This window comes from Bacillus sp. FSL W7-1354 (genome assembly GCF_038002405.1).
GTDB lineage: Bacteria > Bacillota > Bacilli > Bacillales > Bacillaceae > Bacillus > Bacillus paralicheniformis.
Genome location: NZ_JBBOCL010000001.1, coordinates 683,081 through 740,751 on the forward strand (window position 1 = coordinate 683,081; position 57,671 = coordinate 740,751).

Here is a 57,671-nt window from a genome sequence, read left to right on the forward strand (position 1 = left end):
TTGCATCTCTTGAAATAGTTATGATACATTTACACATGGAATGTCCAGACGCCTAGCGAAAAACAGCATTTTTTCTAAGTGTATGAATTGTTGTTCACAATGTCAACGAATGAAAAGCGCAGGCGCATATCTGTAAAGAAAAAATATTGACAAAAAACATGATGAAAGCTATAATCATGTTTGTTGCTCACTTAGAGGTGATACAATGAAATGGACGATACATCAGTTGAATCAAATGCCGAAGAAAGACTTTGAATTTGATGAAACAGTTGATTTAAGCGAACTCTCTCAAAGCTCGGAAATACGCAGCATTTCACCGGTGCGGGTGAAAGGGCGCGCGGAATTCCGCTCAAAGCAGGCTGCATTTGATTTTACCATTTCAGGCGAGATGATCTTGCCTTGCTCAAGAACGCTTGTTGATGTTCGTTATCCATTCAGTATTTCTACAAAAGAACTGTTTATATTTCATAAGACCGAGGAATTGGAAGATGAAGACGTCCATATTGTTGAGGATGACCTCATCGACTTGACTCCGGTCGTGAAAGAAGAAATCCTTCTTGAGATCCCTATGCAAATCTTTTGTGAGTCTGTTCAAAAAGAAGAAGGTGCTCCGCAGGAGGGCAAGGATTGGCAGGTCATTACAGAAGATGACCGGAAAGACCGGATCGATCCGAGACTTGCCGGACTCGAGAAGCTCTTAAAACAAGATGATGAATCTTAACGCTCTTTAAGGAGGTGGGAATAATGGCTGTACCTTTTAGAAGAACTTCTAAAACGAAAAAAAGACTTCGTCGTACACACTTTAAATTGCAAGTGCCTGGTATGGTAGAATGCCCAAACTGTGGTGAGATGAAACTTTCACACCGCGTCTGCAAAGCATGTGGATCATACAAAGGAAAAGACGTAAAAAGCAACTAATCGTCAACAATGAAAAACACAAGACTTCAGGTCTTGTGTTTTTTTATTCCCTTCATCCTTTTATTTCCTGTAAAGAAAATAGTCTATCTACTCTATCAGCCGCATATGTATGAGGTAAATTCATAAAGTCATGGAGGGGGATAACATTTGACGATTACAAGGCAGGATGCATGGACACAGGATGAAGATATATTGCTGGCTGAGGTTGTTTTAAGGCACATTCGGGAAGGCGGCACACAGCTTTCAGCCTTTGAAGAAGTGGGCAAGGCTTTAAGCAGAACGGCCGCTGCCTGCGGATTCCGCTGGAATTCCTTTGTCAGAAAGCAATACCAATCAGGTATTGAACTGGCAAAAAAGCAGCGTAAAGAGCTGCGCAAAAAAATAGGCGTCCATTCTGCGAATCTTCCTGGATCTGTCAAAATGGTTTCCGGGAGCAATGCGGAAAATCTGACGCTCGATGATGTTATTCAATACCTTGAAAAGCTGAAAGAAGCCCCTGTTCAAAAAGACTTTATAGATGAGAAGAAAAAGCTCGCTGAAGAAATCAATGAGCTGAAACAAGAAGTTGAAAAGCTGCGAAGCGAAAATCAATCGCTGAAAAAACGGCTTGAATTGACGGAAGAGGACTATAAAGCCTTGATTGAAATCATGGAGAGAGCCCGAAAAATGGTCGTTCTTCAGGAAGGCGAACGAAACAAAAAGGTGAAGCCCCAGCCGGAGTCGAATGAAAATCTCGAGCCGCTTGAAAAATAGAAAACCGGCCATCCTCTTTCGGCCGGCTTTTTTCATTTAGGCTGATTCAGAACTTTGATTTGGTTCGCTCGCAGGATGCCAAACGAGCGGATTTTCCCCTTTATCCCGGGCCATATCGTATTTAACCGGTGTAAAGCCCATCTTGCTCCAAAAATCGGATGATTTGACACGCGGGCTTGTGCGAATCGGGAGTCCGAATGATTTGGCGAACTCCACCAGCATCGTACCGTAGCCGTTGCGCTGATACCCCGGCAAAACTTCAAGCTTCCAGAGCTCGAGGTAATCCTGGCCTTCTTCAAAGTATTGGTTGGTTTTTCCATCCGCTTTATACAGGCTCATTCTTGCGACGAGCCGATCCCCGTAATAGATGCCGTAAAAAGGTGAATTGCTGTCGTTTTCAATCATGTTGCTTTCAAGGTCCTCCAGCATGGAAAGCTCTTGAATCCCGTACTCCCTGAACTTTTTAAATTCTTCAAGCGTTTTGTAATTGATCAGCAAACGTTCGACTTTGACCATTATGTTACCCCCTTGTTTGTGGTCTACTTCTATTGTAAACGCTTTTTTCAAAAAATCCAAATGATAAAAATTTTCTAATATAATGAAGCGAAATGGTTCTGAATATTTGAAACAACTTACAAGTCAACGGCGAACATTTCTGCTATGATATACAGTATATGAAAAAATCAGGGTGTGAGCATGTGAAAATCGGAGTCATCGGAGGAGGCTCGGTCGGCCTCCTTTTTGCATACTATTTTTCATTCGGCCATGAAGTGACGGTGATCGCTCGGAGAAAGGAACAGGCTGAAGCGATTGAAGAAAAGGGAATCCGCCTTCTTGAAGACGAACAAGAGATGATCAGGAACGTCAGAGGCAGGACTGAACTTGATCCTGACTGCGATCTTCTTTTTGTTGCCGTAAAGGAGCATCAGCTCGGAGGCGTTCTGCCGGAACTGGAACAGGCCGCGCCTCGTGATATCATGTTCCTGCAAAATGGAATGGCCCATATTCCCGTGCTTGATAAATGGCAGACGGGCCACCGCATTTATACGGGATCTGTGGAACACGGCGCAGTCAGGGTGGATGACCGCACATTCCGGCACACGGGAAAAGGGGCCGTAAAATGGAGCGCGTTCCGAAGCCCATCCGCCTCCCGGCTGAAAAAAGAGCTCGCTTCAGTTCATGAAGCGTTCCCTTTTATTTGGTGCGAAGACTGGTATAAGACCCTCGCTGGAAAATTGATTGTCAATGCGTGCATCAATCCGCTGACGGCTCTTTTGCGGGTGGAAAACGGCGCACTGCTTGAAGAGCCGATGTATGAGGCCTATATGAAGCTCGTCTTTGAAGAAGCGAGCCGGATTTTGAAACTTGAAGACCGCCAAGCAGCATGGGACCATGTTCTTTCCGTTTGCCACCGGACAAAAAGCAACACGTCTTCGATGCTTGCCGATGTGCTGGCCGGAAGAAAAACGGAAGCCGATGCGATCATGGGCTATTTGCTGAAGCGGGCAAAAGAGTCAGAGGAGTCTGCTCCGCACCTTACCTTTTTATATCGCAGTATCAAGGCGCTTGAAAACGAATGGAGCTAAATCTTTTGACCGAATCGCGGAACGTGCTATACTCGTTTCGGAAAGCTAACTATTTACTGGAGAAAGGAAGTTCTAAAGATGCAGCTTACTGAACTTTCCATACAAAGTCAAAACCCTTTTGTTCGAGACTATATAAATGGAAAAAAGGAGATAGAGCCGTTTTTCGATTACGGCCTGAGCAATGAAAGTTGGAGTGTCCGTTTGGATGACCTTTCCTCCCGGACGTATGACCGCGATGCTTTAGCTGACTATTTGCTCGACTATCACAGCAAATTTCAATCGGCAAGCATGAATGAAACAATCGAACGGCTTCGCGATCCGAAAAGCGTCGTCGTTGTCGGAGGGCAGCAGGCCGGCCTTTTAACAGGTCCTCTTTACACTATACATAAAATCGTATCGATCCTTGTATTTGCAAAGCAAAAAGAACAAGAGCTGAACGTTCCGGTCATTCCGGTATTCTGGGTTGCGGGGGAAGACCACGATCTGGAAGAAATCAATCACGTCTACATTTCTGACGGGGGCAAGGTGAAAAAGCACAAGCTCCCGCAGTCTCACTGGAAAAAAAGCCAGGCGTCAAAAACGGCGCTCGATGCCGAAAAAGCTGAAAAGTGGCTGGACGGGATTTTTGCCTCATTTGAAGAAACGGAGTATACGAATGATCTTCTCAGCCATTTGCGCCGATGTTTAAGGCAGTCTCTTTCCTTCACCGATTTTTTCGAATATCTTGTTGCCGGCATGTTTGAACAAGACGGACTGATCCTTCTGAATTCCGGCGACCCGGGCATCAGAGCCCTTGAAGCGCGTTTTTTCCGGCAGCTGCTGAACAGAAACGACGAGCTGACCGATTCTGTCAAACGGCAGCAGGAATTCATGCAACAACTGGGCTACACACCGATTATCGAAGGAGCCGCACAGCATGCGAATCTTTTTTATGAGCACGACGGCGAGCGCTTTTTAATCGAAAAAGAAAACGGGGCGTTTTTTATAAAAGAGCTTCATCTTCAGTGGTCTGAAGCAGAGCTTTGCGATTTGATCTGCCAAAAGCCGGAAGCGTTCAGCAATAATGTCGTAACAAGGCCGCTCATGCAGGAATACCTTCTTCCGACATTGGCGTTCATCGCCGGTCCCGGAGAGATCAATTATTGGGGCGAGCTGAAAGGCGCTTTTCAGGTTATGGGCTATAAAATGCCGCCTGTCATACCGAGGCTTCAGGTTACATTCCTTGAGCGGCACATCGAAAAAAAGCTGGGCGAGCGGGGAATCGAACTCCGTGAATCGATTGAAAAGGGAGCCCGCGCCAAAAAAGAGCAGTATTTTGAAGATAAGGTTCCGAGCGGTTTTACCGATTCGGTCAAACAGGCGAAAGAAAAAATCGAAAACATCCATTCCGCTGTGCGCGCTGAAGCCCTCGAAATCGACGGGAGCCTCGGCCCCCTTTTAGAAAAAAACTCAGGCTTCATTCAAGACCAGCTCGAATTTTTGGAGAAAACGGTTATCAAAAGGATTGAAGAAAGAGAAAACTACATTTTGCGTGATTTTGACAAAATTCAAACGAGCATCAAGCCTTTAGACGCTCCGCAGGAGAGAATTTGGAACATCGTGTATTATTTGAACAAATACGGTCCGAATTTCTTGGAAAAATACAAGGATTTGCCATATTCATTTCAAAACATGCATCAAGTTGTCAAACTTTGAAATAATTTTTTAAAAAACCCTGAGTAGTTCAGGGTTTTTTTTTGTTCTAAAACAGTGTAAAATAAATTTGTGGAGAGAAGTGGTGGATAGTGGTGAGTTGAGGAACGAAAGTGGGGGCCGAGATCATGTTTATGGGTGAATACCAGCATACGATTGATTCAAAAGGCCGCATGATCATTCCGGCGAAATTCAGAGAAGGCCTCGGCGAGCAGTTCGTTCTGACGCGCGGGCTTGATCAGTGCCTGTTTGGCTACCCGATGTCCGAATGGAAACTCATCGAAGAAAAACTGAAGGCTCTTCCTCTTACGAAGAAAGATGCACGCGCTTTTACCCGCTTTTTTTTCTCCGGAGCCACCGAATGCGAATTGGACAAGCAGGGCCGGATCAACATTGCATCACCGCTTTTAAATTATGCAAAGCTTGAGAAGGAATGCGTGGTCATCGGAGTTTCAAATCGAATTGAATTGTGGAGCAAAGAGATTTGGGAACAATACGTAGAAGAGCAGGAAGATTCATTTGCCGAAATAGCTGAAAACATGATCGGATTTGATATATAATGAATCTTTGCGCATGCGGCGCTTCTGCAATCAGTTCATTTGAATAAAGGTGGGACTAGTAAAGAAATGTTTGAGCATACAACAGTATTATTAAAAGAAACAGTTGACGGTTTAAATGTAAAAGAAGACGGTACATATGTAGACTGTACATTAGGCGGTGCCGGTCACAGCGAATACTTGCTTTCACAGCTGTCTGAAAAAGGAAAGCTGGTCGCTTTTGACCAGGATGAAACCGCACTCCGCCACGCGAAGGAAAAACTGGCGGATCATGAAGGACAAGTCGTTTTCATAAAAAGCAATTTTCGGTATTTAAAAGACCGTCTAAACGAAATCGGCATCACGAAAGTGGACGGTGTTTTATTTGATTTAGGCGTCTCATCTCCTCAGCTGGATACACCTGAAAGGGGCTTCAGCTATCATCATGATGCACCTCTTGATATGCGAATGGACCTGTCGGCGGGCCTTTCGGCAAAGGAAGTCATCAATGAATGGCCTTATGAGGATCTCGTGAAAATCTTCTTTAAATACGGAGAAGAGAAGTTCAGCAAGCAAATCGCCAGGAAAATCGAAAAAGCAAGAGAACAATCGGCTATTGAAACAACAGGCCAGCTTGTCGATATCATCAAAGAGGCGATTCCCGCACCGGCAAGAAGAAGCGGCGGGCATCCGGCTAAACGGATCTTCCAGGCGATTCGAATTGCGGTAAACGATGAATTGAGAGTGTTTGAAGAAGCGCTTTTACAGGCGATTGAGGTACTGAAGCCGGGCGGAAGGGTATCGGTCATCACGTTCCACTCGCTGGAAGACCGGATCTGCAAATCGACATTTAAAGAGATGTCATCGCCTCCTGAACTGCCTCACGGACTGCCCGTGATCCCCAAGGAGTTTGAACCGAAATTAAAGTTAGTCAACAGAAAGCCGATCACAGCTTCTGAAGAGGAGCTTGAACACAATAACCGTGCGCGCTCAGCGAAGCTGCGCATCGCGGAAAAAGCACGAGAGTGAGCTGTACGAATTAAAAGGAGGTCATCAGTCTATGAGCAATTTGGCTTATAAAGTAGAAAAACAGCAACGACAGACAAACAGTGCAGAACAATCCGTTATCATCCGGAGAAGAGCATCGATAACGCTTGGGGAAAAGGTACTGATTGTGCTTTTTGCCCTGGCTGTACTCAGCGCTTCACTTTTTATGATTTCAAAGGCTTTTGCCGCGTATCAGACCAATATTGAAATTCAAAAGCTCGAAAAGAAGGTTGAAACGGAAAGCAGCAGAGTTGATGACCTCGAAAAAGAAGCCGATATGCTGAAAGAGCCGGACCGTATCATGGACATCGCCCGGAAAAAAGGCCTTAAATTAGGTGATAAAAAAGTGAAAGACATACAGGAATGATGCACAATGCCGAAAAAAAATAAATTCATGAACAGAGGAGCGGCAATACTCAGTATTTGTTTTGCCCTCTTTTTCTTTGTTATCGTAGGACGATTTGCGTTTATTCAAGCGACGGGAAAAGTGAACGGCGAAGTGCTTGCACAGAAGGCGAACGAACAGTATGAGAAAAAGCGGACGATCGAAGCCCACCGGGGATCGATCCTTGACCGGAACGGAAAAGTGCTTGCCGAAGACACTTCGACATACAAGCTCGTCGCGATTATGAGCAAAAAGATGGAACCTCAATACGTGAAAAACAAGCAGCTGACGGCTGAGAAGCTTGCGCCGATTCTCGGTATGGATGAGGGGAAAGTGCTCGATATTCTCAATAAAAAAGGAGCGTTTCAGGTTGAATTCGGATCGGCGGGGCGGGATTTGACATATGCCCAAAAAGAAAAAATCGAAAAGCTGAAGCTGCCTGGCATCGTGTTCACCCGCGATACGAAGCGCTACTATCCAAACGGAATCTTCGCTTCCAATCTCATCGGCTATTCGCAGATCAACGCAAAAACAGGTGAAATGCAAGGCATGATGGGCCTTGAAAAAACGCTCAACGATTATTTGAAAGAAACGGACGGATACATGACGTACGACACCGACAGAACGGGCTGGCGCCTGCCGAACAGCAACGAAAATATTAAAGCGCCAAACAACGGAGACAACGTGTATTTGACGATCGATCAAAAAATCCAGGCGTTTTTGGAGGACAGCATGACGACCGTCCAAAAAGAATACAAGCCGAAGAAGATTATGGCGGCGGTCGTTGATCCGAAAACGGGCAAAGTGCTCGCGATGGGGCAAAGGCCGAGCTTCAACCCGAACGTGCGCGATGTCACGAACTATTACAACGACCTTGTCTCCTACAGCTTTGAGCCAGGCTCAACGATGAAGATTTTCACATTGGCGGCAGCCATCCAAGAAGGCGTATATAATGGAGGAGAACAATACAAGTCTGGATCATATTCGGTGTCTAAAAAAGATAAGCCGATTAAAGACCATAATGGCGGCAACGGCTGGGGCCCGATCACATTTAATGAAGGTGTTGAACGCTCCTCAAACGTCGCGTTTGCGATCCTTGCCAATGATAAACTCGGCACAGACCGCTTCAATCAATATTTGCGGAAGTTCCATTTTTACGACAAAACGGGCATCGACCTGCCTGGAGAAGCGAACAGCAAAATCAATTTTGAATATTTGCGTGATAAAGTATCAACTGCCTTTGGTCAAAGTTCAGCGGTCACGCCGATCCAGCAGCTTCAGGCCGCGACAGCGATCGCGAATAACGGAAAAATGATGAAGCCTTATGTCATCGATCATGTCGTTGATTCTGACAAAAACAAAACGATTTATCAAAATAAACCGGAAAAAGTCGGACAGCCGATCTCTGCCAAAACGGCAAAAGAAGTGCGCGACCTGTTGGGAAAAGTCGTCACATCTGATAAAGGGACGGGGAAGCCGTACAAGATCGAAGGATTTGATGTCGCCGGAAAAACCGGTACGGCGCAAATTGGCGGAGAAGACGGCAGATATTTGACCGGCCGCGAAAACTACGTGTTCTCCTTCATGGGCATGGCGCCGAAGGACGATCCGCAGCTTCTCGTTTATGTAGCCGTACAGCAGCCGCAATTAAAGGCTACGGAAACAGGTTCTGCTCCGGTATCAAAAATTTTCAATCCGGTGATGAAAAACAGTCTTCACTATTTAAATATCACACCGACAGAGACCAAAAAAGAAGAAAAGCAGGAAGAAAAACAGCTGGAAATGCCTGATTTCACCGGCAAACGAGCCAAATCCGCCGAAAAAGAGGCGCAAAACAGCAGCTTTGTTCCGGTTACGATCGGCGATGGCTTGGCTGTGAAAGAACAGTACCCGAAAGCGGGAGAAGCCGTCCTGCCGAATCAGAGGGTCTTCCTGAAGGCCGACGGGAAAATCACACTGCCTGATATGACGGGCTGGTCAAAGCGTGACGCCCTCCGCTTCGGCGCCATGGCAGGCATTCATATCGAAACGAGCGGCCAGGGTTATGTGAAAAGCCAAAATGTAAAAGCAGGCAAAGAATTAAAAGCCAACTCGGTCGTAAAAGTCAGATTGAAAAACGAATAGATCCCGTCTAAAAGGCTATCGGCTCAGAGTCGATAGCCTTCCGTTTGGGCGCGGCCGCCTCCTGAGCATATAAAAATAAGGGCCGTTCTATCAAAACGCTCCAAGGCATAAAATGAAACAAGCCTAAATAAGGAGTGAACGGTCTCTTGCGCGTTTCCAATGTAACGGTCAGAAAACGTTTAATATTCGTTCTGCTTTTTGGTGTGATCATCTTTTTGATTATTGATACAAGGCTCGGATACGTTCAGTTCGTTCTGGGGGATAAACTGACGACATTAGCTAAAGATTCGTGGAGCCGGAACCTTCCTTTTGAGCCGGAAAGGGGCGAAATATTGGACAGGAACGGCGTCAAGCTGGCGACAAACCAAAGCGCGCCATCGGTTTTGGTTGTACCGAGGCAGGTTGAAAATCCGATCAAAACGAGCAAACTGCTGGCCAGCGTGTTGAATATGTCGGAAGAAAAAGCGTACAAACATGTCACGAAAAAAACGTCAATTGAAAGGATTAATCCCGAGGGCCGGAAAATTTCCCATGAGAAAGCAAAAGAAGTCAGAGATCTCAACTTGAAAGGCGTATACATTGCAGAAGATTCGATCCGCCATTACCCGTTCGGCAGCTATCTGTCCCATGTGCTCGGATTCGCGGGCATTGACAACCAGGGTCTGCTTGGCCTCGAAGCTTTTTATGACAAAGAGTTGAAAGGTGAAAAGGGCTATGTGAAATTTTATTCTGATGCAAAAGGCAAGAGGATGCCGGGGGAGGCGGATGACTATACACCGCCGAAAGACGGGCTTGATATGAAGCTGACGATTGATTCAAAGGTGCAGACGATTATGGAGCGGGAGTTTGATATCGCAGAAGCGAAGTATAACCCGGACGGAATGGTCGGTGTTGCGATGAACCCGAAAAACGGGGAGATATTGGCGATGGTCAGCCGGCCGGACTTTGACCCCGCAAACTACAAATCAATCGATCCTAAAGTCTATAATCGGAACTTGCCTGTATGGAGCACATATGAGCCCGGTTCGACTTTTAAAATCATCACGCTTGCCGCAGCTTTGGAAGAGAACAAAGTCAACCTCCAAAAAGATCACTTCTATGATAAGGGTTCCGTTGAAGTGGACGGCGCAAGGCTGAAATGCTGGAAGCGCGGCGGACACGGCGCACAATCGTTTCTTGAAGTCGTCCAAAATTCGTGCAACCCGGGATTTGTTGAGCTTGGTCAGCGGCTCGGCAAAGAAAAACTGTTCAGCTACATTAAAAATTTCGGCTTCGGACAAAAAACCGGGATCGATCTACAAGGCGAAGGAACGGGCATCTTATTCCCGCTTGACCGCGTCGGTCCTGTAGAGCAGGCGACAACCGCTTTCGGCCAGGGGGTATCGGTGACACCGATCCAGCAGGTCGCAGCTGTTTCTGCAGCTGTCAACGGCGGAACGCTGTATACGCCGTATATTGCCAAAGAGTGGATTGATCCCGTAACAAAACAAACAGTGAAAAAACAGACGCCGATCGCCAAAAGAAAAGTGATTTCTGAAGAGGCATCGAAACAGATCCGGTACGCGCTGGAGAGCGTTGTCGCCCAGGGGACGGGGCGGAACGCTTTTGTCGACGGCTACCGGGTGGGCGGCAAAACCGGTACGGCGCAAAAAGTCAAGGACGGGAAATATTTAAAAAACAATCACATCGTCTCGTTTATCGGAACGGCTCCTTCAGATGATCCGAGCATCGTCGTTTACGTCGCCGTCGACAATCCGAAAGGCACGATTCAATTCGGGGGTACAGTTGCAGCGCCGATCGTCGGAAACATCATGAGAGACAGCCTTCCACAGCTCGGCGTTAAGAAGCGGAAAGATCAGATTGAACGCAAATATCAATGGCTGGACAAAAAGCTGATCGAGGTCCCGAACCTTATAGGGCTTTCCGTGACAGAGCTTGAACCATTGCTGATCAACCTCAGGCTGAAAGCTTCCGGAAAAGGCGATGTCGTCGTTCAGCAGTCCCCTAAGCCGGGCGAAAAAGTAAAAGAAGGATCGACCATTCGCATTTACCTTGACAATAAAGACGGAGCCTCTGATTAATTCGGATCATGATAAGGAGCGGCAACCGGCTGATGTCCGGGGGCCGTTCCTCCTAAAAAATATATAGATTTTAAAGGATTAGCTGGATGTATCCTCTTTTTTACGCTAAAATATGAACTGTATGTCTGCATGCAGCTCGTGCGGTTAATCAACGCAGGAACATATGACAACGAATGAAGAATGATTAGACTTGAGAGGTTTGATACGATGAAATTAACAAAGCTTCTTACATATTTAAAAAATGCACCTTCCTATGCCGGCCAAGAAGACCCTGATATAACTTCAATTGAGATGGACTCCAGGGAAGTCAAGACAGGGAGTCTTTTTGTTTGTATAAAAGGCTATACAGTCGACGGGCATGACTACGCCCGGCAAGCCGCTGAAAAAGGGGCTGCCGCTATCGTGGCGGAAAGGGAAGTTGACGCCGATGTGCCGGTGATCATCGTCCGCCATACGAAGAGAGCGCTTGCCGTGCTGTCGGACGCCTTTTACGGACAGCCGACGAAGCAGCTGAAGCTGATCGGCATTACAGGCACAAACGGCAAGACATCGACTTCTCACATGGTGGAGGAGATCTTTAGAAAAGCCGGGAGCCGCACAGGACTGATCGGCACGATGTACACGAAAATCCATGACGAAACGTTCGATGCAAAAAATACGACGCCGGAAAGCGTCACACTTCAAAAAACGTTTAGAAAAATGGTTGATCAGGATGTGGATACAGCCGTCATGGAAGTGTCTTCACACGCTCTCCACATGGGCCGGGTCCACGGGTGTGATTACGATATCGCCGCATTTACGAACCTGACTCAGGACCACCTTGACTACCACCGGACAATGGAAGAATATAAACATGCGAAAAGTCTGCTTTTCTCTCAGCTCGGCGGATCTTTTAACCACGATACACCGAAGTGGGCCGTGCTGAATGCGGATGACCCTGCTTCAGCGTATTTCGCCCAAGTGACGTCAGCACACCTTTTGACATACGGAATTCAAAACGATGCCGATGTCATGGCTGAAAATATCAAAATGGCTCCGAAAGGGACAACCTTTGATCTGGTGACGCCCAAAGGTACTGCACAAGTAACGATTCCGCTTGTCGGCCTCTTTAACGTCTACAATGTTTTAACGGCCGCGGGGATCGCACTAGCAGCGGATATCCCGTTTGCCACGATCACAGAAGGAATTGAAGGGCTGAAAGGCGTCAGAGGAAGATTTGAGCTTGTGGACGCCGGCCAGGACTTTCCGGTAATCGTCGACTATGCCCATACTCCTGACAGCCTCGAAAATGTCTTGAACACGTGCAGAGGCTTAACGGAAGGAAAGCTGTTTGTCGTCGTCGGCTGCGGAGGGGACCGCGATAAGACGAAGCGTCCGAAAATGGCGAAAATTGCCGTTGACCTTGCCGATGAACCGGTCTTTACAGCCGATAATCCGAGAAGCGAAGACCCGCTCGCCATTTTAAACGATATGGAGGAAGGCGTAAAAGGGGCTTACTATCACAGCATCGTCAACCGTGAGCAGGCGATCTTTTTTGCCATTGCAAACGCCAAAAAAGGCGATGTCGTCCTGATCGCAGGCAAAGGCCATGAAACCTATCAGCAGATCGGCGGTCAAACCTTTGATTTTGATGATGCTGAGGTGGCCAAAAGAGCCATTCTTGAGCTGAAATAACCGAAAAAGAACTACAGGAAAGAGTTGTTGAAATGATGGATGAAATAAATCAACATATGAAAAAAAACAGTGAATATGATAAATGCGTATGCTGCTACTTATATCACGCGGAAAGGAGAGAAGAACGATGCTCGAACAAGTAATTTTATTTACCATTATCATGGGCTTTTTAATCAGCGTTCTTTTATCTCCGATTTTCATTCCGTTTTTAAGAAGGCTGAAATTCGGGCAGAGCATCCGTGAGGAAGGTCCGAAATCCCATCAGAAAAAATCGGGAACGCCGACGATGGGCGGCGTCATGATCATATTGTCGATTATCGCGACGACCATTGTCATGACAATGAAATTTTCCGAAGTCAGCATGAACATGATCCTTCTCTTGTTTGTTACGGTTGGATACGGCTTGCTCGGCTTTTTGGATGATTATATTAAAGTCGTGATGAAGCGCAACCTTGGACTCACATCCAAACAAAAACTGATCGGCCAAATCGTGATTGCTCTGGTATTCTATGCCGTCTACCACTTCCAAGGGCTGCCGACTGACATCCGCATTCCGGGAACAGAGCTGTCATTTGATTTCGGCTGGATTTATCCGGTGCTCGTCATCTTTATGCTTGTCGGCGGTTCAAATGCTGTCAACCTGACTGACGGGCTTGACGGGCTGTTGTCTGGTACTGCTGCCATCGCGTTCGGTGCGTTTGCAATTTTGGCATGGAACCAGTCGCAATACGATGTCGCCATTTTCGCGGTTGCTGTTGTCGGAGCGGTGTTGGGATTTCTTGTGTTTAACGCGCACCCCGCGAAAGTCTTTATGGGAGATACAGGATCGCTTGCCCTCGGAGGGGCGATTGTGACGATCGCGATTTTAACGAAACTGGAAATCCTGCTTGTCATCATCGGCGGCGTATTCGTCATTGAAACGCTGTCCGTCATTTTGCAGGTCATTTCATTTAAAACGACCGGCAAACGAATTTTCAAAATGAGCCCTCTTCACCATCATTACGAACTTGTCGGATGGTCTGAGTGGAGAGTTGTCGTCACTTTTTGGACAGCGGGACTTCTGCTTGCCGTCTTAGGAATTTACATCGAGGTGTGGTTATAAGTGGATACTCAAGATTTATTGCAAAATCAAAATGTGCTCGTACTGGGGCTGGCGAAAAGCGGATATGCTGCCGCTTCGATCCTTCATGAAAAAGGCGTAAAGGTTGTCGTGAATGACCAGCTGCCTTTTGAGGAGAATGAACCTGCGCGGATTCTCGCGGAAAAAGGGGTGGAAGTCGTCTGCGGCTCTCATCCGACGGAACTGTTTGATCTTCATTCGATCGACATTCTGATTAAAAATCCGGGCATCCGCTATGAAAACGTGATGGTCGAAGAAGCGCTGAAGCGGGGCATACCGGTCTGGACGGAGGTTGAACTTGCCTATCATCTGACAGATGCTCCGTTCATCGGCATTACCGGTTCAAACGGAAAGACGACAACGACAACGCTTGTTTATGAAATGCTGAAAGCCGATTCGAAAAAAGCGCTCGTTGCTGGTAATATCGGCACGGCGGCAAGCGAAGTGGCCAATCAGGCCGGCGGAGACGAATGGATCGTGACAGAGCTGTCGAGTTTTCAGCTCATGGGGACTTATCAATTCAGACCGAAAATCGGATTGTTATTAAACGTATTTGATGCCCATCTCGATTATCACCATTCCCGCCAAAATTATGAGCTTGCCAAACAGCAGGTCTATCGAAATCAATCGGAAACAGACGTTGCCGTTGTCAATTTGGACGATGAGACAGTCGTACGGCTTGCCGAGTGTTCAAAAGCGGAGAAGGTGTATTTTTCGGTCCGCCGGACACTTGAGCGCGGAGCGTGCGTGAAAGACGGCGTGATCATGTTTAACGGTGAACCGGTCATGCCGCTTGAAGACGTCGTTTTGCCGGGAGAGCACAATTTGGAGAACATTTTGGCCGCCCTTTGCATTGTTAAAACCGCAGGCGTCTCCGATGAGGCCGTCCGCAAGGTGCTGACGAGCTTTACCGGTGTAAAGCACAGGATGCAATACGTCGCGACGATCAAAAACAGACTGTTTTACAATGACAGCAAAGCGACAAACATTCTTGCGACCAAAAAAGCGCTGTCCGCCTTTCAAAAGCCGGTCATTTTGCTGGCAGGGGGGCTTGACCGCGGAAATGAATTCGATGAACTAAAGCCGCATATGTCTTTTGTCAAAGCGGTGATCACATTCGGCGAGACCGCACCGAAGTTTGAGAAGCTGGCCGAAGAAATGGGAATACAACAGGTTAAACGTGTCGATAATGTTGAACAAGCAGCAACTGCGGCGTTCAGCCTGTCAGACGAAGGAGATGTCATTCTTCTGTCCCCGGCCTGTGCAAGCTGGGATCAGTACAAAACATTTGAAGAACGTGGTGACATGTTTGTAAACGCCGTGCATATGCTTAAATAAGGGCTTGTCTCGTAAAGATAGCCCTAAGAATTAGAGCTTGGGGTGTTCGGCTTTGCAAACAAAAAAAACGTCACCGGATTTTTTGCTGGTTATCATTACGCTATTGCTTTTAACAATTGGACTGATTATGGTATACAGCGCCAGTGCAGTATGGGCGACTTACAAATACGACGACTCCTTTTTCTTTGCGAAACGGCAGCTTTTATTTGCCGGCATCGGGGTCATCGCCATGTTTTTCATCATGAATGTCGACTACTGGACGTGGAGAACTTATGCGAAAATACTGATCATAGTATGTTTCTTTCTGCTCATCATCGTCCTTGTTCCCGGGATCGGCATGGAACGGAACGGGTCGAGGAGCTGGATCGGAGTCGGCGCTTTCAGCATTCAGCCGTCCGAGTTTATGAAGCTCGCGATGATCGCATTTTTGGCCAAGTTTTTATCTGAAAAGCAAAAGAATATTACATCGTTTAGAAAAGGCTTTGTGCCGGCGCTGGGTATTGTCTTTTCAGCTTTTTTGATCATCATGATGCAGCCTGACCTTGGAACAGGAACCGTAATGGTTGGCACATGCATCATTATGATCTTCGTCGCGGGTGCGAGAATTTCACACTTCGTTTTTCTCGGTCTTCTGGGTCTGAGCGGCTTTGTCGGCCTTGTGCTGTCGGCGCCGTACCGGATCAAAAGGATCACTTCATACTTGAACCCTTGGGAGGACCCTTTGGGGAGCGGCTTTCAAATCATTCAGTCTCTTTATGCGGTGGGGCCCGGCGGGCTGTTCGGCCTCGGCCTCGGCCAGAGCAGGCAAAAGTTTTTTTATCTGCCTGAGCCGCAGACAGATTTTATTTTCGCGATTTTATCAGAGGAGCTCGGCTTTATCGGCGGATCGCTGATTCTTTTGCTCTTCAGCGTTCTATTATGGAGAGGCATCAGAATCGCGCTCGGTGCGCCCGATTTATACGGCAGTTTTGTCGCCGTCGGCGTCATTTCGATGATAGCGATTCAGGTTATGATCAATATTGGCGTCGTGACCGGCCTGATTCCTGTTACAGGCATCACGCTTCCGTTTTTAAGTTATGGCGGTTCATCACTGACCTTGATGCTTATGGCGGTCGGCGTGCTGCTGAATGTCAGCAGGTATTCTAGATACTAGATTTTGGCGATAACCCTGTTGCGAGATAGCAGGGTTATCGGCGTGTACATAAGGAATAAGGGGGAGAACAGATGCGGATTGTTGTTAGCGGAGGCGGAACGGGCGGCCATATTTATCCCGCCCTTGCGTTTATTAAAGAAGTGAAACGGCATCATGAAGATGTTGAGTTTTTATATATCGGAACCGAAAAAGGCCTGGAGAAAAATATCGTCGAGCGGGAAGGGATCCCTTTCAAGGCGATTGAAATTACGGGTTTTAAAAGAAAGCTGTCATTTGAAAACGTCAAAACCGTCATGCGTTTTTTAAAGGGTGTAAAAGAATGCAAAAAAGAATTAAAACGGTTTAAGCCCGACGCGGTGATCGGCACGGGCGGCTACGTGTGCGGACCCGTGGTATACGCCGCTTCAAAACTGGGGATTCCGACGATTATCCACGAACAAAACAGCCTTCCCGGACTCACCAATAAGTTTTTATCCAAATATGTTGATAAGGTAGCCATTTGTTTTGATGAAGCGAAACCGCATTTTCCTGCAGAAAAAGTTGTTTTTACAGGAAACCCGAGGGCGTCTGAAGTCGTCTCTATAAAAGGGGGCCGTTCCATGACCACTTTGGGCCTTTCAGAAGGCAAAAAAACGGTCCTTATTTTCGGAGGCAGCCGCGGTGCCACTCCGATCAATGAAGCGGTTATCGCGATGCAAAACGAATTAAAAAAGCGGGATTACCAGGTTCTTTATGTCACAGGGGAAGTTCACTATGATAAAGTAACAGCTGCGCTTAAAAAAGAAGGCCCCGCTCCGAATATGGTCGTTCAGCCATTTCTCCATCAAATGCCCGAGTACTTAAAAGAGTTCGAAGTCGTCGTGGCACGTGCGGGAGCAACGACAATAGCGGAAATCACCGCGCTCGGTATTCCAAGCGTATTGATTCCGAGTCCGTACGTTACGGCCAACCACCAGGAAGTGAACGCACGCTCACTAGGAGAGCAGAACGCCGCTGTCGTTTTAAAAGAATCAGAGCTTAATGGAGACCGCTTAATTCAGGCGATCGATCATATTTTACAAGACGAAAAGACGCTGCAAGAGATGAAGAGCCGCGCGAAGTCGCTTGGCGTGCCGGACGCGGCCGAACGCTTGTACAATGTGCTGAAAGAACTGAAACATCATGCAAAATGATAAGACAGAAGGATTTTGGAGGTTTTCGATGGATAAGGTGATACAAGAATTAAAAGAACTTGAAGTCGGCAAAGTTCTGGAAAACGAGCCGCTCAGCAACCATACTACGATTAAAATCGGAGGACCGGCTGACGTGCTGGTGGTTCCGAAAAACATTCAAGCTGTCAAAGATACGATGAAGGTGATCAAGAAGCACGGCGTCAAGTGGACGGCCATCGGCAGAGGCTCGAATCTTCTTGTCCTTGATGAAGGGATAAGAGGCGTTGTCATCAAGCTCGGACAGGGGCTTGACCATATGGAAATCGACGGCGAGCAAGTAACGGTCGGCGGCGGCTACTCTGTCGTAAGGCTTGCGACAGGCATCAGCAAAAAAGGGCTTTCCGGCCTCGAGTTTGCCGCGGGCATTCCGGGTTCGGTCGGCGGAGCGGTTTACATGAATGCCGGAGCCCACGGTTCTGATATCAGCAGGGTATTGGTGAAAGCATTGATCCTGTTTGAAGACGGAACGATCGATTGGCTGACGAATGAAGAGATGGCGTTCAGCTACCGCACGTCCATCCTGCAAAACGAGCGGCCGGGCATATGTCTTGAAGCCGTTCTCCAGCTGGAGCAAAAAGAACGCGATGAGATCGTTGCGCAAATGCAGAAAAACAAAGACTACCGAAAAGAAACGCAGCCTGTGTCCAACCCTTGCGCAGGGAGCATCTTCAGAAACCCGCTGCCTGAACATGCGGGCCGGCTAGTAGAAGAGGCTGGTTTGAAAGGCCATCAGATCGGCGGGGCAAAGGTTTCAGAGATGCACGGCAATTTTATCGTCAACGCAGGCGGCGCAACAGCACAAGACGTCCTGGATTTGATTGCATTCATTCAAAAAACGATTAAAGAAAAATACGATATCGACATGCACACTGAGGTCGAAATTATCGGAGAAAAACGGTAAACGGCCTCTCTACTTCAGATCGCCTTATGATATAATGTATGAAACAAACAAGCAAACGGCATCCTAGTATGTCGTTTGTTTCGCTAAATGGAAGCTTTTTAGCTTGCCCCGTGCTTTCATATGTCGAAAAGCGCGTCATTTTTCCGAACAAAAATAAGCAAATAAAAGTCTTTTTGTCTGCTTTATTAACCCTGAGGTGAGCCTACGTGAAACCCGGTATTGATAAAGAAAAAGTAGTGAATATAGAAGAACGGATTCCCAAAATCAAAGAACAGCGAAAGCAAAAGGCAAACCGCCGGCTGATCACCTTTATTCTGCTCTTTTTCACGATGATGCTGATCATCATTTACCTGCAGACGCCGATCAGCAAAGTTTCGACGGTAGAGATCAAAGGAAACAAAAACGTTTCAAAAGACCAGATCATTTCCCTGTCTTCGATCCATAAAGGACAGACGGAATTCTGGAGTCTGAGCAAGCAAAAGGCCGCAGAAAAGATCGAGCAGAATAAATTGATCAAAAAAGCCGAAATCTCTAAACAGCTGCCCAACAAAATCGCCATCTCCATCGAAGAGTATAAAAGCATTGCGTTTTTGCAAAAACACAATGTGTACTACTCCGTGCTTGAAAACGGCACGGTGCTTCCTGAAGAGGTGACGCCGACTGACATCGGACCGACCCTTAATAACTGGGAGGAAGACGAAAAGCTCGTTCAAATGGCAAAACAGCTGAACAAGCTTTCCGATTCCGTGAAAAAATCGATTTCCGAGATTAACTATACGCCTCAAAAATCAAATCCTTGGCTGATCAGACTGTATATGAACGACGGCTATATCGTGACGGCTTCGCTGAAAACGTTCGGACAGAAAATGAACAGCTATCCGGCGATCGTAAAAGAGCTGCCGAAAGGGGAAAAAGGCATTATCCATATGGAAGTCGCGACTTATTTTGAACCTCTGAAAAAAACGGATGAAAGCAAAAAGGGAGACGGAAATTGAAGAGGCACACAGTCAATCTTTCACTCGCCATGCTTGTCCTCGGATTCCTGCTGTCTTTCTCCTATCAATTCGCCAGGGAAAACAAAGACCATGAAGAAACAGCTGAAAATTGGAAAGAGGAGTATTCCTTGCGCGACCGGCTGATTTCCCAGGAAAAGCAAAATAAGAAGCTGGAACAGGAGCTTTACAAAAAACAGCAGGAAGTACAGAAAACAGAGACGGCTTTGAAAAAGGAAAAAAAAGAGTATTACAATATTGTTGAAGATGTTGAAAGGTACAGAATGTTCGTCGGGGAAATCGGCGTTCAGGGCGAAGGAATCAAGGTGACGCTGAAAGACGCTTCTTACATACCGGAAGGTGAGAATGTCAACAACTATATCGTACATGAAAGCCACATATTCCGCCTGCTCAATGAGCTGTGGATTTCCGGGGCGGCCGCGGTGTCGATCAACGGACAGCGTGTGACACATCATTCTTACATATCGTGCAACGGTCCTGTCATCACGGTTGACGGCAACCAGTATCCCGCGCCGTTTGTCATTTCGGCCATCGGGGATCCGGATGTGCTGATGCCGGCGCTGAACATTGCAGGAGGGCTTGTGGACCAGCTGAGCCGCGATCATATTTCAGTCAGCATCGAAAAACAAGACCAAATCGAGATGGAGCCCCTTTTAAAGCAGGGGGAATGAACGTTGAAAAGTTGGTGGGCGGACGTTGAAGAAAAATAATCGTTTCATCAGTTTGAGCATCCTGATGCTCATTTTCGGAATTATGCTGTCCGTGCAGTTCAATTCGCTGAAAGCGCCGAAAGTCCGCGATACGCGGGACATTTGGGACCTCAGGGAGGATCTGAAGAAAGAACAGAAAAAACAGCTTGAGCTGATCAGCGAAATTGACAAATATGAAAAAATGCTGAACACATACAGTCATCAAGAAGAAACCTCGCGGACAAAAGCGTTGAATGAAACGCTTCAAAACTTAAAAAAACAGGCCGGCTTCACAGATGTTACAGGGAACGGAATCATCATCACCATTTCTCAGCTTTTCTCGGAAGAACTCACGGGAGAATCCATTCAAAATCCGCCGCCAGACCTTCTGAAAAAGCTGATTAATGAACTGAATATGTATGAAGCGGAAGAAATATCGATCAATGACAGAAGGGTTGTCAACACGACGGTGATCAGGGATATCAACGGAACAACCAAAATCGACGGATATCCTTTGGACAACTATCCGATAACGGTAAAAGTCATCGGCAAAAACGCCGATAAACTATATAGCCGAATGAATGCTTCATCCCTGCAGGATCTGTTCGCGGGAGAAAATCTGGATTTGCAAATCAAAAGGCCTGAAAAACAAATCAAAATCAAAGCTTACGAAGGTTCAATGCAAGTTGCGCCATTGAAACCGCTCGAGAAATCAAAAGGAGAGAATTCCTAATGTGGCTTCCGGTTTTAGGGCTTTTGCTCGGAATTACAATCGGGTTCAGCACGAACTTCACCATTCCGGATGAATACTCAAATTATTTGTCCCTGGCGATTCTTGCATCCCTTGATACTTTGATCGGGGGAATAAGGGCCCATTTGGAAAGTGTATACGATGAACTAGTTTTTGTGACGGGCTTTTTCTTCAATATTATTCTCGCCATAAGTTTGGCTTTTCTGGGCGTTCATCTTGGTGTAGACTTGTATTTAGTCGGTATGTTTGCATTTGGCGTGAGGCTTTTTCAAAACATCGCGGTCATCAGAAGAATACTGCTCGCCAAATGGACGGCCTCGAGGAGAAAAAATTAAAAAAAATCGGATTTAAAAGAGGATATACATAGGATATCACGAATATTCACAGTAATCCTAAAACTAAAAACGAAGCGTATTGGTTTGTATTGATTGTTACACACTTGTAAAACCAGATTCATTGTATTGTTGTTCGGCAAATAATAGAATAGAATTGACTGAAATGTGAGGAGGTGCCATAGAATGAACAACAATGAACTTTACGTCAGTCTAGACATCGGTACGTCCAATATTAAAGTGATCGTCGGTGAAATGTCAGACGATTCTCTTAACATTATCGGAGTCGGAAATGTTCCCTCAGAGGGGCTGAAAAAAGGATCAATCGTTGATATAGATGAAACGGTTCATTCTATAAAAAAAGCGTTTGAACAAGCAGAAAGAATGATAGGTTTTCCGCTGACCCACGCGATCGTCGGGGTTAATGGGAACTACATCCATATTCAAGATACGAACGGTGTTGTGGCTGTCTCAAGCGAGAATAAAGAGATCCACGTTGAAGACGTGCGCCGGGTGATGGAGGCCGCTCAAGTCGTTTCCATCCCGCCTGAACAGCTGATCGTCGATGTGATTCCGAGACAGTTTATCGTTGACGGCAGAGGCGATATTACAGATCCGAAAAAGATGCTCGGCGTCCGCCTTGAAGTGGAAGGATCGCTGATCACGGGCTCTAAAACGATCTTACATAACCTGCTGCGCTGTGTGGAAAGAGCGGGAATTGAAATAACGGATATTTGTCTTCAGCCGCTGGCTGCCGGATCTGTCGCTTTATCAAAGGACGAAAAAAACCTCGGAGTGGCTTTAATCGACATCGGGGGAGGATCGACAACGGTTGCCGTATTTGAGGACGGACATCTTCTTGCGACCCGCGTCATACCCCTGGGAGGAGAAAACATCACCAAGGATATTTCAATCGGATTGCGCACTTCCACAGACGAAGCTGAGCGGGTGAAGAAGCAGTTTGGACATGCTTTCTATGAAGAAGCGTCGGAAGAGGAAACATTTGAAGTCGCCGTGATCGGGACAGACCAAAAGCAGACCTTTTCTCAGCGGGAAGTGGCAGACATTATAGAAGCCAGGCTCGAAGAAATCTTTTTATTCGTGGCAGAGGAACTGCGGAACATGGGAATAAAAGAATTGCCGGGAGGGTTTGTGCTTACAGGGGGACAGGCTGGAATGCCGGGTGTCCTCAGCCTCGCACAGGATGTTCTTCAAAATAACGTCAGAGTGGCTAGCCCGAATTATATCGGTGTAAGAGAACCTCAATACATGACAGGAGTCGGCCTCATCCAATTCGCTTACCGCAACGCAAAAATCCAAGGCAGAAAAGTAGGTTTTAAGATGCCGGAACAAGCGGTTCAGGAAGTCGCGGCAACACATCAAAAAGAAGTGCAGCAGCGACCGAAGCCAAAATCCAAGCAGCACGCTCAAGCTGAGAAAAAGCCGAGCAAAATGAAGAAAATATTTAACTTCTTTTGGGAATAGAGATTAGTCATTCGACGGATTAGGAGGATTTAGCATGTTAGAGTTTGAAACAAATATAGACGGCTTAGCATCGATTAAAGTAATAGGAGTAGGTGGCGGCGGTAACAATGCCGTCAATCGGATGATCGAAAATGACGTTCAGGGAGTCGAGTTTATCGCAGTCAATACGGATGCCCAGGCTCTCAACCTGTCAAAAGCGGAAACGAAAATGCAGATTGGTGCGAAGCTGACGCGCGGGCTCGGCGCAGGAGCCAATCCGGAAGTCGGCAAAAAAGCCGCAGAGGAAAGCAAAGAACAAATTGAAGAAGCGCTGAAAGGTGCAGACATGGTGTTCGTCACAGCCGGAATGGGCGGCGGAACAGGAACGGGCGCGGCACCTGTCATCGCACAAATCGCAAAAGATCTGGGCGCATTGACTGTCGGCGTTGTCACAAGGCCGTTTACCTTTGAAGGAAGAAAAAGACAGCTTCAGGCGGCAGGCGGTATTTCAGCAATGAAGGAAGCCGTCGACACCCTGATCGTCATTCCGAATGACCGTCTTCTTGAAATCGTCGATAAAAACACACCGATGCTTGAAGCGTTCCGCGAAGCGGACAACGTTCTCCGCCAAGGTGTTCAGGGCATTTCAGACTTGATCGCAACACCTGGACTGATCAACCTTGACTTTGCCGACGTCAAAACAATCATGTCCAACAAAGGTTCTGCACTGATGGGTATCGGTGTAGCGACAGGTGAGAACCGCGCTGCAGAAGCCGCTAAAAAAGCTGTTTCCAGCCCGTTGCTTGAAACGGCGATTGACGGTGCCCAAGGCGTGCTGATGAACATTACAGGCGGAGCCAACTTAAGCCTTTACGAAGTTCAGGAAGCAGCGGACATTGTGGCGGCTGCATCTGACCAGGACGTCAACATGATCTTCGGATCTGTCATCAATGAAAACTTGAAAGACGAAATCGTCGTTACGGTCATCGCGACCGGCTTTATCGAACAGGATCAAGATGCATCTAAGCCGCAGAGACCTTTAAACCAAGGCTTAAAACAGCATCATCAGCCTGCTCCGAAACGGGAGCCGAAGCGCGAGGAGCCAAGCATGCCGCATCGCAGCCAATCACAGCCTGCCGAGGATACGCTTGACATCCCGACTTTCTTAAGAAACCGCAATAAACGCTAAAACGTCTATAATACATTGGAAAGCTGCCGACAAGAAGTCGGCGGCTTTTTTTATGCGCTGGAACGGATTCTCCCCTCCAAAAGCATCAATTGTCATTCTGATCGAAGCGCCTCCCTCAAAAGCCTTGCATCTAACCTCTCTCTTTTCTCCCGGATGCACGGATTTTCCTTTCAGCTTGTCATCTGGCCGAACTATGAACAGTGAACAAGTCATATGTAAAAAGAACGAATTTACAAACCGACAAAGGAAAAATGACAAAATACGACAATGTCTATAAGTCTTTTCTTTTACCATTATTAATAGTTTCTGTTTCTAGACAAAGAAACGCAAGAAACGACTATATTTGCTATTGCTTAAAGGAGGATGTCATGTGAAGAAAAAGCCATTATTCAGCACATTCATGTGCGCTGCACTCATCGGTTCACTTCTCGCTCCGGCTGCTGTGCAGGCTGAAACAGGCACGACAGCGAAGGCCAAGGAACAAAACAAAATATCAAGCGCTCTTTACAAACGTTTTGAGAAAGAAGATAAAGTGACTTTTTTAATCAAAATGAAAAACCAGGCGAATCTTCAGCAAGCGGCGACAGCGGCTGAAAACCGGGCGAAAGCAAGCGTGATGACCGTGAAAAAAGTAAAAGAAATCAAACGTTCAGCCGTGCTGACGTCCCTGCGTACAAAAGCTGAGAGAACGCAAAAAGACTTAAAATCGTTTTTAGAAAAAGAAGAGAAAAAAGGAACAGCAAAGCAAGTGGAATCTTTTTATATTGTAAATGGCATTGCCGTGACAGCGACAAAGGATGTTATGGAAAAAGCGGCTTCATTTCCGGAGGTTGAAAAAGTGCTGCCAAATCAAAAAATTAAGCTCGGCAACACTGAAAAACCCACGGTAGAATCGAAAACGTCTGCGGATCGTTCCCCCGCTTCCAACATTCAGCAGGTTCATGCGCCTGATGTCTGGAAAAAGCGCTATAAAGGCAAAGGAGCCGTTGTCGCTTCGATTGACACCGGCGTTGAGTGGGATCATCCGGCGTTGAAGACAAAGTACAGGGGCTACAACCCTTCTAAACCGAACAGTCCAGACAATGAGTTCAACTGGTTTGATGCGACAAGCAATAAGAAAACGCCATATGACGACTTGGGCCACGGCACACATGTGACAGGCACGATGGTCGGCTCAGAAGCCGGCGGCAAAAACCAGATCGGTGTCGCACCGACTGCGAAATGGATCGCTGTCAAAGCCTTTTCAGAGGACGGCGGAGACGAAAAATCCCTTTTGGCTGCAGGAGAATGGATTTTGGCTCCGAAAGATGCGAAAGGAAAAGGGCACCCCGAAAAGGCTCCCGATGTCGTCAACAATTCTTGGGCGGGTGAACGCGGACTCAATGAATGGTATTTGGATATTGTCAAAGCTTGGCGGTCAGCTGATATCTTTCCTGCATTCGCAGCAGGTAATGTCAGCGAATTGGAACCGGGCGGACCGGGTTCAGTTGAGAATCCGTCCAACTATCCGCAATCTTTCGCGATAGGCGCAGTTGACAGCGCAAACGCGTTAGCCGATTTTTCATTGCAAGGACCATCGCCATATGACGAAATCAAGCCCGATATTTCGGCACCGGGCGTCAGCATCCGCTCTGCTTATCCGGGACACAAGTATGCTGCGATGAGCGGAACATCGATGGCGACCCCGCATGTATCAGGGATCGTCGCTTTAATGAGGGAAGCCAATCCGGACCTCACAGTCGATGAAATCGAGCGCATCCTGCTGAATACGGCGACGCCTCTGACTGACAAAACGTTTAAAAAATCGCCGAACAACGGCTACGGATACGGCTTGGTCAACGCTTTAAAAGCTTTTGACGCGGCTAAAAAAACAAAATGATAAAAAAGGACAAAACCGCTTTAACGGTTTTGTCCTTTTTTATCTAATTTTAAACATGACCTTGACAAATACCGACAAAAAAATTAACCAGTTTTTACTATATTTAAGTTACATCAAGGTCAGACAAGGCATCCACAAGGAGAGGAGGACGGACAAGTCCAGCCAATTTCATCAAAAAGGGGGATGTTCATTTGAAAAGAAAGCTGAGAAAAAAGGCGTTTTCCACCATTTTAAGCGGTTTGTTAATCGGCTCGCTGTTCATGCCCGCTGTTTCAGATGCCGCGGCAAAGCCTGCGCTCACTTCGATGAAAGAACAAGCAGCTGCAGGGAAGGGAAAAATTTCAAAATCTCTTGTCAAACAGTTCAAAAAAGAAGATCAAGTCACATTCTTGATCAAACTGAAAGATCAAGTCGATACTCCAAAGGTGGCCAAGCAGGCGGAAAAGAATGCGAAGAAAAAGTCGCTGAGCGCGGCTAAAACAGAATATCAAAAGCGCTCGGCTGTCGTCTCCGCTTTAAGAGTCAAAGCGGATGAGACGCAAAGCGATTTGAAACGTTATTTGAAAAAGCAGGAAAAACAAGGGAAAGTAAAAAAAATCCGCTCCTATTATATTGTCAACGGGATGGCCGTCCATGCGACGAAAGAGGTCATGGAACAAGTAGCGGCTTTTCCGGAAGTAGAGAAAGTGCTCCCGAACGAAACAAGGCAGCTGATCAAGCCGGCTAAACAGTCTGTGAAAAAATCGGCAGCTAAGGATGAAAAAGAAATCGAATGGAATATCAATCGAGTCGACGCGCCAAAAGCCTGGAAATTGGGATATGACGGAACGGGCACGGTTGTCGCGTCAATTGATACGGGCGTGCAATGGGATCATCCGGCATTGAAAGAAAAATACCGCGGATATGACCCGCAGCATCCCGATCAGCCTGATCACGAATTCAGCTGGTATGATGCGGTTTCTGGCGCTTCTGAACCTTTTGACGACCTGGAGCACGGCACGCATGTAACCGGGACGATGGTCGGATCAGAGCCTGACGGCCAAAACCAAATCGGTGTGGCGCCGGGTGCAAAGTGGATTGCCGTGAAAGCTTTTTCGGATGACGGCGGAACGGACGAAGACCTCCTTGCAGCGGGGGAATGGATTTTGGCGCCGAAAGATAAAGATGGCAACCCGCACCCTGAAATGGCTCCGGATGTTGTCAATAACTCGTGGTCAGGGGGAGCCGGGATTGATGAGTTTTACAGGGATATCGTAAAAGCGTGGCGAGCTGCCGGCATCTTCCCTGAGTTCTCTGCGGGGAACGCTGATTTCACCAATCCGGGAGGACCTGCTTCGATTGCCAATCCGGCAAACTACCCCGAAGCGTTCGCGACCGGTGCGACAGACATCGATAATCGCTTAGCCGATTTTTCACTTCAAGGTCCTTCCCCGTATGATGAGACCAAGCCTGAAGTAACAGCACCTGGGGTCAACATTCGCTCTTCTGTCCCTGGAAGCGGCTATCAAGACGGCTGGGACGGCACTTCAATGGCAGGACCGCATGTCGCAGCCGCGGCCGCACTTATCAAGTAGGCCGATTCGTCGATCACCGTTGATGGGATCGAAAAGATTTTGATGGAAACCGCAACACCGCTCACAGACAGCAAATTTACCGAATCGCCGAACAACGGATACGGCCACGGGCTCGTGAACGTGTTTGACGCGGTGTCCGCCGTCACAGAAGGGTTGGGCAAAGCGGAAGGACAAGTCGGAAAAGAAGGCGAAGACAAAAATCCGCCGGTCTTAAACCATCAAGAGATCAAGGAAATTTACTCAGGCTCAGAAACGCCTCTTTCAGTTGATGTGGAAGACGATGTCAGCATCATATCGGTCAAATTAAGCTATAAAACCGATGATTCCGATTGGGTGACGATCGCTGCCAAACAAACTTCCGGCGACTATAAAAAAGGAACGTACGAGGCGGCCGTATCCGTTTCTGAAGGGAAAACGCTTTCCTACAAATGGATTGTCACCGATTTCGGAGGAAACAAAACGGAATCCAAAGTGTACGAAATCCCGATTTCTCCGGCTGTGACCACAGGGTATAAACAAGATTTCGAGAATGCTGCCAACGGCTGGATCACATCAGGTGTGAAGAATTCATGGGAACGCGGTATTCCTCAGTCAGGCCCGAATGCCGCAGCATCGGGAAAAAACGTATTCGCAACAAATCTGACAGGGCCGTATCAAAGTTCGGCCAATATGAATCTTCTTATGCCTCCTGTCAGCGTTCCAAAAAATCAAAAACTTTATCTCACATACAAATATTGGCACGATATTGAAGAGGACTTCGATTACGGTTTCGTTTACGTACAGCCTGAAGGGAAAGATGAATGGATCCCGGCTGCTGAGTACAGCGGCAGGACGTCAGAATGGAAAGACGGACAGATCGATTTGTCGGAATACGGGGGACAGACGATTAAGATCATGTTCAACCTACAATCTGACGACAGCATTGAAGGTGACGGGCTTTATATCGATGATGTAGCGCTTGTGAAGGAAGTGAAGAGCGCAGGCACGAAAAAACGACTGGGCGTTGAAAAACAGCCGGCTAAAATGAAGGATAAGAAAACGAAGAAACAAACGATTGATCCGAAAAAAGCAAAACCGGCAGAAACCGTTCAAGAACATTCTGAGACGAAAAAAGCAGCTCCTGCAGTTCTTCCGGTGCGGGCTCAGGTCAGCGTGATGGAGACGGGCAAATCGACATATTCCAACCAAGCAACAGGCGCATACAGTTTGGCTCATGCACCTGGAACGTATATGCTGAAAGCGGAAGCGTACGGTTATGAATCAAATGCGCAAACCGTAAAAATCGAGGCCGACAAGACGACGACGGCAGACTTTGTCTTAAAGGAACTGAAGAAAGGGACGCTCACCGGAACGATAAAAAACAAAAAAACGGGCGAACCCGTCCGACATGCAAAGCTGTATATCGTTGAAGATGCATCCATAAAACCGGTTCAGACGGACGGCGACGGAAGTTATTCATTAACGGCCTATGAAGGCTCGTATACGGTAAAGGTCTCTGCAAACGGATATTACAGCAGCGAGTTTTCCGTTGATTTAAAAGGAGATGTCTCGAAAGATATCGAGCTCGATCCTTTCATCGGCTATCCTGGGGAAATCGGCTATGATGACGGAACCGGGGAAAACGCCTGGGCTTTCTATGAATCCGGCAACGGGCTGGCCGTCAAAATGACGCTCGAAAACGGGCAGGAAAAAGCTATGCTGAAAGGCGGCTTGTTCAAATTCTGGGATACAGAATTCCCGGATCCGGGCGGAACTGATTTTGCAGTCGAGGTCTACGATGCGTCGGGTGAAAAAGGCTCTCCGGGCAAAAAACTCGCCGGCCCGTTCAAAGCTGAAGCGCTCCGCACAGGTGAATGGACGACCGTAGATTTGGGCGATGAAGGCATCTTCGTCGGAAAAGACTTTTACCTCGTGTACGTCCAGACAGAGGACCTGGCCAACTCACCTGGACTTGCTACAGATGAAGACGGGGAATATTCAGGCCGCAACTGGCAGTATACGGACGGCTCATGGTCGAAAGCGCCATCAGACCAAGGCAACTTCATGATCCGCGCTTTGGTCGACTATGAATTGGCGATGCCTGTGATTACGTCGCCTAAAGACGGATTCATTACCAACAAAAAGAATGCTGTCATCGAAGGGACATCGTCTCCGAACACGACCGTTCAGCTCTTTAACGGAGATGAAGAAGCCGGAACGGCGAAAACGGCGGGAGACGGCACTTTCTCAAAAGAGATTCCGCTGAATAAAGGTGAAAATGTGATCACCGCCAAATCGTCATCGGCTTCCGGAACGACGGATGCTTCAGACCCGGTCCGGATCGTCCTTGACCAGAAAAAGCCGAAGCTTACGATTGACACGCCGAAAAGCGGATCAAAACTCAATAAAGAGACTGTCACTGTGAAAGGAACAGTATCAGACGACCACTTAGAATCTGTTCATGTAAACGGCAAAAAAGCGGCTGTTGACAATGGCGAGTATTCTGCAAGGATTATGCTTGACAACGGCCAAAATGAAATCAAAGTAACGGCAGCGGATGCGGCAGGCAACAAAACGACCAAAAAAGTCACGGTGGATGTCAACTTTGAAGCGCCGCAAATCACCGGCTTGAAACCGGCTGAAGACCTCGAGCTCAAAACGGGAGAAACCGTGAAAATCGAGTTTGAAAGCGCCGCTGATTTGGATGCTGTCTTTGTGATCAGAATGCCGCTTACCAATTTCAAAACAGCTGCCCAAAACGTAACAGAGCTGCCGATCAGAGAAGTCTCAAAAGGCAAGTATGAAGGATATTGGACCGCGACTTCAACCGCAAAAGCAAAAGGAGCGGAAATCGAGGTCATCGTCCGGGATGATTACGGCAATGAAACGAGACAAACGGCAAAAGGCAAACTGTACATCAATGAAAAGCTGAAATAAAGGTGAAAAGACGCTGTCTTTAATGGCAGCGTTTTTTTTCGTTTTATGATCGACAAATTCAGTACGAAAACTTCAAAAAATGTACGATTTGCGCAACATTAATTGACAGACTTTACCTTTGGGCTTGATTTATACTTAGGAAAACAAACAATATGGTCACCGAGCCCAAAGAAAGGTGGAAGGACGTGGAAATCTATTTAGATGCGATATGGCTGTTAAACTTTTGTTTTGACTTGCTGCTTTTAATGATGACCGCATTTATTTTAAAGCGAAGGGTTAAAAAGCGGAGGCTGATCTTAGGGGCGTTTGTCGCGTCAAGCATCGTTCTGTTTATGTTTACACCTTTTTCGCCGTACGTCCTTCATCCTGCAGGCAAACTGTCGTTTTCGGTTGTGATCGTTCTTGTGACATTTGGTTTTAAGCGGTTCCGGTTTTTTTTGCAAAATTTGTTTTCTTTTTATTTTGCCACTTTTTTAATGGGAGGAGGGATTATTGGAGCGCATTCTTTACTTGAAACGGATTCGATCATGGAAAACGGCGTCTTTATGACGAATTGGTCCGGTTTTGGAGACCCGGTCAGCTGGCTGTTTGTCGGTGCAGGTTTTCCGGCTGTATGGCTGTTTTCAAAAAAGCGTTTTGAAGATGCTGAAGCGAAGAAAATTCAATATGAAGAACGCGTCCGCCTAGAGACCGGCATTGATGAACATACGCTTCATTTCACCGGATTGATTGACTCCGGAAACCAACTCTACGACCCGATCACAAAAACGCCCGTCATGATCGTCAATATTGAAAAATTGAAAAGTGTATTGGGAGAAGAAGCGAGTGTGATCATCAAGGAAATGAGCCCGCTTGATGCCGTCGGCAAACTTGATGAAACACTCCCGTATATCGGGCGGATCCGCCTGATTCCCTACCGCGGGGTCGGCCATCAGCATCAGTTTCTGCTCTGCCTAAAGCCGGATCATGTGCTCATTTTTTCGGAAAGGGAGGTGATTGAAGCGCCGAAATGCATGATTGGCATCAGCACCTCACCGCTTTCCGCGGACGGCGAATTTGACGCCATCGTCCATCCGAAAATGCTCGCCGGAAACCCGGTCAAACACGTTTCTTAAACTCGAAGTCTGTTACATTATCATACTCCTGAAGACGTTTATTTAGAAGGGGGAGGAAGATGAAAAAACTAAAATTAAGGTTAACCTATCTGTGGTACAAACTTTTAATGAAACTGGGGCTGAAAAGCGACGAAATTTATTATATCGGTGGAAGCGAAGCGCTGCCCCCGCCATTGTCAAAAGATGAAGAGCAGGTGCTTCTCCATAAGCTGCCTGACGGTGATCAGGCGGCACGGGCGATTTTGATTGAACGAAATCTCAGGCTGGTCGTCTACATCGCGAGAAAATTTGAAAATACCGGCATCAATATCGAGGATTTAATCTCCATCGGCACGATCGGCCTTATCAAAGCGGTGAATACCTTTAATCCCGAGAAAAAAATCAAACTGGCTACATATGCTTCCAGATGTATTGAAAATGAAATTTTGATGTATTTAAGAAGAAACAATAAAATTCGCTCAGAGGTATCATTCGATGAACCGTTGAACATCGATTGGGACGGAAATGAACTTCTTCTCTCAGATGTGCTCGGAACAGAAAACGATATTATTACAAAAGATATCGAAGCAAACGTTGATAAGAAGCTGCTGAAAAAAGCGCTTGAACAGCTCAATGACAGAGAAAAACAGATCATGGAGCTCCGCTTCGGGCTTGTCGGAGGAGAAGAAAAAACGCAAAAAGACGTTGCCGATATGCTCGGCATCTCCCAGTCATATATTTCCCGGCTTGAAAAAAGAATTATTAAAAGGCTCCGAAAAGAATTCAACAAAATGGTTTAATTTTTTTATGAAATTTGAAGTGTTGACAGCCAAGGGTTTTCGACTTGATCTTCTTATTTTTGGAAATTAACGATGCATATTTTTCCCACCCGAGGAGATACTGAACTTTGTACAGCAGCTCCTGTAGGGAGGGAAAAAAGTGTCGAGAAATAAAGTTGAAATCTGCGGGGTTGATACATCAAAACTGCCCGTACTGAAGAACGAAGAGATGAGAAAGTTGTTCAAGCAAATGCAGGATGAAGGAGACACGACAGCAAGAGAAAAGCTTGTTAACGGTAATTTGCGCCTTGTCTTAAGCGTCATTCAAAGGTTTAACAACAGAGGAGAGTATGTTGATGACTTATTCCAAGTCGGCTGCATCGGACTAATGAAATCAATTGATAATTTTGATCTGAGCCACAATGTTAAGTTTTCAACATATGCTGTACCAATGATCATCGGAGAAATCCGCAGATATTTGCGCGATAACAACCCGATCCGCGTCTCACGGTCACTCAGGGATATCGCGTACAAGGCGCTGCAAGTGAGAGAACGGCTGATCAGTGAGACAAGCAGGGAGCCGACGGCTCAGGAGATCGCGAAAGAGCTTGAAGTGTCCCATGAAGAAATCGTTTTTGCGCTTGACGCCATTCAAGATCCCGTATCTTTGTTTGAGCCGATTTACAATGACGGAGGAGATCCGATTTATGTCATGGATCAAATCAGCGATGAGCGCAACAAGGATTCGCAATGGATCGAAGAGCTCGCCTTAAAAGAAGGCATGAGACGGCTGAATGAACGGGAAAAAATGATCCTCAGAAAACGCTTCTTCCAAGGCAAGACGCAAATGGAAGTCGCTGATGAGATCGGAATCTCCCAAGCCCAGGTGTCAAGGCTGGAAAAAGCCGCCATTAAACAAATGAATAAGAACATTCACTAAAGCCGCAGTCAATCTGCGGCTTTTCACATGCTAAAAATGGAAAATCTCTCATTCACTTTGTTATATAAATAAGCTATAATAAAAGAATTATATTTTAATTTATCAGAATATTTACATAAAAGGAGGACTTCAAATGGTTTTGCAGCTTGAGAATGCTTCACTAAAACGAAACGGAGAGTGGATATTAAAGGATATTGATTGGACGGTGGAAAAGGGGGAGCACTGGGCGTTATACGGATTGAACGGGGCCGGCAAAACCGCTCTGTTGAACATGCTGTGCGCTTATTATTTTCCGACAACAGGAAAAGTCACCGTGTTAGGGCGCGAATTTGGAAAAACGGAGCTGAACGAAAAGCTTCGCCAAAAAATCGGCCTTGTGTCAGCGGCCCTGCAGCAGAAGCTGTATCCTGAAGACAGTGCATTTGAAATTGTCTTAAGCGGCGCTTTCGCTTCGATCGGCCTTTATGAATCGCCTTCACAGTCTGTCAGGGAGAAAGCGATCGCCCTCCTGGAGGAATTCGGCTCCATCCGTTATGCGGACAGGAGATATGAAACGCTCTCTCAGGGAGAAAAACAAAAGGTGCTGATCTCAAGGGCCTTGATGGCCGATCCAGAGCTGCTCATTCTCGACGAGCCTGTTACCGGTCTTGATTTCATCGCGAGGGAGCAGGTGCTGGAGACGGTTGAACAAATTGCCAAAAAAGACAGTGCACCGTCCATGCTTTATGTTACTCACCATGCGGAAGAAATTCTCCCCGCTTTCAGCCAAACGCTGCTGCTGAAAAAAGGTGAAGTGTTTGCCTTGGGGAAGACAAGAGAGATGATGTCCGGCGAGGTTTTGTCCGAATTTTTCGATATGCCCGTCCAGGCGGTATGGACGGACGGCAGACCGTATTTGTCCAAGAAAAAGCCTCTAAACCTCAGCATTTAAAACGGCTGGTTCTTTGGCAGCCTCCTTGTTTGGAGGCTCTTTTTCAGCTTTCATCCTCTTAAAAAAGCTGGTAAGATAATAGAGAACGTCATGTTAAAGAGGGGTTCATCATTATGATCATTCAATTCATTCGCTACAGATAATGAAAGGTATAGACAAACGCTTAAACCATCCACACCTTCGTCTTTAAAAAATGCCGAAGGTGCGGGTTTATTTGTCTATGCCTTTTTCATTGATCTAAATGTGAATGAATGAGGTGTAACAATGATGAATAAAAAATTAAAAAGAGCATCGCTCATGAAAAGGCATGAAACGATGTTTCAGTGCCCGATATGCGCAACGAATATGGCGGTCACCGATTTAAAAAGCCTGATCTGTAAAAACGGACATACGTTTGATATCGCAAGAGGGGGATATGTCAATGTCACAACGCATGCTCCTTCTGTTAAATATGATAAAGAATTATTTGAAGCGAGAAGAATGTTAGCCGCCCGCGGCTTTTTTGAACCGCTTAGCGGCGCTTTGACAGACCGTCTCGAACAAGCAGGCCTCCCGTTTTGCAACTTTGTCAGCATCCTCGATGCCGGCTGCGGGGAAGGTTCGCATTTGGCGCGGATCGTTGGAAAGCTTCAAATGCGTTCCGGATCGCCTGTCCTTGGCGTCGGGCTTGATTTGGCGAAAGCCGGGATTGTGTCTGCGACTAAGCAAGAAAGAGAGGCGATCTGGTGTGTCGCCGATCTGGCTGCCGCGCCGTTTCGGAATCGTTCATTCGACGCGATCCTCAATATATTGTCGCCTTCTAATTACGCGGAATTCGAGCGGCTGTTATCTGATGACGGCATCGTTTTGAAAGTGATTCCGAAAAGCGGCTATCTGAAAGAACTGCGGGGGTTTTTGTATGACGGCTTGGACAAACAAGCCTATACGAGCGAGGATGCGGCTGAGCGGTTCTCGTCTCATTTCGATCTGATCGACAGAACGGAGATCGCCTACAGCAAACGTTTAGACCAAAGCCTTCTCGCGCCGCTCATCAAGATGACGCCATTATCATGGCGCGCAGAAAAGGAGCGGATCAAAGCCTTTTTAAAGAAAGAATCCGCTGTTACGACCGTCCATCTCGACATTTTAGCCGGCAGGAAAAAAACGAAATAAACCACTGAAAAGGCAGTCTAAATAAAGGACTGCCTTTCATATAATCTAAAAGGACATTTGATCAGAGGAGGCGTGCGGTGGACATGATGAACATTTCTGATTTCCAGATAAAAGATGTCGTTAACGTATCAAACGGGAAAAAGCTCGGCAGCATCGGCGATATCGATATTAATGTAACGACAGGCAAAATACAGGCGATTGTCATCGGAGGAACGGGGAAAGTTTTCGGATTTTTCGGAAAAGAAGAGGAAATCGTCATTCCGTGGCGAAATATTGTTAAAATTGGAGAAGATGTGATTCTTGTGCGTTTAAGCTGATCAAGCATATGAGATGATGCCTGATCAATCGGCGGGCCCTTATCCGCCTGCTTTTTCAACATTATTGTATACGGTGAGACCGTCTGCAAAAACGGCGATAAATGTTGCAAACAATACATTTCGTTTAGTTTTTTGAAACGAAACTAAACGAATGCATCAAGATGTGTTAAAATAGGAGCGATATGATGAAAGACTACGATGTTTGTCGAAAGGCTGATCACCATGAATACATATAACCCCTTTCGTCTTGATGCTCCGTCAATGCTTTTGATTGAGGAATGGAATCAGACGGCGGAAACCGGCGGAGCCGTCACAGCCGGATTTACGACAAAAAACGGCGGAGAAAGCGAACCGCCTTTTCACTCACTGAATACAGGGCTGCACGTTCAGGATCATGAACAGCATGTCATCAATAACAGAAAACAGATTGCCGACAACTTAAAAACCGATCTGCACGACTGGGTATTTGCCGATCAGACGCATGAAGACCGGATTCAAAAAGTGACGGATAGCGATCGCGCCAGCGGCGCTTTCCGATACGATACGGCGCTGAAGGCTACGGACGGACTTTATACAGACAGGCCAAACCTGTTTTTGGCGCTTTGCTTTGCCGACTGCGTTCCTGTTTATTTTTACGATCCGGTCCGCTCGCTGGCCGGAATCGCTCACGCGGGCTGGAAAGGCACCGCGCTCGGGATCGCAGCCAGCATGGTTGACACGTGGGTCAGCCGGGAAGGATCAAATCCCGCAGACATCCACGCCGTGATCGGGCCTGCGATCGGCTCGTGCTGCTACACTGTCGACGATCATGTAATAGACAAAATCAGGAATCTTCCTCTTCAGCGAGAAGACAAAGCCTTTTTGACGATAAAAGAAGGGGAGTACCGTCTCGAATTAAAAGAAGTGAACAGGCAGCTGCTTGTACACGCCGGAATTCCAAACGGCCAGATCAAGGTGAGTTCCCTTTGTACGAGCTGCGAGCATTCACTGTTTTTCTCCCATCGGAGAGACCGGGGAAAAACCGGACGGATGATGTCCTTCATCGGATTAAAGGAGGTATAGCTTACAGGTGGATGTGAAAAGCAATTTACGACATATAAATGACAGGATCAACGAAGCGTGTATCAAAGCGGGAAGAACGCCCGACGAAATATCCGTCATCGCTGTCACGAAATATGTTTCCCCGGAACGGGCGCAGGCAGCGCTTGATGCAGGAATCAGACATTTGGGAGAAAACCGCGATACCGGACTGCTTCACAAGCTCGACGCTCTGAAAGACAGCGAACCGGTATGGCATTTTATCGGAACCCTGCAGACGAGAAAGGTAAAAGCAATCATCGATCATGTCTCATATATCCATTCTTTAGACAGGCTTTCATTGGCCGACGAGATTCAGAAGAGGGCAAAAAAACCGATTGACTGTTTTGTTCAGGTCAACACATCTCTTGAATCTTCAAAACACGGCATGGCAAAAGAAGAGGTTCTTTCTTTTGTAAAAAAACTGTCTGCATATGAAAACATCCGGATTGCGGGATTAATGACGATGGCTCCTTTTACGGATGACGAGACGGCAATCAGAAGCTGTTTTCGCTTGCTGAGAGAGCTGCGCGACGAGGTTCGCGGGCTCGGTCAATGGAACGCCCCGTGCAGCGAGCTTTCGATGGGGATGTCTAACGACTATACGATCGCAGTCGAGGAAGGCGCGACATTCGTCAGAATCGGATCTTCCTTAGTCGGAAATGAAACTGGAGGTGGACAATCATGAGTTTGAAAAACAAATTTAAAAACTTTTTTTCCTTGGATGATGAGGAATACGAATACGAGTACATTGAAACAGACAGGGAGGAAATCCCTGAAGAGCATGAATCGAAAGACAGAACCGCCTACCAGTCTAAAGCGGCTGGGAAGCAGAATGTCGTAAGTTTGCAAAGCGTTCAGAAATCTTCTAAAGTAGTGTTAAGTGAGCCTCGGGTGTACGCGGAAGCCCAGGAAATCGCAGACCATATCAAAAACCGGCGCGCCGTCGTCGTGAACCTGCAGCGCATTCAGCACGATCAGGCGAAAAGAATCGTTGATTTCTTGAGCGGAACTGTATATGCTCTCGGCGGCGATATTCAGCGGATCGGAGCGGACATCTTTTTATGCACGCCTGAAAACGTCGATGTCTCCGGCACGATTTCCGAGCTCATAGAAGAAGAACATCAGAGGTGGTAAATCGCAGATGATCCTACTTTATCAAATTTTAAGCACGCTTATAACCGTCTATTCGTTTGCGCTCATTATTTACATTTTTATGTCTTGGGTGCCTAATGCAAGGGAGTCTTCATTCGGCCGGGTGCTTGCTTCACTTTGCGAGCCTTATCTCGAACCGTTCAGAAGGATTATTCCTCCGCTCGGGATGATTGATATTTCTCCGCTCGTGGCGATTTTCATCCTGCGGTTCGCAGATGCAGGGCTTCTTGCGGTTTTCAGAATGCTCGGCGCTTTTTAAAGACATTATGCCGATCTCCCGTAAGACTTACCGCAGGCAGCGGCGCCGTGGTTCTGGAGCGTGCCTTCAATCTTTGCGGGCCGAGTATCGGGCTTGGCTGTAGGCCAGGCCTCTTTACATAGAAAGGAAAGACAATGAGCGATATTTACCAGCATTTCAGAAAAGACGAAGAGCCGTTTATCGACCAGGCTCTTGAGTGGAAAAGAATCGTGGCGGAACAGTACCGGATGAAGCTGACCGATTTTTTGGACCCGCGGGAACAGGTGATCCTGCAATCTGTCATCGGTCAGTCGGACGAAGTGAGGCTTGAATTTTTCGGGGGCTTCCCTGAGGCCGAACGAAAGAGGGCTTTACTATTCCCTGAATATGCCGAGCCGTCTGCCGAAGATTTTCAGCTTCAGGGCTGGGAAGTCATCTATCCGCAAAAATTCGCCTCCATCGAGCATCGCGAGCTTCTCGGCTCATTGATGGGCATCGGATTGAGGCGCCAAAAGTTCGGCGACCTGATCTTTTCGGACGGGACATGGCAGTTTATCTGTTCGGAAGAAGTCGCTGATTTTGTTTTCACCCAGCTGACACAAATCGGCAAGGTGAAAGTTTCCCTTGAAAAAATTCCGCTTTCTAAGCTTAAAGTACCGGAGCAGGATGTCGAAATAAGGGATGATACGGTTTCATCTTTGAGGCTTGATGCGATTTGCTCGGCAATGAGCAGGCAATCCCGGCAAAAAGCACAGGTTCTCGTGAAAAATGGCCTCGTGAAAGTGAACTGGAAAGTCATTGAAGACCCTTCATATGCACTGGCGGAAGGGGATATGGTTTCGATCCGGGGGTTTGGCCGGTTCAGGATGAAAAACATTGACGGCAAAACGAAGAAGGGCAAATGGAGATTGACGTTTGAAAAACAAAAATGACGCGTTTTAACAGTTTTTTCTCCGCCCGGTCGAATTTTGCTTTATAATGTTGACTAGGACAAGTGTACATAAAGAAAAATAATGGAGGTGGGCAGCATGCCTTTGACGCCAAATGACATTCATAATAAAACATTTACAAAAGCGTTCCGCGGCTATGACGAAGATGAAGTGAACGAGTTCCTGTCCCAGGTGAGAAAGGATTATGAGATCATTCTGCGCAAAAAAAATGAGCTTGAATCAAAGGTGAACGAGCTTGACGAGCGTCTCGGCCATTTTTCGACGATCGAAGAGACGTTGAATAAATCGATCCTTGTCGCACAGGAAGCAGCCGAAGACGTAAAGCGCAATTCCGAGAAAGAAGCGAAGCTCATCATTCGTGAAGCTGAGAAAAACGCTGACCGGATCATTAATGAGTCTCTTTCAAAATCGAGAAAGATCGCGATGGAAATCGAAGAGCTGAAAAAGCAGTCAAAAGTGTTCAGAACCCGTTTCCAAATGTTGATCGAAGCGCAGCTTGACCTGTTGAAAAACGACGACTGGGATCATTTGCTTGAATACGAAGTAGACGCCGTCATGGATGAAAAAGAATAGAATTTCATTTGCGTTCTTGACATATCGTCATCCGTTCGCATATAATACGTTCATAAATTGAGTGAAAAACGTTTGAGAGGGACAGACATTGATTTCTGAAAACAATGAAAGCGACCCGGGGGCGGTGTAAGCCCGGGATTGTTGGAATCGTTGTGAATCAGCCCTCAAGTTTCCTTTCTGAACCGTCCAGTAGGAAAGGACGTCCCATCACGTTACGATGTTTGAGCGGATAAGCCGAATCGGCTTGTCTAAAAGGGTGGTACCGCGAGATCAAAGCCTTCTCGTCCCTTATGGGATGAAAAGGCTTTTTTTGTTTTAGAAAAGATGTTTTGGAGGAATGGTAATGGATTATAAAGATACGCTCTTAATGCCGAAAACAGATTTTCCGATGAGAGGAAACCTGCCGAACCGTGAACCTGAAATCCAGGGGAAATGGGAAGATATGGACATTTACAGCCTCGTTCAGAAACGAACCGAAGGCCGGCCGATGTTCGTGCTTCATGACGGACCTCCGTATGCGAACGGCGATATTCATATGGGCCATGCGCTCAACAAAGTACTGAAGGACTTCATCGTCCGTTCGAGATCGATGAGCGGCTATCATGCACCGTATGTTCCGGGCTGGGATACACACGGCCTGCCGATTGAAACAGCGCTCACGAAAAACAAAAAAGTGAAGCGCAAAGAAATGACGGTAGCCGAATTCCGCAAGCTTTGCGAAGAATATGCATGGCAGCAAATCGAAGGTCAAAAGACGCAATTTAAGCGCCTCGGTGTCAGAGGAGATTGGGAAAACCCATACGTGACGCTTAAGCCGGAGTTTGAAGCGCAGCAAATTAAAGTATTCGGCGAAATGGCGAAAAAAGGCTATATTTACAAAGGGAAGAAGCCGGTTTACTGGTCCCCTTCAAGCGAATCCGCTCTGGCTGAAGCTGAAATCGAATACCATGATAAACGCTCGCCGTCTATCTATGTTGCATTTGATGTAAAAGATGGAAAAGGTGTATTAACAAACGGCGAAAAAATCGTCATTTGGACGACAACGCCGTGGACGATCCCGGCCAATCTCGGCATCGCCGTACACCCTGAATTGGAGTACAGCGTCGTTGCTGCCGGAGGCGCGCGCTATGTGATGGCAAGCGCATTGATTGAAAGCGTGGCAAAAGCGATCGGCTTTGAAGATCATGAAGTCGTTCAAACTGTTAAAGGAAAAGACCTGGAACATATCGTCGCGGTTCATCCTTTATACAGCAGAGATTCTCTTGTTATGCTCGGTGAACACGTAACTACAGATGCCGGTACAGGCTGTGTTCATACTGCTCCGGGACACGGTGAAGACGACTTTATCATCGGTCAGAAATACGGACTTGACGTGCTTTGCCCGGTTGATGAAAAAGGACATATGACGAGCGAAGCCCCTGGTTTTGAAGGACTGTTTTACGATCAGGCCAACAAACCGATTACAGAACAGCTCGAAGAAAAAGGCGCTTTGCTGAAGCTCGATTTCATCACCCACTCCTATCCGCACGACTGGAGAACGAAAAAACCGACCATTTTCCGCGCGACCTCCCAATGGTTCGCTTCTATCAAAGACTTTAGAGACGAGCTTCTTGACGCGGTGAAAGAAACAAAATGGGTGCCTGAATGGGGCGAAACGCGCCTCTACAATATGATCCGCGACCGCGGTGACTGGTGTATCTCAAGACAGCGCGCATGGGGCGTGCCGATTCCGGTATTTTATGCCGAAAATGGGGAGCCGATCATCACGGATGAAACGATCGACCACGTTTCTGAACTATTCAGGGAGCACGGTTCGAACATTTGGTTTGAAAAAGAAGCGAATGAACTGCTTCCGGAAGGCTTTACGCATCCGGGAAGTCCGAACGGCAAGTTCACAAAGGAACAGGACATCATGGATGTCTGGTTTGATTCAGGTTCGTCACATCAGGCCGTACTGGAAGAGCGCGATGATCTTGTAAGACCTGCGGACTTGTATCTGGAAGGATCTGACCAATACCGCGGCTGGTTTAACTCATCGATTTCGACAGCCGTTGCCGTAACGGGTAAAGCACCATATAAAGGCGTGCTGTCACACGGTTTTGCCCTTGATGGAGAAGGCCGCAAGATGAGCAAATCACTCGGCAATGTCGTTGTTCCGGCAAAAATCATGAATCAGTTCGGGGCCGATATTTTAAGACTGTGGGTCGCATCTGTCGACTATCAAGCAGATGTCCGCGTATCTGACGCGATCTTAAAGCAAGTCGCAGAAGTGTACCGGAAGATCCGCAACACGTTCCGTTTTCTTCACGGAAACATTGCTGATTTTGACCCGGCGAAAGATGCAATCGCTGTGGAAGAACTTCGCGAAGTCGATCAGTACATTTTGATCAAGCTGAACAGCCTTATTGAAAAAGTCAAAAAAGCATATGAAGAATATGATTTTGCGGTCATTTACCATGCTGTCCACAACTTCTGCGCGATCGAGCTCAGCTCATTCTATATGGATTTTGCCAAAGACGTCGTTTATATTGAACACGCCGATCATAAAGACCGCCGCAGCATGCAGACCGTTTTTTACGAAACGCTGCTCGGGCTTGTCAAGCTGATCGCACCGATCCTGCCGCATACTGCTGACGAAATGTGGAGCCACTTCACATTCGTATCGGAAAAAAGCGTGCAGCTTACCGATATGCCGGAAACAAGAGACATTCCAAATGCAAAAGAGACGGAAGAGAAGTTCGACAGCTTCATGAAGCTTCGCGGCGATGTTCTTAAAGCGCTTGAAACAGCGCGTAATGAAAAGATCATCGGAAAATCTTCGGTTGCGAGCTTGACGCTGTATCCAAATGAAGAAGCAAAAGCGCTGCTTTCTTCGATCAAGGAAGACGTCAAACAGCTGTTCATCGTGTCAGAGCTTCTCATCGGCGGAACGGAAGCCGAAGCGCCTGAAGGTGCGCAGACGTTTGACACAGGAAAAATCGTCGTTGCTCAGGCAGAAGGCGAAACTTGTGAGCGGTGTCGCATGGTTTCCAAAGAAATCGGCCAGGATGCCGATCATCCGGAGCTTTGCCCTCGCTGTGCCGGAATTGTGAAGACGTATTATCAAAATTAACCACGAAGCGGTTCGGAGTTTTTCCGAACCGCTTTTAATATGCCGCCAAACCTTATCAGGCCTGCCCAGGCGTCCTGTCTGAACGCACATCCTGTGAAAGTCCGGAGAAAGGATGCCATTGCTGACATCGTTTTGTACGTCAGGAAAAATCTTTTGGGCTTGGATACCGGCTTTGTCGGTAACACTAAGGTCACAAACGATAAGAGCAGGAGTTGATGTAGGCGTGAACGATCAGCTGGCGGCAATTCATACCGAACTTCTTCAAATGAAGGAAGAACTGGAAGCAAGGCTTTTTGAATACTCCTTTTTTCAGCAGGATTCTCAAGGCATCAATTCGTATCAGCAGGTAACACTTATGTATCATGTCAAAGAAGAGCTGCAGGACGTGCTTTTGGCCCTTTCAAAAATCGAAAACGGAACATACGGCATTTGCGAAGAAACGAATCAGGCAATTCCGCTGGAAAAAATGGCTATTCTGCCGACGGCGCGCACCGCGAACGATTTTTTATATCATGCCCAGTTTGAAAAAAAGACGCTTCCTATTTGGGCTGAGACGGATGAGACGTTCAACCGGGCGCTCTACTCATAACATTCTGCAAGAGGGGAGGGCTTTTGCCCTCTTGCAGGATGTCAATGAATATTCCTTTACTCCTTTTCTTTTTCTTGTTAAAATGCTTAAATGAAGAGAAACAGAAACTGGAGGAACGGTTTGTGCCTTATTACATAATTGCAGTGCTCATTATCGGTATCGATCAATTTACAAAATGGCTGGTCGTCAGCAAAATGGAGTACGGTGAAAGCATTCCCGTCATCGACGGTTTCTTTCAAATTACCTCGCACAGAAACACAGGCGCAGCATGGGGCATTTTGGCCGGACAGATGTGGTTTTTTTACATCATTACCACGGCGGTTATCATCGGCATTGTTTACTACATTCAAAAACATGCCAAAGGACAAATCCTGCTCGGAACCGCTCTCGGATTGATGCTTGGCGGTGCTGTCGGCAATTTTATCGACCGCGTGTTCAGGCAAGAAGTTGTCGATTTTATACACGTGACGATCGTCAATTATCATTATCCGATTTTCAACATTGCCGATTCATCTTTATGCGTCGGTGTCCTGCTCTTATTTATACAAATGCTGTTAGACGGAAAGAAGAAGAAGGAGCTGTAACATGGAGCATTATGATATGACCGTTCATGAAGAACATAAAGGTGAACGGATTGACAAGTACTTGACCGCAGTTGAAGCGGATTGGTCGCGGACTCAGGTGCAGCAGTGGATTAAAGAAGACCGCGTGCTGGTTAACGGAAATGCGGTCAAAGCCAATTATAAAGTTCAGGATGGGGATGCGGTGTCAGTCCATGTTCCAGAACCGGAACCGCTTGATGTCACGGCTGAACCGATGGATCTTGATATTTATTATGAGGATCAGGACGTTCTTGTCGTCAACAAGCCGCGCGGAATGGTGGTTCATCCGGCTCCCGGCCATCTGACGGGGACGCTTGTCAACGGTTTGATGGCGCATTGTGACGATCTGTCAGGCATCAACGGCGTGATGAGGCCGGGCATCGTCCACCGGATTGATAAGGACACTTCAGGTCTGTTGATGGTTGCCAAAAACGACATGGCGCATGAATCGCTCGTGAATCAGCTTGTCAACAAAACGGTGACGAGAAAATACACCGCGCTTGTCCACGGCGTCATCCCGCATGACCACGGGACGATCGACGCGCCGATCGGCAGGGATAAAAAAGACAGGCAGAGTATGACGGTCACAAGGGAAAATGGAAAGCATGCCGTCACTCATTTTGAAGTGATCGAACGGTTCGACGATTTCACTGTTGTTGAATGCCAGCTTGAAACGGGGCGAACCCATCAAATTCGCGTGCATATGAAATATATCGGTTTTCCTCTGGCGGGAGATCCGAAATACGGCCCGAAAAAGACGGTCGATTTCAACGGCCAGGTGCTGCATGCGGGCGTATTGGGATTTGACCATCCGCGTACCGGAGAATATGTTGAATTTGAGGCGCCTCTGCCTGATGACATGAAAAATCTCCTCGACAAAATTCGAAATAAACGTTGACAGACGTTTTCTTTTTTGAAATAATAAATGCAGTTAAATCAGATTCTTTAACACAGTCCAGAGAGGCTGAGAAGGATACCGGACAAGCGAATCAATGAATTCGTTTCAAGACCCCTCTCTGCCTTTATGCAGAAGGGGTTTTTGTTTTATCCTTTAAAAGATGCGGGGTGCTGGCCATGCAGGAACAAGAAAAGGCTGTTGTGCTTGACGAACAGGCGATCAGAAGGGCGCTGACAAGAATCGCCCACGAAATGATTGAACGAAACAAAGGAATGAACAACTGTATCCTTGTCGGAATCAAAACGAGAGGCATCTATCTGGCCAAACGGCTTGCCGAACGGATTGAGCAAATCGAAGGAAACAAAGTCACCGTAGGAGAGCTCGACATCACCCTTTACAGGGATGATCTCTCCAAAAAAACGTCTAATGAAGAGCCGCTTGTCAAAGGAGCGGACATTCCGGCGGACATCACCGATCAAAAGGTGATCGTCGTCGATGATGTGCTTTACACGGGACGGACAGTCAGAGCGGCCATGGATGCGCTCGTCGATGTCGGGCGGCCTTCATCCATCCAGCTCGCGGTGCTTGTCGACCGCGGCCACAGAGAGCTGCCGATCAGAGCCGACTATATCGGGAAAAACATCCCGACATCGAAAACCGAAAAGGTCATGGTTCAATTGGAAGAAGTTGACGGACGCGACCTTGCGGCGATTTATAAAAAGTGAATGACAATCCTTTTTTAAATGCATTCCAGTGAGTTTGCAAAGAGGGATAGAACGAAAGATGCCGCCTCACCATGCGGCGGATCTTTGTCTGCCTCTTTGCGCAATTTAAGCAAAGAGGCTTTTTTAATGGGCACAATCTTTTCAGGATATAAAGACATCAAAGACAGTGAGTCAACCATCAGGAGGAAAAAATATGAGTCAGAAAAAAGTGAACCTTGGTGTCAGAGAAGTACCAAAACCTTTGAATTGGATAACTTTCAGCCTGCAGCATCTGTTTGCCATGTTCGGAGCGACGATCCTCGTGCCAAAGCTTGTAGGCTTAAGCCCAGGCGTGGCCCTTATAACGAGCGGGCTAGGAACGCTTGCATATCTCTTGATTACAAAAGGACAGATCCCGGCTTACTTAGGTTCATCCTTTGCATTTATTGCCCCGATTATCGCGGCAAAAGCCGCCGGAGGCCCTGGGGCGGCCATGATCGGCGCATTTATGGCAGGCATCGCCTACGGGCTGATCGCCCTGCTCATCCAGCAGCTGGGAACGGACTGGCTGATGAGGCTCCTGCCGCCTGTTGTCGTCGGTCCGGTCATTATCGTCATCGGACTCGGGCTGGCAAGCACGGCTGTCAATATGGCCATGTATGAAGATTCGGGAGCAAAAGTGCTCGTCTACAGCGCCAAACATTTTGGCGTTGCAGGATTCACACTCGCGCTCACCATAATCTGCGCGATTTTCTTAAGAGGATTTTTCAGCCTGATTCCTGTCTTGATCGGAATTATCGGCGGATACTTGTTCGCCCTGACCCAAGGCATCGTCGACTTCCAGATGGTCCTTGACGCCAAATGGTTTGCTGTTCCAGATTTCGTCATTCCGTTTGTCGACTATACGTCGAGCGCGGCGGCTGTCGGAATTGGAATCGCCATGGTGCCTGTTGCTTTCGTGACAATGTCAGAACATATCGGCCACCAAATGGTATTAAGCAAAGTCGTCGGTCAGGATTTCATTAAGAAGCCCGGGCTTCACCGCTCGATTTTCGGCGACAGTGTCGCAACGATGCTGGCATCATGCATCGGCGGACCGCCGACAACGACCTACGGAGAAAACATCGGCGTACTCGCCATCACAAGAGTATTCAGCGTATTTGTCATCGGCGGAGCGGCTGTTATTGCACTGTGCTTCGGGTTTATCGGCAAAATTTCGGCCCTGATCAGCTCTGTCCCTTCTGCAGTCATGGGAGGCGTTTCCTTCCTGCTGTTCGGTATCATCGCATCAAGCGGACTGCGCATGCTGATTGATAACAAAATTGACTTGGAAAATAAGCGAAACCTGATCATCTCATCCGTCATTCTCGTCATCGGAGTGGGCGGCGCATTTATCAAAATCTCAGGGTTCGAGCTGTCAAGCATGGCGCTTGCAGCTATCGTCGGAGTGGTTTTAAACCTTGTCCTGCCTGAATCAAAGGGAGATCAGGACGGGATTGAAATAGAAGAGCATATTTAAAAACCTTTTAAATGAAGTCCAGAGAGGCTTGAAAGGGTTACGGAGAGAGAAGTGCAAAAAAGCGCATTCTCTGGTTCACTGTACCCCAAGCCGTTGTGGCTTGGGGTTTTTTTACAGGAAATTAAAGCCTGAGGGGGAGAAAAAATGAAACACTTGACCGCAATGAATGAGCTTAGTCTTGAGGATATTCACGAGCTGATTGAAGAGGCGAGAGAGCTGAAAAAAAGGAAATTCGATTCCGTCCTCTCCGGAAAGTTTGCTGCCAATCTGTTTTTTGAACCGAGCACAAGAACGCGCTTCAGCTTCGAAGTGGCTGAAAAGAAACTCGGCATGAATGTGCTGAACCTGGACGGTGTTTCAACAAGCGTACAAAAAGGAGAATCGTTGTACGATACCGTCAAGACACTCGAATCCATCGGCGCTGATGTATGTGTGATCAGACACTCTCAGGATCATTATTACGATGAACTTATCGGACATGTCGGCATTCCGGTGATCAATGCCGGAGACGGCTGCGGTCAGCATCCCACTCAATCTTTGCTCGATTTGCTGACGATTTACGAGGAATGGGGCGGATTTGCCGGACTGACGGTATCCATACACGGAGATATCAAACACAGCAGAGTGGCAAGATCGAATGCCGAAGTGCTGACAAGGCTCGGAGCAAAGGTTCTTTTCTCAGGTCCGGAAGAATGGCGGGATGACAACAATCCTTACGGGACATATGTGTCGCCTGATGAAGCGGTCGCAAATTCGGATGTCGTAATGCTTCTCCGAATTCAGCACGAACGTCATGAGAAAAAGGCGGCAGAACGCGATTATCTTGAAACTTTCGGACTGTCGCTGAAGCGGGCGGAGCTCCTGAAAAAAGACGCGGTCATCATGCATCCTGCGCCTGTTAACAGAGGCGTCGAGATTGACAGTGCGCTGGTCGAATCCACTCAGTCGAGAATTTTCAAACAAATGGAAAACGGTGTATATATCAGAATGGCGGTTTTAAAAAGAGCGCTTCTAAACGGCGAAAACAAAAAAAGGGGAGATCAGGCTTATGTCTTATTTAATTAAAAACGGCTTCATACTCGACGAAAAAGGTGAAAAAGTACAGTGCGACATCAGGGTTGAAGGCGATGCAATCAGCGAAATCGGAAGCCTTGAGGCCGCTTTGGGAGAAACGGTCATCAATGCGGATGGGCTTTTCGTCTCGCCGGGGCTTGTTGACCTTCACGTTCACTTCAGAGAGCCGGGCGGCGAGAAGAAAGAAACGATCGAAACAGGTGCAAAAGCCGCGGCAAGAGGCGGGTTTACAACTGTCGCCGCAATGCCGAATACGCGGCCTGTCCCCGATACGAAAGAGCAGATGGAGTGGCTCGTCAACCGCATTGACGAAACGGCATCTGTCAGAGTGCTGCCGTACGCTTCCATCACCATCAGACAAACAGGTCAGGAAATGACCGACTTCGAAGGGCTGAAAGACGCAGGTGCGTTTGCGTTTACTGATGACGGCGTCGGCGTTCAAACGGCGGGGATGATGTATGAAGCGATGAAAAAAGCGGCTTCGATCGATAAAGCAATTGTCGCCCACTGTGAAGACAATTCACTGATCTACGGCGGCAGTGTCCACGATGGGAAATTTGCCAAAGCCAACGGTTTAAACGGGATTCCTTCGATATGCGAAGCCGTTCACATCGCAAGGGACGTTCTTCTGGCCGAAGCGGCAGGCTGCCATTACCATGTCTGTCATATCAGCACGAAGGAATCGGTCAGGGTCGTCCGCGACGCCAAAAAAGCGGGAATCCGTGTGACAGCGGAAGTGACGCCTCACCATCTGCTCCTTTCAGACAGCGACATTCCCGGTCTTGATACAAATTATAAAATGAATCCGCCGCTCAGAAGTCCGGAAGACAGAGAAGCGCTCCTTGAGGGGCTTACAGACGGAACAATCGATTTTATCGCTACGGATCATGCCCCTCATACAGAAGATGAAAAACAACAGACAATGAGCCTGGCGCCATTTGGGATTGTCGGCTTGGAGACGGCTTTTCCGCTTCTTTATACGCACTTTGTCAAAACGGGAAACTGGACGCTGAAACAGCTCCTCGATTATATGACGGTCAAACCTTGCGAGGCGTTCGGACTTCCTTACGGTAAGCTTGAAGCCGGGCGGTCCGCGGATATTACGCTGATAGATCTTGAACGCGAAGAAAAAATTGATAAAAACACCTTTCTTTCTAAAGGGAAAAACACGCCGTTTGACGGCATCAGCTGCTTCGGCTGGCCGGTTATGACAATGGCAAAGGGAAAACTCGTTTACCAAGAGGGGAGACTTGTAAAATGAAAAGACGTCTTGTACTAGAAAACGGAACAATTTTTGAAGGGGAAGCTTTCGGCAGCCTGGAAAACACCATGGGAGAAGTCGTCTTCAACACGGGGATGACAGGCTATCAAGAAATCCTCTCAGACCCGTCATACTGCGGACAAATTGTCACACTGACCTACCCGCTGATCGGGAACTACGGGATCAACAGAGACGACTTTGAATCTATCACCCCTTATGTGAAAGGGTTTATCGTAAAAGAGTTATGTCAACTTCCGTCAAACTGGCGCTCTGCTTATACCCTTGATGAATATTTAAAAATGAAGAACATCCCGGGACTCTCGGGGATTGACACGAGAAAGCTGACAAGAATGATCAGAACGGCAGGTACGCTGAAAGGGGTTTTTGCCGGCCCGGAAGAAGATGCTGAGGCTTTGGTTCAAAAGCTGAAAGAAACGAACCTTCCGACCGACCAGGTCAGCCAAGTTTCAACAAAAACGGCATATCCGAGCCCTGGGAGGGGGAAGCGAATCGTGCTTGTCGATTTCGGAATGAAGCACGGCATCTTAAGAGAGCTGAACAAGCGCAAATGCGATGTGATCGTCGTTCCTCACAATGTAACAGCAGAAGAAGTGATGCAGCTGAAGCCTGACGGCGTAATGCTGTCAAACGGACCTGGAGATCCAACGGACGTACCCGAAGCAATTGCCATGATTCAAAACATTCTCGGCAAGGTTCCATTGTTCGGCATCTGTCTCGGCCATCAGCTGTTTGCCCTCGCCTGCGGAGCAAAGACGGCGAAAATGAAATTCGGACACCGCGGTTCCAACCATCCGGTTAAAGAGCTTGCAACCGGGAGAGTATCAATTACGGCTCAAAACCACGGCTATACCGTATCGACCGTTGAAAACACGCCGCTTGAAGTGACGCATGTCGCGATTAATGATGACACAATCGAAGGGCTTAAACATAAACACGAACCGGCTTTCACGGTTCAATACCATCCGGAAGCTTCACCGGGACCGGAAGACGCCAACCATTTATTTGATCAATTTTTACACATGATTGAAACCACAGAGAAAGAAGGGGAAGCGGTATGCCTAAACGCGTAGATATCAAAAAGATTTTGGTGATCGGATCAGGGCCGATTATTATCGGGCAGGCGGCGGAATTTGATTATGCGGGTACACAGGCCTGCCTCGCTTTAAAAGAAGAAGGCTATGAAGTCATTCTCGTCAACTCGAATCCGGCGACGATCATGACGGATACGGAAATGGCCGACCGCGTATATATCGAACCGCTGACGCTTGAATTCTTAACACGTATCATCCGCAAAGAGCGGCCGGACGCCATTTTGCCGACATTGGGCGGGCAGACGGGCCTCAACTTGGCGGTCGAACTGTCCGAGCACGGCATCCTGGCTGAGTGCGGTGTTGAAGTGCTCGGCACGAAATTGGCTGCGATCCAACAGGCGGAGGACCGCGACTTGTTCAGAAGCCTGATGAATGAGTTGAATGAACCGGTTCCGGAAAGCGAGATCATCCACTCGCTCGAGGAAGCGCGCGAGTTCGTCGAGCGCATCGGCTTCCCCGTCATCGTCCGGCCGGCATACACGCTCGGCGGAACAGGCGGAGGCATCTGCTCAAACGAAGACGAGCTGAAGGAAATTGTTGAAAACGGCTTAAAAATGAGCCCGGTTCACCAATGTCTGCTTGAAAAGAGCATCGCCGGCTACAAAGAAATCGAGTATGAAGTCATGAGAGACTCGAGCGATCACGCGATCGTCGTCTGCAATATGGAAAACATCGATCCGGTCGGGATTCATACCGGGGACAGCATCGTTGTAGCGCCGAGCCAGACGCTGAGCGACCGCGAATACCAAATGCTTCGCAATGTATCGCTGAAAATCATCCGCGCGCTTGAAATCGAAGGCGGCTGTAATGTTCAGCTGGCGCTTGACCCGGACAGCTTTCAGTACTACATCATCGAGGTAAACCCGCGGGTCAGCCGTTCATCAGCGCTTGCCTCAAAAGCGACGGGCTATCCGATCGCAAAGCTTGCCGCTAAAATTGCCGTCGGTTTGTCTCTTGACGAAATGATGAATCCTGTGACAGGAAAAACGTACGCGTCTTTCGAACCTGCACTCGACTATGTCGTTTCAAAAATACCGCGCTGGCCGTTTGATAAATTCGAATCGGCAAACCGCAAGCTCGGCACGCAGATGAAAGCGACAGGCGAAGTGATGGCGATCGGAAGAACGTGGGAGGAATCTCTCCTGAAAGCGGTCCGTTCTCTTGAAGCGGATGTCTATCACCTGGAGCTGAAAGATGCCGGTGAGATCTCGAATGAAGTGCTTGAAAAACGGATTAAAAAAGCGGGAGACGAACGTCTCTTTTACTTGGCCGAAGCGTTTAGAAGAGGATACACGGTCAGCGATCTCCACGAATTTTCGGCAATTGACCTGTTCTTCCTGCACAAGCTTGAGGGAATCATTCGCTTTGAAGAAAAGCTGAAAGCCGGGCGCGGTGACCTGGGTCTTTTGAAAGAAGCGAAAGAGCTCGGTTTTTCAGACCGCTTCATCAGCTTTCTCTGGGAGATGCCTGAAAGAAAGCTTTATGATCTTAGAAAAGAAACAGGCATCACGCCTGTTTATAAAATGGTTGATACATGTGCGGCCGAATTTGAATCGGAGACACCTTATTTCTACAGCACATATGAAGAGGAAAACGAATCGGTCAGAACAGACAAAAACAGCGTTATCGTTCTTGGCTCCGGCCCGATCCGGATCGGCCAGGGGGTCGAATTCGATTATGCGACTGTGCATTCGGTTTGGGCGATCAAAGAAGCCGGCTATGAAGCAATCATTATTAACAACAATCCTGAGACGGTTTCAACGGACTTCAGCATCTCCGACAAGCTCTACTTTGAGCCGCTTACTGTTGAAGATGTCATGCATATCATCGATTTGGAGCAGCCGAAAGGCGTCGTCGTTCAGTTTGGCGGACAGACTGCGATCAACCTTGCCGACGAGCTCGCGGAGCGGGGCGTCGCCATTCTTGGAACATCCCTTGAGGATTTGGACCGCGCCGAGGATCGCGACAAGTTCGAACAGACGCTTGAAACGCTGCATGTGCCTCAGCCGCTCGGAAAAACGGCGACATCTGTGGAAGGCGCTGTTGAAATCGCAGCCAACATCGGCTATCCGGTGCTTGTCCGCCCATCGTATGTACTTGGGGGGCGTGCGATGGAGATCGTCTACCATGAAACAGAGCTTCTCCATTATATGAAGAATGCAGTGAAAATCAATCCGCAGCACCCTGTCTTGATCGATAAATATTTGACCGGAAAGGAAATTGAAGTGGATGCGATTTCTGACGGTGAAACGGTCGTCATTCCGGGGATTATGGAGCACATTGAACGGGCCGGCGTCCACTCAGGGGATTCGATTGCCGTTTACCCGCCGCAATCCCTTTCAGAGGACATCAAGAAAAAGATTGAAGCATACACGATTAAGCTTGCAAAAGGCTTAAACATCGTCGGCCTGCTCAACATTCAGTTTGTCCTTTCAAAAGATGAGGTTTACGTCCTTGAAGTCAACCCGAGATCGAGCCGCACGGTGCCGTTTCTCAGCAAAATCACCGGCATTCCGATGGCCAATCTCGCAACAAAAGTGATTCTCGGCGGGAAGCTTGCCGATATGGGCTATACTGAAGGCCTTCAAAAAGAGCAGGAAGGCGTATATGTGAAAGTGCCGGTCTTCTCGTTTGCAAAGCTGAGGAGAGTGGATATCACGCTCGGACCGGAAATGAAATCGACCGGGGAAGTCATGGGCAAAGACAGCACTTTGGAAAAAGCGCTGTACAAAGGACTGATCGCTTCAGGCATCCAAATTCCGAATTACGGCTCTGTTCTCCTGACAGTTGCTGATAAAGATAAAGAGGAAGGTCTATTGATCGCCAAGCGGTTCCATGCGATCGGCTATAAAATATTGGCTACGGAAGGAACGGCCGGCTATTTAAGAGACGCATCCGTACCTGTTAAAACCGTCGGGAAAATCGGCGAAGAAGGCACAAATCTCCTTGATGTCATTCGAAACGGGGAAGCGCAGTTCGTCGTCAATACGCTGACAAAAGGGAAGCAGCCGGCAAGGGACGGCTTCAGAATCAGACGCGAATCAGTTGAAAACGGCGTTGCCTGCCTGACATCCCTTGATACGGCGGAAGCGATTTTGCGGGTGCTTGAAAGCATGAGCTTCCGCGCCGATCATATGCCGGCGATTAGAATTGAGCAAAAGGCGGCCGTCAGATGAGAAAAGGGTATATGACAGTCCGTTCAAACAAGTGTATCGCGGATCATATTTATCAAATGGTACTGGAAGGGGAGATTGCCGAAGTTTGCGGCGCTCCCGGCCAGTTTCTTCACATCAAGGTCTCAGATTCCCTCACGCCGCTTTTGAGGCGGCCGATCAGCATCGCCGATATCAACAGAGCCGCCCGGCAGGTGACCATCATCTTTCGCAAGGATGGGGAAGGGACGAGTCTCCTGTCTTTAAAACAGGAAGGAGATCAGATCGATGTCCTTGGTCCGCTCGGCAACGGTTTTCCGGCTGAATCGCTTGAACCGGGGAAAACGGCTCTTCTTGTCGGAGGGGGGATCGGTGTTCCGCCGCTTTACGAGCTGAGCAAACAGCTGACAAATAGAGGGGTGCACGCGATCCATGTGTTAGGATTTGCTTCTGCAAAAGACGTCTTTTACGAACAGGAATTCAGCCGTTTCGGGCGTGTGTATGTGGCAACCGCAGACGGCACCCGCGGTTCAAAGGGATTTGTTACAGATGTCATTGAAAACGAGGGGCTTCAGTTTGACTGCATAATGGCCTGCGGACCGACGCCGATGCTGAAAGCTTTAAAACAGCGCTATCCGGATAAAGAGGTTTATCTGTCAATGGAAGAGCGCATGGGATGCGGGATCGGCGCTTGCTTTGCCTGTGTCTGCCATACGGAAGAAAGCGAAACATCTTATGTGAAGGTATGCCTTGATGGTCCTGTTTTCAAAGCCCAGGAGGTGCTGTTATGATGCTCGAAGTCAATTTGCCGGGCCTTCAATTGAAAAATCCGATCATGCCGGCTTCAGGCTGCTTCGGATTCGGGAGAGAATTTGCGAACTTTTACGATCTTTCACGTCTCGGTGCGATCATGATTAAAGCGACGACGAGCGAACCGCGCTTCGGGAATCCGACGCCGCGCGTCGCCGAGACGCAAGCCGGCATGCTTAATGCCATCGGTCTGCAAAATCCCGGTTTAGAGGCTGTCATGGAACGCGAATTGCCGTGGCTCGAACAGTTCGATACACCGATTATCGCCAATGTCGCCGGCTCGCAGATCGACGATTATGTTGAAGTGGCTGAAGAAATCAGCAAAGCGCCGAATGTTCATGCGCTCGAGCTGAATATTTCCTGTCCTAACGTGAAAACGGGAGGGATCGCCTTCGGTACGCAGCCGGAAATGGCCAGTGAGCTGACGAAAGCGGTGAAAGAGGTTGCGAGCGTTCCCGTCTATGTGAAGCTGTCGCCGAATGTCGCGAACATTACCGACATCGCTCTTGCCATAGAAGAAGCGGGAGCAGACGGTTTGACGATGATCAACACGCTGATCGGGATGCGGCTCGACTTAAAAACGGGAAAGCCGGTCTTGGCGAACAAAACCGGCGGATTATCAGGCCCTGCTGTTAAACCGGTGGCCATCAGAATGGTGCATGAAGTCAGCCAAAAAGTCAGCATTCCGATCATCGGCATGGGCGGTGTCCAGTCAGCGGAAGATGTGCTTGAGTTTTTGCTGGCGGGTGCGAGCGCAGTCGCCGTCGGCACCGCAAACTTTGTTAATCCGTTTGTTTGTCCCGAAATCATCGCCGATTTGCCGCGCGTTTTAGAAAAATACGGATACCGTTCGTTGAACGAGTGTATCGGAAGGAGCTGGAAGGATGAAACATACGCCGCCCATCATCGCGCTTGATTTTGCATCAGCACAGGAAACATATGCGTTTTTGGACCGGTTTCATGGAGAAGAGCTTTTCGTGAAGGTGGGCATGGAGCTTTTTTATCAGGAAGGGCCGGCCATCCTTGAAAAGTTACAGGAGCGCGGCTGCCGCATTTTCCTTGATCTAAAATGCCACGACATTCCAACGACCGTATACAAGGCGATGACAAGGCTGGCGGGGTTTGGCGTCAGCCTTGTCAATGTGCACGCAGCAGGCGGAAAGCAAATGATGGAGTCGGCGCTTGAAGGCCTTGAAGCGGGGACTCCGGCAGGCCGAAAACGCCCTTCATTAATTGCTGTGACCCAGCTGACAAGCACGTCTTCAGAAATGCTTCAGCAAGAGCTGCTGATTGAAACGCCGCTTCTCGATACAGTTGTTCACTACAGCAAGTTGGCTAAAGAAAGCGGACTTGACGGTGTCGTCTGCTCCGTCCATGAAGCCGAACACATTTACCGGGCCGCGTCTTTAGATTTTCTGACCGTGACACCCGGAATTCGCATGGCGGATGACAAAAACAACGACCAGGTCCGGGTGGCGACGCCTGGCTACGCAAGGGAAAAAGGCGTGTCGGCGATCGTTGTCGGCCGTTCGATTACACAGGCGGAAGATCCTGTGTCAGCCTACAGAAGAATAGGACATGAGTGGGAGGGAACCAAGGCATGAAAACAGACATTGCAAACCATTTATTAAGAATCAAAGCGGTTTTCCTGCGCCCGAACGAGCCGTTTACATGGGCGAGCGGCATCTTGTCGCCCATCTACTGCGACAATCGTTTGACGCTTTCATATCCGGAAGTAAGGGATGATATAGCTTCAGGGCTTGCCGGACTGATTCAAGACAAGTTTCCCGGAGCCGAAATGATCGCCGGTACGGCAACTGCGGGAATCCCCCATGCCGCGCTTGCCGCCGACAGGCTGAGCCTGCCGATGTGCTACGTCAGAAGCAAACCGAAGGCGCACGGCAAAGGAAACCAAATTGAAGGCGCTGTTGTAAAAGGACAAAAAGTCGTTGTAATTGAAGATTTAATTTCAACGGGAGGAAGCGTCCTTGAAGCGGCAGCCGCTCTCACAGAGGCGGGATGTGAAGTGCTCGGTGTCGCCGCCATTTTCACTTACGGGCTTCCTAAAGCCGCCGCCGCCTTCAGCGAAGCGGGCGTTGAATACCGCACGCTGACTGATTACGATACATTGACAGAGGCTGCGCTTGCCGGCGGATATATCAGCGAACAGGATGCCGCCAAACTGAAAGAATGGAAGGCGGATCCTGAAAGCAAGTCTTGGATGGATTAATGAAAAAAGCCGTATTCTCCTAATGGGAGAACGGCTTTTTTTGCGTCTTTTTGCAGATTTAAAAATAGTAAAATCGGATTATTTTTATTTTTTATTAATCCTATAAAAAAAGTCGGGTTGACTTTTGTTCGAATTGTGCTAAAATTTTAAAATAACAAAAGCAAACTTATCAAGAGCGGTGGAGGGACTGGTCCGATGAAACCCGGCAACCTGCGTGTGAAGCGTAAGGTGCTACTTCCAGCAAAATGCCCTCATTTTGAGAGATAAGGAATAGCGGAGTTCCTCGTCTTTCTTTCAAATTTGGAAGAAAGATTTTAATTTTTAGGGGCAGAGGAGGAGCTAGAAGTGAAGACAGATGAACAGCTTGAAAAGGTGATCATCAAAATGAAAGACATGCTGAAAGACATGAATTACGGATCGATCACATTCGTTGTTCAGGACGGCAAAGTCATTCAAATCGAAAAAAATGAAAAAATAAGATTGAAATAGCTGACTAGACAAACTAGAGGCGGTTTTCACAGTTTTTTTCTGCTGGAAGCCGTTTTTTTGTTGGCGAAAAAAGGGGGAACCGAAAATTTTTACTTACAGCACATGGGAAGAACCAAATATCTCTTTTCAGGAAGATGACTCTTATAAAGGAGCGCTGTCCGTCTTGAAATGGGCGTACGGACATTACGGAAATCAGCTTGTATATGCGTGCAGCTTCGGAATTGAGGGAATCGTCCTGATCGATTTGATTTATAAGGTGAAAAAAGATGCGGTCATCGTTTTCCTTGATACGGGATTTCATTTTAAAGAAACGTATGAAACGATCGACGCTGTCAAAGAACGATATCCAGGCCTTCAGATTATCATGAAAACACCGGAGCTTACCGTCGAAGAGCAGGCGAAAGAATATGGGGACGAACTATGGAAGACCGCTCCGAATTCCTGCTGTGAAATGAGGAAGGTCATTCCTCTCCGCGAGACGCTTTCAGGCTACCCGGCGTGGCTGTCGGGCCTGCGCCGCGAGCAATCGCCCGGGCGGAGCAAAACGAATTTTTTGAACAAAGATGAAAAATTCAAGTCTATCAAAG

Annotated in this window: 52 protein-coding genes, 1 pseudogene, 1 riboswitch and 1 other annotated feature (1 of these 55 cut by a window edge); of the genes and pseudogenes, 52 read left to right on the top strand and 1 reads right to left on the bottom strand. The window is 47.7% G+C overall.

What is annotated here, in order from left to right; genetic code table 11:
* The first annotated feature begins 205 nt into the window (after nt 1-205).
* The 3 genes from MKZ04_RS03650 (at nt 206) to gerR (ending at nt 1,671) form a co-directional block, all read left to right on the top strand.
* Nucleotides 206-721 carry a YceD family protein gene (locus MKZ04_RS03650; RefSeq protein ID WP_023857255.1) on the top strand — a complete coding sequence of 172 codons (516 nt, stop codon included), beginning with the start codon at nt 206-208 and terminating at the stop codon, nt 719-721.
* Nucleotides 722-744: 23 nt separating this feature from the next.
* Nucleotides 745-918: a 50S ribosomal protein L32 gene (gene rpmF / locus MKZ04_RS03655; protein WP_003181522.1), complete on the top strand. Its 174-nt coding sequence runs from the start codon at nt 745-747 to the stop codon at nt 916-918.
* Between the two features lie 147 nt (nt 919-1,065).
* A complete protein-coding gene (gerR, locus tag MKZ04_RS03660; protein ID WP_195536276.1) occupies nt 1,066-1,671 on the top strand; it encodes a sporulation-specific transcriptional regulator GerR in 606 nt (201 codons plus the stop codon).
* 36 nt (nt 1,672-1,707) lie between these two features.
* On the opposite strand, the gene MKZ04_RS03665 is transcribed toward gerR, so the two are convergent.
* On the bottom strand, nt 1,708-2,187 hold the full coding sequence (locus MKZ04_RS03665; RefSeq protein WP_020451291.1) for an N-acetyltransferase: 480 nt from the start codon (nt 2,185-2,187) through the stop codon (nt 1,708-1,710).
* A 182-nt stretch (nt 2,188-2,369) separates the two neighbouring features.
* Between MKZ04_RS03665 and MKZ04_RS03670 the strand changes: the two genes are divergently transcribed.
* The 49 genes and pseudogenes from MKZ04_RS03670 to MKZ04_RS03910 all read left to right on the top strand — a co-directional run.
* On the top strand, nt 2,370-3,257 hold the full coding sequence (locus tag MKZ04_RS03670) for a 2-dehydropantoate 2-reductase (protein WP_341045318.1): 888 nt from the start codon (nt 2,370-2,372) through the stop codon (nt 3,255-3,257).
* 78 nt (nt 3,258-3,335) lie between these two features.
* Nucleotides 3,336-4,952 carry a bacillithiol biosynthesis cysteine-adding enzyme BshC gene (gene bshC, locus MKZ04_RS03675; protein WP_020451293.1) on the top strand — a complete coding sequence of 539 codons (1,617 nt, stop codon included), beginning with the start codon at nt 3,336-3,338 and terminating at the stop codon, nt 4,950-4,952.
* 125 nt (nt 4,953-5,077) lie between these two features.
* Complete coding sequence (mraZ, locus tag MKZ04_RS03680; protein WP_341045321.1) at nt 5,078-5,509, top strand: division/cell wall cluster transcriptional repressor MraZ; 432 nt, start codon at nt 5,078-5,080, stop codon at nt 5,507-5,509.
* Between the two features lie 66 nt (nt 5,510-5,575).
* Nucleotides 5,576-6,514, top strand: coding sequence for a 16S rRNA (cytosine(1402)-N(4))-methyltransferase RsmH (gene rsmH / locus MKZ04_RS03685; protein WP_020451294.1), 939 nt, complete (start codon nt 5,576-5,578; stop codon nt 6,512-6,514).
* Between the two features lie 31 nt (nt 6,515-6,545).
* On the top strand, nt 6,546-6,899 hold the full coding sequence (ftsL, locus tag MKZ04_RS03690) for a cell division protein FtsL (protein ID WP_043927563.1): 354 nt from the start codon (nt 6,546-6,548) through the stop codon (nt 6,897-6,899).
* A gap of 6 nt (nt 6,900-6,905) precedes the next feature.
* Nucleotides 6,906-9,041 carry a penicillin-binding protein gene (locus MKZ04_RS03695; protein WP_341045323.1) on the top strand — a complete coding sequence of 712 codons (2,136 nt, stop codon included), beginning with the start codon at nt 6,906-6,908 and terminating at the stop codon, nt 9,039-9,041.
* A gap of 146 nt (nt 9,042-9,187) precedes the next feature.
* A complete protein-coding gene (locus MKZ04_RS03700; protein WP_020451297.1) occupies nt 9,188-11,122 on the top strand; it encodes a stage V sporulation protein D in 1,935 nt (644 codons plus the stop codon).
* Nucleotides 11,123-11,329: 207 nt separating this feature from the next.
* Entirely contained in the window at nt 11,330-12,796 is a 1,467-nt protein-coding gene (locus tag MKZ04_RS03705; protein ID WP_020451298.1) for a UDP-N-acetylmuramoyl-L-alanyl-D-glutamate--2,6-diaminopimelate ligase, read from the top strand.
* Nucleotides 12,797-12,923: 127 nt separating this feature from the next.
* Nucleotides 12,924-13,898, top strand: a complete 975-nt coding sequence (gene mraY, locus MKZ04_RS03710) for a phospho-N-acetylmuramoyl-pentapeptide-transferase (RefSeq protein ID WP_020451299.1) — start codon at nt 12,924-12,926, stop codon at nt 13,896-13,898.
* Nucleotides 13,899-15,254 carry a UDP-N-acetylmuramoyl-L-alanine--D-glutamate ligase gene (gene murD, locus MKZ04_RS03715; RefSeq protein ID WP_020451300.1) on the top strand — a complete coding sequence of 452 codons (1,356 nt, stop codon included), beginning with the start codon at nt 13,899-13,901 and terminating at the stop codon, nt 15,252-15,254.
* A 52-nt stretch (nt 15,255-15,306) separates the two neighbouring features.
* Entirely contained in the window at nt 15,307-16,407 is a 1,101-nt protein-coding gene (gene spoVE, locus MKZ04_RS03720) for a stage V sporulation protein E (RefSeq protein WP_020451301.1), read from the top strand.
* A gap of 71 nt (nt 16,408-16,478) precedes the next feature.
* The gene (gene murG, locus MKZ04_RS03725; RefSeq protein WP_020451302.1) at nt 16,479-17,579 is read left to right on the top strand and encodes an undecaprenyldiphospho-muramoylpentapeptide beta-N-acetylglucosaminyltransferase; all 1,101 of its coding nucleotides are present in this window, start codon (nt 16,479-16,481) and stop codon (nt 17,577-17,579) included.
* A 28-nt stretch (nt 17,580-17,607) separates the two neighbouring features.
* Complete coding sequence (murB, locus tag MKZ04_RS03730) at nt 17,608-18,519, top strand: UDP-N-acetylmuramate dehydrogenase (protein WP_023857251.1); 912 nt, start codon at nt 17,608-17,610, stop codon at nt 18,517-18,519.
* 206 nt (nt 18,520-18,725) lie between these two features.
* The gene (locus tag MKZ04_RS03735; protein WP_020451304.1) at nt 18,726-19,514 is read left to right on the top strand and encodes a cell division protein FtsQ/DivIB; all 789 of its coding nucleotides are present in this window, start codon (nt 18,726-18,728) and stop codon (nt 19,512-19,514) included.
* A 29-nt stretch (nt 19,515-19,543) separates the two neighbouring features.
* Nucleotides 19,544-20,203 carry a DUF881 domain-containing protein gene (locus tag MKZ04_RS03740; protein WP_371268716.1) on the top strand — a complete coding sequence of 220 codons (660 nt, stop codon included), beginning with the start codon at nt 19,544-19,546 and terminating at the stop codon, nt 20,201-20,203.
* 25 nt (nt 20,204-20,228) lie between these two features.
* Complete coding sequence (locus tag MKZ04_RS03745; RefSeq protein WP_020451306.1) at nt 20,229-20,954, top strand: DUF881 domain-containing protein; 726 nt, start codon at nt 20,229-20,231, stop codon at nt 20,952-20,954.
* Nucleotides 20,954-21,307, top strand: coding sequence for a small basic family protein (locus MKZ04_RS03750; protein WP_003181559.1), 354 nt, complete (start codon nt 20,954-20,956; stop codon nt 21,305-21,307). Before MKZ04_RS03745 ends, MKZ04_RS03750 begins: the two co-directional genes overlap by 1 nt.
* 183 nt (nt 21,308-21,490) lie before the next feature.
* Nucleotides 21,491-22,789, top strand: a complete 1,299-nt coding sequence (gene ftsA, locus MKZ04_RS03755; RefSeq protein WP_020451307.1) for a cell division protein FtsA — start codon at nt 21,491-21,493, stop codon at nt 22,787-22,789.
* Between the two features lie 34 nt (nt 22,790-22,823).
* Nucleotides 22,824-23,957 carry a cell division protein FtsZ gene (ftsZ, locus tag MKZ04_RS03760; protein ID WP_020451308.1) on the top strand — a complete coding sequence of 378 codons (1,134 nt, stop codon included), beginning with the start codon at nt 22,824-22,826 and terminating at the stop codon, nt 23,955-23,957.
* Nucleotides 23,958-24,327: 370 nt separating this feature from the next.
* Nucleotides 24,328-25,836 (top strand): S8 family serine peptidase, encoded by a 1,509-nt coding sequence (locus tag MKZ04_RS03765; RefSeq protein WP_020451310.1) that lies wholly within the window; start codon nt 24,328-24,330, stop codon nt 25,834-25,836.
* Between the two features lie 191 nt (nt 25,837-26,027).
* Nucleotides 26,028-30,326: pseudogene (locus tag MKZ04_RS03770) on the top strand (S8 family serine peptidase).
* Between the two features lie 185 nt (nt 30,327-30,511).
* Nucleotides 30,512-31,441, top strand: coding sequence for a sigma-E processing peptidase SpoIIGA (spoIIGA, locus tag MKZ04_RS03775; protein ID WP_023857248.1), 930 nt, complete (start codon nt 30,512-30,514; stop codon nt 31,439-31,441).
* A 59-nt stretch (nt 31,442-31,500) separates the two neighbouring features.
* Nucleotides 31,501-32,220, top strand: coding sequence for an RNA polymerase sporulation sigma factor SigE (gene sigE, locus MKZ04_RS03780; RefSeq protein ID WP_003181573.1), 720 nt, complete (start codon nt 31,501-31,503; stop codon nt 32,218-32,220).
* Between the two features lie 139 nt (nt 32,221-32,359).
* On the top strand, nt 32,360-33,139 hold the full coding sequence (sigG, locus tag MKZ04_RS03785; RefSeq protein WP_003181576.1) for an RNA polymerase sporulation sigma factor SigG: 780 nt from the start codon (nt 32,360-32,362) through the stop codon (nt 33,137-33,139).
* Nucleotides 33,140-33,272: 133 nt separating this feature from the next.
* Nucleotides 33,273-34,070, top strand: coding sequence for an ABC transporter ATP-binding protein (locus MKZ04_RS03790; protein WP_020451313.1), 798 nt, complete (start codon nt 33,273-33,275; stop codon nt 34,068-34,070).
* A 264-nt stretch (nt 34,071-34,334) separates the two neighbouring features.
* A complete protein-coding gene (locus tag MKZ04_RS03795) occupies nt 34,335-35,222 on the top strand; it encodes a putative RNA methyltransferase (protein ID WP_080736655.1) in 888 nt (295 codons plus the stop codon).
* An 83-nt stretch (nt 35,223-35,305) separates the two neighbouring features.
* The gene (locus tag MKZ04_RS03800; RefSeq protein WP_011197962.1) at nt 35,306-35,539 is read left to right on the top strand and encodes a YlmC/YmxH family sporulation protein; all 234 of its coding nucleotides are present in this window, start codon (nt 35,306-35,308) and stop codon (nt 35,537-35,539) included.
* 222 nt (nt 35,540-35,761) lie between these two features.
* Nucleotides 35,762-36,601, top strand: a complete 840-nt coding sequence (pgeF, locus tag MKZ04_RS03805) for a peptidoglycan editing factor PgeF (RefSeq protein WP_023857246.1) — start codon at nt 35,762-35,764, stop codon at nt 36,599-36,601.
* A gap of 7 nt (nt 36,602-36,608) precedes the next feature.
* Nucleotides 36,609-37,304, top strand: a complete 696-nt coding sequence (locus MKZ04_RS03810) for a YggS family pyridoxal phosphate-dependent enzyme (RefSeq protein ID WP_020451316.1) — start codon at nt 36,609-36,611, stop codon at nt 37,302-37,304.
* Nucleotides 37,301-37,753 (top strand): cell division protein SepF, encoded by a 453-nt coding sequence (sepF, locus tag MKZ04_RS03815; protein WP_003181594.1) that lies wholly within the window; start codon nt 37,301-37,303, stop codon nt 37,751-37,753. Before MKZ04_RS03810 ends, sepF begins: the two co-directional genes overlap by 4 nt.
* 10 nt (nt 37,754-37,763) lie before the next feature.
* A complete protein-coding gene (locus MKZ04_RS03820; protein WP_025811370.1) occupies nt 37,764-38,030 on the top strand; it encodes a YggT family protein in 267 nt (88 codons plus the stop codon).
* Between the two features lie 134 nt (nt 38,031-38,164).
* Nucleotides 38,165-38,941, top strand: coding sequence for a YlmH family RNA-binding protein (locus MKZ04_RS03825; protein ID WP_023857245.1), 777 nt, complete (start codon nt 38,165-38,167; stop codon nt 38,939-38,941).
* Nucleotides 38,942-39,037: 96 nt separating this feature from the next.
* Nucleotides 39,038-39,532 (top strand): DivIVA domain-containing protein, encoded by a 495-nt coding sequence (locus tag MKZ04_RS03830; protein WP_328037588.1) that lies wholly within the window; start codon nt 39,038-39,040, stop codon nt 39,530-39,532.
* Nucleotides 39,533-39,594: 62 nt separating this feature from the next.
* Nucleotides 39,595-39,824, top strand: a binding site (T-box leader).
* Nucleotides 39,825-39,875: 51 nt separating this feature from the next.
* Nucleotides 39,876-42,644 carry an isoleucine--tRNA ligase gene (ileS, locus tag MKZ04_RS03835; RefSeq protein WP_048350284.1) on the top strand — a complete coding sequence of 923 codons (2,769 nt, stop codon included), beginning with the start codon at nt 39,876-39,878 and terminating at the stop codon, nt 42,642-42,644.
* A 223-nt stretch (nt 42,645-42,867) separates the two neighbouring features.
* Entirely contained in the window at nt 42,868-43,233 is a 366-nt protein-coding gene (locus tag MKZ04_RS03840) for a TraR/DksA family transcriptional regulator (protein WP_023857244.1), read from the top strand.
* 44 nt (nt 43,234-43,277) lie between these two features.
* Nucleotides 43,278-43,817, top strand: coding sequence for a signal peptidase II (gene lspA / locus MKZ04_RS03845; protein WP_223254792.1), 540 nt, complete (start codon nt 43,278-43,280; stop codon nt 43,815-43,817).
* Between the two features lies 1 nt (nt 43,818).
* Nucleotides 43,819-44,733 carry an RluA family pseudouridine synthase gene (locus MKZ04_RS03850; RefSeq protein WP_023857242.1) on the top strand — a complete coding sequence of 305 codons (915 nt, stop codon included), beginning with the start codon at nt 43,819-43,821 and terminating at the stop codon, nt 44,731-44,733.
* A 176-nt stretch (nt 44,734-44,909) separates the two neighbouring features.
* A complete protein-coding gene (pyrR, locus tag MKZ04_RS03855; RefSeq protein ID WP_020451324.1) occupies nt 44,910-45,458 on the top strand; it encodes a bifunctional pyr operon transcriptional regulator/uracil phosphoribosyltransferase PyrR in 549 nt (182 codons plus the stop codon).
* A 193-nt stretch (nt 45,459-45,651) separates the two neighbouring features.
* Complete coding sequence (gene pyrP / locus MKZ04_RS03860) at nt 45,652-46,956, top strand: uracil permease PyrP (RefSeq protein WP_341045332.1); 1,305 nt, start codon at nt 45,652-45,654, stop codon at nt 46,954-46,956.
* Between the two features lie 144 nt (nt 46,957-47,100).
* Nucleotides 47,101-48,021, top strand: a complete 921-nt coding sequence (locus tag MKZ04_RS03865; RefSeq protein WP_023857239.1) for an aspartate carbamoyltransferase catalytic subunit — start codon at nt 47,101-47,103, stop codon at nt 48,019-48,021.
* Nucleotides 48,005-49,291 (top strand): dihydroorotase, encoded by a 1,287-nt coding sequence (locus MKZ04_RS03870; protein ID WP_020451327.1) that lies wholly within the window; start codon nt 48,005-48,007, stop codon nt 49,289-49,291. Before MKZ04_RS03865 ends, MKZ04_RS03870 begins: the two co-directional genes overlap by 17 nt.
* Nucleotides 49,288-50,382 (top strand): carbamoyl phosphate synthase small subunit, encoded by a 1,095-nt coding sequence (locus MKZ04_RS03875; protein WP_023857237.1) that lies wholly within the window; start codon nt 49,288-49,290, stop codon nt 50,380-50,382. The genes MKZ04_RS03870 and MKZ04_RS03875 overlap by 4 nt, the downstream gene beginning before the upstream one ends.
* A complete protein-coding gene (carB, locus tag MKZ04_RS03880) occupies nt 50,367-53,579 on the top strand; it encodes a carbamoyl-phosphate synthase large subunit (protein ID WP_341045335.1) in 3,213 nt (1,070 codons plus the stop codon). The genes MKZ04_RS03875 and carB overlap by 16 nt, the downstream gene beginning before the upstream one ends.
* The gene (locus MKZ04_RS03885; RefSeq protein ID WP_023857236.1) at nt 53,576-54,346 is read left to right on the top strand and encodes a dihydroorotate dehydrogenase electron transfer subunit; all 771 of its coding nucleotides are present in this window, start codon (nt 53,576-53,578) and stop codon (nt 54,344-54,346) included. Before carB ends, MKZ04_RS03885 begins: the two co-directional genes overlap by 4 nt.
* A complete protein-coding gene (locus MKZ04_RS03890) occupies nt 54,346-55,281 on the top strand; it encodes a dihydroorotate dehydrogenase (RefSeq protein WP_103749104.1) in 936 nt (311 codons plus the stop codon). The genes MKZ04_RS03885 and MKZ04_RS03890 overlap by 1 nt, the downstream gene beginning before the upstream one ends.
* Nucleotides 55,250-55,969 carry an orotidine-5'-phosphate decarboxylase gene (pyrF, locus tag MKZ04_RS03895; RefSeq protein ID WP_035338804.1) on the top strand — a complete coding sequence of 240 codons (720 nt, stop codon included), beginning with the start codon at nt 55,250-55,252 and terminating at the stop codon, nt 55,967-55,969. The genes MKZ04_RS03890 and pyrF overlap by 32 nt, the downstream gene beginning before the upstream one ends.
* The gene (gene pyrE, locus MKZ04_RS03900; RefSeq protein ID WP_020451333.1) at nt 55,966-56,595 is read left to right on the top strand and encodes an orotate phosphoribosyltransferase; all 630 of its coding nucleotides are present in this window, start codon (nt 55,966-55,968) and stop codon (nt 56,593-56,595) included. Before pyrF ends, pyrE begins: the two co-directional genes overlap by 4 nt.
* 163 nt (nt 56,596-56,758) lie before the next feature.
* Nucleotides 56,759-56,865, top strand: a riboswitch (SAM riboswitch).
* Between the two features lie 102 nt (nt 56,866-56,967).
* Nucleotides 56,968-57,084 (top strand): YezD family protein, encoded by a 117-nt coding sequence (locus MKZ04_RS03905; protein WP_369878884.1) that lies wholly within the window; start codon nt 56,968-56,970, stop codon nt 57,082-57,084.
* An 85-nt stretch (nt 57,085-57,169) separates the two neighbouring features.
* Nucleotides 57,170-57,671, top strand: the 5' portion of a protein-coding gene (locus tag MKZ04_RS03910) for a phosphoadenylyl-sulfate reductase (protein ID WP_023857233.1). The gene runs 200 nt beyond the window's last position; 502 of the gene's 702 nt are visible here — the first part of the coding sequence; the start codon lies at nt 57,170-57,172; the stop codon falls past the right edge of the window.

Bases quoted from the DNA above. Each gene is read 5' to 3' on its own strand.
- MKZ04_RS03650 (WP_023857255.1), top strand. From the start codon at position 206: ATGAAATGGACGATACATCAGTTGAATCAAATGCCGAAGAAAGACTTT.
- rpmF (WP_003181522.1), top strand. From the start codon at position 745: ATGGCTGTACCTTTTAGAAGAACTTCTAAAACGAAAAAAAGACTTCGT.
- MKZ04_RS03665 (WP_020451291.1), bottom strand. From the start codon at position 2,187: ATGGTCAAAGTCGAACGTTTGCTGATCAATTACAAAACGCTTGAAGAA.
- bshC (WP_020451293.1), top strand. From the start codon at position 3,336: ATGCAGCTTACTGAACTTTCCATACAAAGTCAAAACCCTTTTGTTCGA.
- mraZ (WP_341045321.1), top strand. From the start codon at position 5,078: ATGTTTATGGGTGAATACCAGCATACGATTGATTCAAAAGGCCGCATG.
- rsmH (WP_020451294.1), top strand. From the start codon at position 5,576: ATGTTTGAGCATACAACAGTATTATTAAAAGAAACAGTTGACGGTTTA.
- ftsL (WP_043927563.1), top strand. From the start codon at position 6,546: ATGAGCAATTTGGCTTATAAAGTAGAAAAACAGCAACGACAGACAAAC.
- MKZ04_RS03695 (WP_341045323.1), top strand. From the start codon at position 6,906: ATGCCGAAAAAAAATAAATTCATGAACAGAGGAGCGGCAATACTCAGT.
- MKZ04_RS03705 (WP_020451298.1), top strand. From the start codon at position 11,330: ATGAAATTAACAAAGCTTCTTACATATTTAAAAAATGCACCTTCCTAT.
- mraY (WP_020451299.1), top strand. From the start codon at position 12,924: ATGCTCGAACAAGTAATTTTATTTACCATTATCATGGGCTTTTTAATC.
- murG (WP_020451302.1), top strand. From the start codon at position 16,479: ATGCGGATTGTTGTTAGCGGAGGCGGAACGGGCGGCCATATTTATCCC.
- murB (WP_023857251.1), top strand. From the start codon at position 17,608: ATGGATAAGGTGATACAAGAATTAAAAGAACTTGAAGTCGGCAAAGTT.
- MKZ04_RS03740 (WP_371268716.1), top strand. From the start codon at position 19,544: ATGCTTGTCCTCGGATTCCTGCTGTCTTTCTCCTATCAATTCGCCAGG.
- MKZ04_RS03750 (WP_003181559.1), top strand. From the start codon at position 20,954: ATGTGGCTTCCGGTTTTAGGGCTTTTGCTCGGAATTACAATCGGGTTC.
- ftsA (WP_020451307.1), top strand. From the start codon at position 21,491: ATGAACAACAATGAACTTTACGTCAGTCTAGACATCGGTACGTCCAAT.
- ftsZ (WP_020451308.1), top strand. From the start codon at position 22,824: ATGTTAGAGTTTGAAACAAATATAGACGGCTTAGCATCGATTAAAGTA.
- sigE (WP_003181573.1), top strand. From the start codon at position 31,501: ATGAAAAAACTAAAATTAAGGTTAACCTATCTGTGGTACAAACTTTTA.
- MKZ04_RS03790 (WP_020451313.1), top strand. From the start codon at position 33,273: ATGGTTTTGCAGCTTGAGAATGCTTCACTAAAACGAAACGGAGAGTGG.
- MKZ04_RS03795 (WP_080736655.1), top strand. From the start codon at position 34,335: ATGATGAATAAAAAATTAAAAAGAGCATCGCTCATGAAAAGGCATGAA.
- MKZ04_RS03800 (WP_011197962.1), top strand. From the start codon at position 35,306: ATGATGAACATTTCTGATTTCCAGATAAAAGATGTCGTTAACGTATCA.
- pgeF (WP_023857246.1), top strand. From the start codon at position 35,762: ATGAATACATATAACCCCTTTCGTCTTGATGCTCCGTCAATGCTTTTG.
- sepF (WP_003181594.1), top strand. From the start codon at position 37,301: ATGAGTTTGAAAAACAAATTTAAAAACTTTTTTTCCTTGGATGATGAG.
- MKZ04_RS03825 (WP_023857245.1), top strand. From the start codon at position 38,165: ATGAGCGATATTTACCAGCATTTCAGAAAAGACGAAGAGCCGTTTATC.
- MKZ04_RS03830 (WP_328037588.1), top strand. From the start codon at position 39,038: ATGCCTTTGACGCCAAATGACATTCATAATAAAACATTTACAAAAGCG.
- ileS (WP_048350284.1), top strand. From the start codon at position 39,876: ATGGATTATAAAGATACGCTCTTAATGCCGAAAACAGATTTTCCGATG.
- lspA (WP_223254792.1), top strand. From the start codon at position 43,278: ATGAATATTCCTTTACTCCTTTTCTTTTTCTTGTTAAAATGCTTAAAT.
- MKZ04_RS03850 (WP_023857242.1), top strand. From the start codon at position 43,819: ATGGAGCATTATGATATGACCGTTCATGAAGAACATAAAGGTGAACGG.
- pyrR (WP_020451324.1), top strand. From the start codon at position 44,910: ATGCAGGAACAAGAAAAGGCTGTTGTGCTTGACGAACAGGCGATCAGA.
- pyrP (WP_341045332.1), top strand. From the start codon at position 45,652: ATGAGTCAGAAAAAAGTGAACCTTGGTGTCAGAGAAGTACCAAAACCT.
- MKZ04_RS03865 (WP_023857239.1), top strand. From the start codon at position 47,101: ATGAAACACTTGACCGCAATGAATGAGCTTAGTCTTGAGGATATTCAC.
- MKZ04_RS03870 (WP_020451327.1), top strand. From the start codon at position 48,005: ATGTCTTATTTAATTAAAAACGGCTTCATACTCGACGAAAAAGGTGAA.
- MKZ04_RS03875 (WP_023857237.1), top strand. From the start codon at position 49,288: ATGAAAAGACGTCTTGTACTAGAAAACGGAACAATTTTTGAAGGGGAA.
- carB (WP_341045335.1), top strand. From the start codon at position 50,367: ATGCCTAAACGCGTAGATATCAAAAAGATTTTGGTGATCGGATCAGGG.
- MKZ04_RS03885 (WP_023857236.1), top strand. From the start codon at position 53,576: ATGAGAAAAGGGTATATGACAGTCCGTTCAAACAAGTGTATCGCGGAT.
- MKZ04_RS03890 (WP_103749104.1), top strand. From the start codon at position 54,346: ATGCTCGAAGTCAATTTGCCGGGCCTTCAATTGAAAAATCCGATCATG.
- pyrF (WP_035338804.1), top strand. From the start codon at position 55,250: ATGAAACATACGCCGCCCATCATCGCGCTTGATTTTGCATCAGCACAG.
- pyrE (WP_020451333.1), top strand. From the start codon at position 55,966: ATGAAAACAGACATTGCAAACCATTTATTAAGAATCAAAGCGGTTTTC.